Below are 57671 nucleotides of genomic sequence, written 5' to 3' on the forward strand. Positions count from 1 at the left end.
GGCTGGAAAGCAGCCCGTCCGGCGCCTGAGGACACCGCGCCTAACGCCCGTTGAACGCGTCCTTCAGCCTTGAGAAAAGCCCCTGTTGACCCGGTTGAAACTGGCCGGTGGGCCGTTCCTCGCCCCTGAGCTTCGCCAGCTCTCGCAGCAACCGCTCCTGCTCCGGGTCGAGTTTCGACGGGGTCATGACCTCGACATGGACGATCAGGTCGCCCCGGCCGCCGCCCCGCAGATGCGTGATGCCGCGGCCGTGGAGCGGGATCGACTGGCCCGACTGGGTGCCGGGACGGACGTCGATGTCCTCGACGCCGTCCAGCGTCTCCAGCGGACACTGCGTGCCCAGAGAGGCCGCCGTCATCGGGATGGTCACCGTGCAGTGCAGATCGTCGCCGCGCCGCTGGAACACCGCGTGCGGCAGCTCGTGGATCTCGACGTACAGGTCACCCGCCGGACCACCACCGGGCCCGACCTCGCCCTCGCCGGAGAGCTGGATACGGGTGCCGTTGTCGACGCCCGCCGGGATCTTGACCGTGAGCGTGCGGCGCGACCGGATGCGGCCGTCGCCGGCGCACTCGGGGCAGGGGGTCGGCACGACCGTACCGAAGCCCTGGCACTGCGGGCACGGCCGCGACGTCATGACCTGGCCCAGGAAGGACCGCGTGACCTGCGAGACCTCGCCGCGACCGCGGCACATGTCGCAGGTCTGCGCGGAGGTGCCGGGTGCGGCGCCCTCGCCCGAGCAGGTCGTACAGACGACCGCCGTGTCGACCTGGATGTCCTTGGTGGTGCCGAAGGCCGCCTCGTTGAGGTCGATCTCCAGCCGGATCATCGCGTCCTGGCCGCGCCGCGTGCGCGACCTCGGGCCACGCTGCTGCGACGTCCCGAAGAACGCGTCCATGATGTCGGAGAAGTTGCCGAAGCCACCGGCCCCGAAGCCGCCCGCGCCACCGCCCGCCTGTGAGAGCGGGTCGCCGCCGAGGTCGTAGACCTGCTTCTTCTGCGGGTCCGACAACACCTCGTACGCGGCGTTGATCTCCTTGAAGCGCTCCTGCGTCTTGGGATCGGGATTGACATCCGGGTGCAGCTCGCGGGCGAGCCTGCGGAATGCCTTCTTGATCTCGTCCTGTGATGCGTCGCGGCGTACGCCGAGTACGGCGTAGTAGTCCGTGGCCACTTACGACTCCGCCAGGATCTGTCCGACGTAACGTGCCACTGCGCGTACCGCTCCCATCGTTCCGGGGTAGTCCATGCGGGTCGGTCCGACCACGCCGAGTTTGGCGACTGCCTCGTCGCCCGAACCGTAGCCGACCGCGACGACGGACGTGGAGTTGAGGCCCTCGTGGGCGTTCTCGTGCCCGATTCGTACGGTCATGCCCGAGTCCTCGGCCTCGCCGAGCAGCCTGAGGAGCACGACCTGCTCCTCAAGTGCCTCCAGCACCGGCCGGATCGTCAGGGGGAAGTCGTGCCCGAAGCGCGTCAGATTGGCGGTGCCGCCGATCATCAGCCGCTCCTCGGTCTCCTCGACCAGTGTCTCCAGCAGCGTCGCGAGGACCGTGGACACCGTCCCCCGGTCCTCCATGTCGAAGGATTCGGGCAACTCCTGCACCAGCAGCGGCACATCGGAGAACCTGCGCCCCACGACCCGGGCGTTGAGCCGGGCCCGCAGATCCGCCAGCGATGTGTCGCCGAACGGCACCGGACAGTCGATCATGCGCTGCTCGACCCGGCCGGTGTCGGTGATCAGCACAAGCATCAGCCGCGCGGGGGCCAGCGAGAGCAGTTCCACATGCCGCACCGTCGAGCGGGTCAGCGAGGGGTACTGCACGACCGCGACCTGCCGGGTCAGCTGCGCGAGCAGCCGCACCGTACGGCCCACCACGTCGTCCAGGTCGACGGCGCTGTCGAGAAAGTTCTGGATGGCCCTGCGCTCCGGCGCCGACAGGGGCTTGACGCCCGCCAGCCGGTCGACGAAGAGCCGATAGCCCTTGTCCGTCGGAATGCGCCCCGCACTCGTGTGGGGCTGGGCGATGAAGCCCTCGTCCTCCAGGACCGCCATGTCGTTACGGACGGTGGCCGGGGAGACACCGAGCTTGTGCCGCTCGGTCAACGCCTTGGAGCCGACGGGCTCCTCGGTGCCGACATAGTCCTGGACGATGGCGCGCAACACCTCAAGCCTGCGTTCGCTCAGCATCGCGCACACCTCCAGCTCTGGGTCCTCGGATCCGGCCTGGCACTCGATGCGTAGGAGTGCCAGCATTCCCCGGCCCAGTGTACGGCCGTGAGGTACGCCCCTAGCAAGGCCGACCGGTCACGCTACCGCGCGGCACCGCCCGCCCCACCGATAGCGTCGCCGTATGAACGTCCGTTGGGAAGAGCACGGCTGGGAACGGATCGCACCGGGAGTCGGCAGACGGAGACTGCCTGGCTGGGATGCGACGGTCGGCCTCGTGGTCGGCGAGGACGCCGTCCTTCTGTACGACACGGGCTCGACGCTCCGTGAGGGCGCGGAGATCCGCGCGCAGGCGCAGGCGCTGTGCGGCGGGCGGCGCGTCACGCACATCGCGCTCAGCCACGCCCACTTCGACCATGTCCTGGGCACGGCGGCGTTCTCGGGCACCCAGGTCTACGGCGCGGTGGGCCTGGCGGAGCTGCTGCTCCACGACCGCGAGAGCCTGCGCGCCTCGGCCGTACGGCACGGGGTGTCCGCCTCCGACGCCGCCTCCGCGGTGGACGCGCTGGTCGTGCCGCACCACCCGGTGTCGGGCGAGTGGACGCTCGACCTCGGCGGGCGACAGGTACTTCTCGCCAATGTCGGCCCGGGGCACACCGGGCACGATCTGGCGCTGCTCGTCCCCGGCGACCGGGAGGTCGTCTTCTGCGGCGACCTGGTCGAGGAGTCGGGCGAGCCGCAGGCCGGCGACGACGCGATCCCGGCCCGCTGGCCGGCCGCGCTGGACCGGCTGCTGACGCTGGGCGGGGAGGACGCGGTGTACGTTCCCGGCCATGGCGCGGCCGTCGACGCGGCGTTCGTACGGGCGCAGCGGGGCGCGCTGGCCGCGCGTTTCGGCACGACGTAGCCCCCCTCGTGGCGCGGGCCCCGTTATCGTCTGCGGATGCGCAGTTACAGCCCCGATCTGACCCCGCCCTGGAAGCGTTCGAAGCCGGTGCCCGAGGTGCCCGCCGAACCGGATCTGGTGGTCGAGGAGGTGTCGACAGGCTTCTGCGGCGCGGTGATCCGCTGCGAGAAGACGGCCGAGGGCCCGACGGTCACCCTGGAGGACCGCTTCGGCAAGCACCGGGTGTTCCCGCTGGTGGAGCGGGGGTTCATGCTCGAGGGCCGGGTGGTCACCCTGGTCCGGCCCGCCGCCGCCGGCCCGGTCCGGCCGGCCCGTACGGCCTCCGGCTCGGTGGCCGTCCCGGGCGCGCGGGCGCGGGTGGCCCGTGCGGGGCGTATCTACGTCGAGGGGCGGCACGACGCGGAACTGGTCGAACGGGTCTGGGGCGACGACCTCCGGATCGAGGGCGTGGTCGTGGAGTACCTGGAGGGCATCGACGACCTCCCGGCGATCGTCGCGGATTTCGCCCCGGCACCGGACGCGCGCCTCGGCGTGCTGGTCGACCACCTGGTGCGCGGCTCCAAGGAGTCCCGCCTGGCCGAGCAGGTGACCGGGGACGACGTCCTGATCGTGGGCCACCCGTACATCGACGTCTGGGAAGCGGTGAAGCCGTCGTCGGTGGGCATCCCGGCGTGGCCGACGGTCCCGCGCGGCCAGGACTGGAAGACGGGGGTGTGCCGGGCTCTGGGCTGGCCGGAAAACACCGGTGCGGCGTGGCAGCGGATCCTGTCCTCGGTGCGGTCCTATCGGGACCTGGAGCCGGCGTTGCTGGGGCGGGTGGAGGAGCTGATCGACTTCGTGACGGAGCCGACGTCTGGCTGACCGGGTTGGTCTTGTGCCGGGTCCGCCCGGCGGCCGGGTTCGTCCTCAAGCGCCGGACGGGCTGGGTGAGTTGCGGTGGTCGGCTGACGGTCGGGGTTCGGGCCCTCCGGAGGGATATGTCCGGACGGCATGATTTACGGCGCGTGCAGGGCTCGTTGGACCCGAGGGAACCGGGCTTCTCACGCGCCACAAATCAGCCTGAGTGTCCGGACACACCCCTCCTGCGGCCCCGCCCCCCTCACGCCGGCACCGCGGGCTGTTCGAACCCCACTCCCGCCCGCGGGTTGGAAGGGGGACGCGCAGGGGTCGTGGTCGGACACTCAGGCTGACTTGTGCCGCGTGGACAAGGAGGTCTCCTCGGGTCCAACGAGCCGTGCACGCGGCGTAAGTCATGCCGTCCGGCCATGACCCCGGAGCGGCACCCGGCCACCACCGCAACCCACCCAGCGCGCCGCAGGCGCACCGCACCCGGCCACCACCGCAACCACCCAGCCCGTCCGGCGCTTGAGGACAACGACCACCGGGCGGACCCGGCAAACGAAACCCTCAGTCCACCAGATCCCGCACCACCGCGTCCGCCAGCAACCGCCCCCGCAGCGTCAGCACCGCCCGCCCCGCCTCGTACGGACCCGCCTCCAGCAGCCCGTCGGCCAAGGCCCTGCGAGACGCGTCCAGCCCCGCCGGCCGCAGCAGGGACAGTTCCACGCCCTCCGACAGCCGCAGCTCCAGCAGGATGCGCTCCACGCGCCGGTCCTCCGCCGTGAGGAGTTCCCGGCCCGCGCCCGGCGAGCGGCCCTCCGCCAGCGCCGCCGCGTACGCGCCGGGGTGCTTCACGTTCCACCACCGGACCCCGCCCACGTGGCTGTGGGCGCCCGGCCCCGCGCCCCACCAGTCCGCGCCGCGCCAGTACAGCTCGTTGTGCAGGCAACGACCGGCCGGTGTGGTGGCCCAGTTGGAGACCTCGTACCAGGAGAACCCCGCCGCGGCCAGCGTCTCGTCCGCGATCAGATAGCGGTCGGCGTGCTCGTCGTCGTCGGTCATGGGGACCTCGCCCCGCCGGATGCGGCGGGCCAGCCCCGTGCCCTCCTCGACGATCAGCGCGTACGCCGACACGTGGTCGGGCCCCGCGCCCACCGCCGCCGCCAGGGACGCGCGCCAGTCGTCGTCGCTCTCGCCGGGCGTGCCGTAGATCAGGTCGAGGTTCACATGGTCGAACCCGGCCGCGCGGGCCTCCGCGACGCACTCCTCGGGCCGCCCGGGCGTGTGCGTGCGGTCGAGCACCTGAAGGACGTGCTGCTTCGCGCTCTGCATGCCGAAGGAGATCCGGTTGAAGCCGCCCGCGCGCAGCTCCGCAAGGTACGCCGGGTCGACGGACTCCGGATTCGCCTCGGTGGTGATCTCGGCGTCGTCGGCGAGGCCGAACTCGTCGCGTACGGCGCCCAGCATCCGTACGAGGTCGGCCGCGGCCAGCAGCGTGGGCGTACCGCCGCCGACGAAGACCGTGCGGACGGGCCGGGTGTCGTCGCCGAGGACCTTGCGGGCGAGCCGGACCTCGTCGGTCAGGGTGTCGGCGTAGTTGTCGCGGGAGGCCAGCACGCCGCCCGAGCCGCGCAGCTCCGTCGCGGTGTAGGTGTTGAAGTCGCAGTAGCCGCAGCGGGTGGCGCAGTACGGCACGTGCAGGTAGAAGCCGAGCGGCCGGTCCGCCGCGCCCTCCAGGGCGTGCGGGGGCAGCGCACCGGACTCGGGCATGGGGTCACCGTCGGGCAGAGCGGAAGGCATGCCCCCAGTGTCCCGCACCGGAGAGGTGGGCCGACCCGGGGCCGGAGACGCCTACTCCGCGCGCAGCACCAGCATCGCCAGGTCGTCCGACGGCGGGCTCGGGTCGAAGTCGTGGACGGCCCGTCTGATCCGCTCGGCGACGCCCTGCGCGTTCAGGCCCGTGCAGCCCGCCAGGATCGCGCTGAGGCCGTCGTCGTCGTCCAGGAGCAGCCGCCCGGAGCGGCGCTCGGTGATGCCGTCGGTGACGCACAGGAGCGTGTCGCCCGACGCCAGGTCGAAGCTCAGGCTCTCGTACGCGACGTTCTCGTCGACCCCGAGGAGGAGCTGCGGCTCGGCCGCCACCCGTACCGTCCCGTCGGGCCGCAGCAGCAGCGGCAGCGGGTGGCCCGCGCTCGCGAGGGTGCAGCGGGCGCCGCCCGAGGTGCCGGGGAGCGGTGCCAGCTCGCCGTAGAGGAGGGACAGGAAGCGCGACTGGCCGCCGTCGGCGAGTCCGCCGCCCCGGCCGTCGTCGAGGCTCTTGCCGATGTCGCGGATGTCACCGAGCGGGCCGAGGTCGCTGAGGCCGGGGAGCCCGCTCTCGCCGCCCGACAGGTCCTGCCCGCCGGCGACGGCGACCATCAGCGCGGCGGCCTCGGCGGCCTCCATCGCGTCGTCGAGCAGTAGCCGGTTGAGGCGGTCGAGCACCTCGCCGACGCCGTACCCCTCGCGGGCGAGGAGCCGCAGCCAGGGCCGGGCGAGGCCGGTGACGACGGCGGCCTCGGGGCCGCTGCCCTGGACGTCGCCGAGCATGAAGCACCAGCGGCCGCCGGGCGGCGCGGGGAAGACGTCGTAGAAGTCGCCGCCGACCACGCCGTCGTCGGCGGGCTCGTACACGAGGTGGCTCTCGACGCCCGGGATCCTGGCCACCTGGCTGGGCAGCAGGCTGCGTTGCAGGACGCGGCTGATGGTGGCCTGCCGGGTGTAGCGGCGGGCGGCGCCGATCGCGAGGGCGACGCGGCGGGCGAAGTCCTCGATGAGCGCGGTCACTTCGTCGGGCATCCGGGCGAGCCTGCGCCGGCCGAGGACGAGTGTGCCGAGGGGGCGGCCGTTGGCGACGAGCCGGCAGGCGACGGCCGCGCCGTCGTGCGCGCCGGTCTGGCCCGCGCCGGGCCAGGGGACGGGGACGGGCACGTTACGGCCGCCGGTGCCGGTGCCGGTGCCGTCCTGCCCGCGCTGGGTGTCGAGCAGCCGTGGCGGCTCCTTCTCCAGGAGGGCGCGCAGCAGCTCGATGCGGGACTCGTCGGCGTGCCAGACGCGGGCGAGCCGAGGGGCGCCCGTACGGCCGTGGCCTTCCTCGCCGTCGAGCCAGATCGCGCACCAGTCGGCGAGGCGGGGCACGAGCAGTTGTCCGGCGAGGGCGGCGACGAGGTCCTCGTCGAGCTGTCCGGCCAGCAGGTCGGAGGCTTCGGCGAGGAAGGAGAGGGCGCCCCGGCTGATCCAGTCCGGGTCCTCGCGCGGCATTCCGCGCGGCGCGGGGGCGATGATCTCGGCGGCGCGCAGCCCGCGGCGCAGGGCGGGTTCGCCGAGGACTCCGTTGACCCCCGCGGCCCCGTCGGCGCCGGTGCCCGCCGCGACCTCGGCGATCGGTCCGTCGAGCGGGAGGCGGGCCCAGACGGTCTTGAGGCCGGTGCGGTAGGTGATGCCCCAGCGTTCCGCGAGGGCGGCGATGAGCTGGAGGCCCCGGCCGTAGTCGGGGGAGCCGCCACCCGCCGGCTCGTGGGCGTCGCTGCGTACGGAGCGGGCGGGGTGGTGGTCGGACACCTCGATGACGAGCGCGGCGGGCTCCTGCTCGGCGGCCGTGTCCGGCCCGGGAAGGGCGGCGGACGGGTCGTCGGGGCCGGGCGGCCCGCCGGGTCCCTCCGGCTCGCTCGGGGCCGCTTCGAGGCGGCAGAGCAGTTCGACGTTGGTGCCCGCGTGCACGACGGCGTTGGTGACCAGTTCGTCGACGATCAGCACCGCGTCGTCGGCCAGCCCGTCGGAGCTGTGCCGGCCCGGCGGGCACGCCTCGTCCCCCTGGCAGAGGGCGCAGGTGGTGAGCAGCCCGAGGCTGGTCCACTCGGCGAGCGCCGCGCGCACGAACCGGCGCGCGGCGGACGGGGCGAGCGGGTTCCCCGGCAGGCTGGTGCGTGCCGTGCGTCGCTCGTCGTTGCGGAACGTCCGGCTCCGCGCCGGAGCCGGCACTTCCGGATCGTTCGGGTTCCGACGGTCCCCTATAGGCCCCACGTGCGGCTCCTGGTTGTTTCTTTCGTTGCGCCGCTTACGACCCCGACAGAGTGACAGACTGAGCGTGCCCATAAGCGTCGAGTCATCGAAATGGGCGAAGAAGTGGGCGAAGAACGGAGCTCAGAGGCCACTTCCCGGCCGCCGCACCCCCAACACACTACGCACCCGGATCCCCCCAACCCGGCCATCACCTACTCGGACGCCACCGACGATGAGCACCCAGATACCCACCGACCCACCCGCTGACACCCCGGTTGCCGACCGCGCGGGAATCCTTCTCGTCGATGACATGGAGGACAATCTTCTCGCGCTCGAAGCCGTGCTGGCATCGCTCGACGTCCCGCTGGTGCGGGCCCGTTCGGGCGAGGAGGCGATGCGGGCACTGCGCCGTGAGCGGTTCGCGCTGGTCCTGCTGGACGTACGGATGCCCGGCATGGACGGCTTCGACACCGCCGCCGGCATCAAGCGTCTGGATCAGGCGAAGGACGTCCCGATCATTTTTCTGACCGGTAACGATCCCGGCAGCGGATTCACCTTCCGCGGCTACGCGACGGGGGCCGCCGATTTCATCCCGAAGCCGTTCGACCCGTGGGTGCTGCGCGCCAAGGTGACGGTCTTCCTCGAACTGCACCGCAAGAACGAGCAGTTGGCGGCCCTGCTCGCCCGGGACCACGCCCAGCTCGCCGAGATGGGCGAACGGCTCTCCGCGATCGGGTCCATGCTCGGCGACAGCGAAGACGGCCGTGAGAGCGACGGCGACACCTTGCGCGGCCCCGGCGAGATGGCGTCGCTCCGCGCCCATGTGGCCGGGCTCGACAACATACTGCGGGAATTACGACGCGGACGGAGCCCGCAGCCGTAGTTCCCGGCCGCCGGCCCCGCCCGCGTAACTCCTCCACGACGCGTACGCGCGTCTACGCCTCCCGCGACCCCGCGTACATCTCGTCGAGCAGGTGCTTGTACTCCCGCTCCACGACCGGCCGCTTGAGTTTCAGACTCGGCGTCAGCTCACCGTGCTCGATGTCCAGGTCGCGCGGCAGCAGCCGGAACTTCCTGATCGTCTGCCAGCGCTGCAGGCCCTCGTTGAGTTCCTTCACATAGCCGTCGATCAGCTCCTGCGTCTTCGGCGACGCCACGATGTCGGCGTACGACTTGCCGTCCATGCCGTTCTCCGATGCCCAGCCGAGCAGGGCCGCCTCGTCCAGCGAGATGAGCGCGGTGCAGAAGTTCCGGTCGGCGCCGTGCACCAGGATGTTGGAGACGTACGGGCACACGGCCTTGAACTGGCCCTCGACCTCGGCCGGTGCGATGTACTTGCCGCCGGACGTCTTGATCAGGTCCTTCTTGCGGTCCGTGATCCGCAGATAGCCGTCGACCGACAGCTCGCCGATGTCGCCGGTGTGGAACCAGCCGTCGGATTCGAGGACTTCGGCGGTCTTCTCGGGCAGCCCGTGGTAGCCGGCCATGATGCCGGGGCCGCGCAGCATGATCTCGCCGTCGTCGGCGATCCGGACCTCAAGGCCGGGCAGCGGCTTGCCGACGGTGCCGGTGCGGTACGCCTCGCCCGGGTTGACGAAGCTGGCGGCGCTGGACTCGGTGAGTCCGTAGCCCTCCAGGATGTGGATTCCGGCGCCGGCGAAGAAGAAGCCGATCTCGGGCGCGAGCGCGGCGGATCCGGAGACCGCGGCGCGCAGCCGGCCGCCGAACGCAGCGCGGAGCTTGGCGTAGACGAGCTTGTCGGCGACGGTGTGCTTGGCGCTGAGGGCGAAGGGCACCGAACCGGTGCCGGTGTGGCGGAAGTTGTCCTGGCTGACCTTGGCGTACTCACGCGCGACGCCCGCCGCCCACTGGAAGATCTTGTACTTCGCGGGCCCGCCCGCGCGGGCCTTGGCCGCGACCCCGTTGTAGACCTTCTCGAAGATTCGGGGCACCGCCGCCATGTAGGTCGGGCGCACCACCGGCAGATTCTCGATGATCTTGTCGACGCGGCCGTCGACTGCGGTGACATGGCCGACCTCGATCTGGCCGGAGGTCAGCACCTTGCCGAAGACGTGCGCCAGGGGCAGCCAGAGGTACTGGACGTCGTCCTTGTTGATGAGCCCGGTGCCCGCGGTGGCCTTCGCCATGTACGACCAGTTGTCGTGCGGCAGGCGTACGCCCTTGGGACGGCCGGTGGTGCCCGAGGTGTAGATGAGGGTCGCGAGCTGGTCGGCCTTGATGGCGGCGACCCGCTCCTTGACGGCCTCGGGGTGCTCCTCCAGGTACTTCGTCCCGCGCTCCTCCAGCTCCGCGAGGGAGATCACCCAGCCCTCCGGGTCGCCCTCGGCGGGCTTCGCGTCCGCCGCCTCGATCACCACGACGTGGGCGAGGTTCGGCAGGTCGGCCCGGCGCTCGCGCGCCTTGGCGAGCTGTTCGGCGTCCTCGGCGATCAGGATCCGGCTCTCGGAGTCGGCGAGGATGTACGCGCACTCCTCGGCGTTCGTCGAGGGGTAGACGGTCGTGGTCGCGGCGCCCGCGCACATCACACCGAGGTCGGCGAGGATCCACTCGACCCGGGTGGCGGCGGCGAGCGCGACGCGCTCCTCGGGCCGTACACCCAGCGCGACCAGGCCGGCGGCCACCGCGTACACGCGTACCGCGGCCTGGCCCCAGCTCAGGGACTTCCAGTCGTCGGGGCCCTGACCCGAGGCGGGCGGCACGGGATAGCGGTACGCCTCCGCGTCCGGCGTGGCCGCCACGCGCTCAATGAAGAGGGTCGCCACCGACGGCGGCCGGTTCTCGATCAAGGTCTTTGTGTCGCTCACGACGTCCTCCGGGCCCCGCAAAGCTTGCGCGACTGGTTTGTTGTTTAACTGGTGAGTAACCATCGAGCAGTGATCAGAGTAGAGCGCACCCGCCCGGTGCGTAAGGGGACGCGGGCAGCCGCTTCATAACGAACCGGACCCGTGAACGGCGGTCGGGTCCGCGCGCCTGTGCGCACGGACCCGACCGTTCCTACTCGCGAGTCACTTGCCCGCTACTTCTCTTCGTCACTTGGCTGTGTCGCTTCGCCGGTCACTTCTTCTCGCGGCTTCTTCCCGCTACTTCTTCTTGCTCGACGATTCGTCGCTGGAGAGCACCGCGATGAACGCCTCCTGCGGCACCTCCACGCTGCCGACCATCTTCATCCGCTTCTTGCCCTCCTTCTGCTTCTCCAGCAGCTTGCGCTTCCGGGAGATGTCACCGCCGTAGCACTTGGCGAGAACGTCCTTACGGATGGCGCGGATCGTCTCGCGGGCGATGACCCGGGAGCCGATGGCCGCCTGGATGGGGATCTCGAAGGCCTGGCGCTGGATGAGTTCCCTGAGCTTGGCGACGAGCCGTACGCCGTACGCGTACGCCTGGTCCCGGTGCGTGATGGCGGAGAAGGCGTCGACCTTGTCGCCGTGCAGCAGGATGTCGACCTTGACGAGGTTGGCGGTCTGCTCACCGGTGGGCTCGTAGTCCAGCGACGCGTAGCCGCGGGTCTTGGACTTCAGCTGGTCGAAGAAGTCGAAGACGATCTCGGCGAGCGGCAGGGTGTAGCGGATCTCGACCCGGTCGGCGGAGAGGTAGTCCATGCCGAGGAGCGTGCCCCGGCGGGTCTGGCACAGCTCCATGATCGCGCCGATGAACTCGCTGGGCGCGAGGATCGTGGCCCGCACGACCGGCTCGTGCACCGAGTCGATCTTCCCCTCGGGGAACTCGCTCGGGTTGGTGACGATGTGCTCCTTGCCGTCCTCCATCTCCACCCGGTAGACCACGTTGGGCGCGGTCGCGATCAGGTCGAGGTTGAACTCGCGCTCCAGCCGCTCCCGGATCACATCGAGGTGCAGCAGCCCGAGGAAGCCGACGCGGAAACCGAAGCCGAGAGCCGCGGAGGTCTCCGGCTCGTAGACCAGGGCCGCGTCGTTGAGCTGGAGCTTGTCGAGGGCGTCACGCAGCTCGGGGTAGTCCGAGCCGTCCAGCGGATAGAGGCCGGAGAACACCATCGGCTTGGGGTCCTTGTAGCCGCCCAGCGCCTCGGTCGCGCCCTTGTGGAGGGACGTGATCGTGTCACCGACCTTGGACTGCCGGACGTCCTTCACACCGGTGATGATGTAGCCGACCTCGCCGACCCCGAGACCGTCGGCCGGGGTCATCTCGGGCGAGGAGACGCCGATCTCCAGCAGCTCGTGGGTGGCGCCGGTGGACATCATCCGGATGCGCTCGCGCTTGTTGAGCTGGCCGTCGATGACACGGACGTAGGTGACGACGCCCCGGTAGGAGTCGTACACCGAGTCGAAGATCATCGCGCGCGCCGGGGCATCGGCGTCGCCGACCGGCGGGGGCACGTCCTTGACGACCCGGTCGAGCAGGACGTCGACGCCGACGCCGGTCTTCGCGGAGACCTTGAGGACGTCCTCGGGCTGGCAGCCGATCAGGTTCGCCAGCTCCTCGGAGAACTTCTCGGGCTGCGCGGCCGGCAGGTCGATCTTGTTGAGCACCGGGACGATGGTGAGGTCGTTCTCCATCGCCAGATAGAGGTTGGCGAGGGTCTGGGCCTCGATGCCCTGCGCGGCGTCCACCAGCAGGACCGTGCCCTCGCAGGCGGCGAGCGAGCGGGACACCTCGTAGGTGAAGTCCACGTGGCCCGGGGTGTCGATCATGTTCAGGACATGGGTGGTGCCCTGGTCAGGACCCTCGTTGGGGGCCCACGGCAGCCGGACCGCCTGGGACTTGATCGTGATGCCGCGCTCGCGCTCGATGTCCATCCGGTCGAGATACTGAGCGCGCATCTGCCGCACATCGACCACTCCGGTCAACTGGAGCATCCGGTCGGCGAGCGTCGACTTGCCGTGGTCGATGTGCGCGATGATGCAGAAATTGCGGAGCAGCGCCGGGTCCGTACGGCTCGGCTCGGGCACGTGGGTAGGGGTCGCGGGCACGCAGGGTCCTGATTCTTGAGACGCGCGGCGTCTCGTCTCGGGTCACATCGGATCGATACGTAGGCTCCATCGTCCCACGGGTACGGGGCTGCGCCCGGTTTGGGCCGGTCGGACGCCGGCTGGTAGCGTGGGCAGCTGTGTCTGCTGCCGTCTCGGCGCGGACGCTCATTCAAAGATCATCGAACCTGAAAAGGCATTTCGTGGCGAACATCAAGTCCCAGATCAAGCGGAACAAGACCAACGAGAAGGCGCGCCTGCGCAACAAGGCCGTCAAGTCGTCGCTCAAGACCGCGATCCGCAAGGCCCGCGAGGCTGTCGTCGCCGGTGACGTCGAGAAGGCCAATGTGGCCGTCCGTGAGGCGTCGCGCAAGCTCGACAAGGCCGCCTCGAAGGGTGTCATCCACAAGAACGCCGCCGCCAACAAGAAGTCGGCGCTGGCGTCCAAGGTTGCCGCCCTGCAGGGCTGAGCGGATTCTCGCTCGCTCTTGTTCCACCTTGATCGACTTTTGATTCCAACCGCCGGAACGGACTCAGCGGGCCCTCTCTACCGCTCCTGACCGGTGTTTTCACGGATCCGCACACGACTGCGTTCGCCACGCGGGTGCGGGTCCAAACCAGGTTTGACGACGAAGGCCCCGGTACACGGCGTACCGGGGCCTTCGTGTTGTCCGGTGGGTGTTCAGCGTCCGGCGCGGGCCGCCTGCGCGATCGTGACGACCGCCTTCTCCAGCGCGTACTCGGGGTCCGCGCCACCGCCCTTGACGCCTTCGTCGGCCGCCGCGACCGCGCGCAGCGCCGTCGCCACCCCGTCCGGGGTCCAGCCCCGCAGCTGCTGACGCACCTTGTCGATCTTCCACGGCGGCATGCCCAGCTCACGGGCGAGGTCGGCGGGCCGGCCGCCCCGTGCCGACGACAGCTTGCCGATGGCGCGCACGCCCTGGGCGAGGGCGCTGGTGATCAGTACGGGCGGGACACCGGTCGACAGCGACCAGCGCAGCGCTTCGAGCGCGTCGGCCGCGCGGCCCTCGACGGCCCGGTCGGCGACGGTGAAGCTGGAGGCCTCGGCGCGGCCCGTGTAGTAGCGGGCGACGACGGCGTCGTCGATCGCGCCCTCGACGTCGGCGGCGAGCTGGGACACCGCGCTCGCCAGCTCCCGCAGATCGCTGCCGATCGAGTCGACGAGCGCCTGGCAGGCCTCGGGCGTGGCGGAGCGGCCCAGCGCGCGGAACTCCGACCGTACGAAGTTGAGCCGCTCGGCCGGCTTGGTCGTCTTCGCGCAGACGACCTCCCGGGCTCCGGCCTTGCGGGCGGCGTCCAGCAGGGCCTTGCCCTTGGGTCCGCCCGCGTGCAGCAGCACGAGCGTGATCTCCTCGGCCGGCGCGTCGAGATACGCCTTGACGTCCTTGATCGTGTCGGCGGCGAGGTCGTGCGCGTTCCGTACGACGACGACCTTGCGCTCGGCGAAGAGCGACGGGCTCGTCAGCTCGGCGAGGGTGCCCGGGTGGAGCTGGTCGGAGGCGAGGTCGCGCACGTCGGTGTCCGGGTCGGAGGCGCGGGCCGCCGCCACGACCTGCTGGACGGCGCGGTCCAGCAGCAGGTCCTCCTGGCCCACGGCGAGCGTGAGCGGGGCGAGCGGATCGTCGGGGGAAGTCTTCCTGGTGGCCATCGCGGTCCAGCATCGCACGCCCCACCGACACCGCCCCGCGGGCCGTCGGCGTACGGGAGAATGGGCGGGTGAGCGATGTGCGACATGTACTGGTGCTGCCCGACCGCGACGCCGCCGAGGAGGTGGCGGGTGAACTCGCGGACCGCTTCGGGGTGATGGAGGAGCCCCAGCTCGTCCGGGACGCCCTGGCCGGCGAGGACGACGCCGAGGACGCGCAGTGGCTGGTCGTGATCGAGGACGCGCGGGCGCGCCTCGACCCCACGGCGCTGGACGCCTTCGCAGCGGAGTACGAGGGGTGGCTCGAAGCCCCGCCGGAGTCGGACTAGGGGGCGGGCGGGGCGCTACTTCGCGGACACGCCCTAGGACTTGCGGACGATCTGGATGTCCAGGTCGATGGAGATGCTGGAGCCGACGACGGCGATGCCGCGGGCGAGCATCGTCTGCCAGGTGAGGGTGAAGTCCTCGCGGTGCAGCTCGGTCGTGGCGCGGCAGGCCGCGCGGGTCTCGCCCTCCATGCCGCTGCCGATGCCCAGGTAACGGGTGTCCAGGGTGACCGTACGGCTCACGCCGTGCAGGGTCAGCGCACCGGTCACGCCCCAGTGGCCGCCGCCGCGGTGGACGAAGCGCTCGCTGTAGAACTCCAGCGTCGGGTGGTTCACCACGTCGAGGAAGTCCGCCGAGCGCAGATGGTCGTCGCGCATCCGCACGTTGGTGTCGATGGACGACGCGTCGATGATCACGTGCATCGCGGACCGGTCCATGCGCTCGGCTATCCGCACGGCGCCGGCGAAGGTGTTGAACCGGCCGTGGATCCGCGCCAGTCCGATATGGCGCGCGGTGAAGCCGATCTGGGAGTGCATGGGCTCGATCTCCCACTCGCCCGGCTCGGGGAGCGGCGGGGGCGTCGCGATCTGGAGGGTCACGTCGCCGAGGCCCGCGTGCGCGCTCTCCGCCACCGTGGCGTTGCGGTGGAACGGGGTGAGGCCGTCGGCCGTGACCGCGAGCCGGTACTCACCCGCCGGGACGGTCGCCACGACCGAGCCGAACGGATCGGTCTCCCCGGCGACGACCTTCCGCCCCGAGCTGTCGCTGAGGACGAACTCGGCCCGCCGGACGGGTTCACCGCCGGGATCGAGAACGCGGCAGCTCAGTACGCCCGCCGTGGGCGGCACCCTCACGCCCGCGAGCGGACCGGCCTGCGCGGTACCGGCCGCGCGCCCGCCGAACCAACGTGTGAACATCCTGCACACCCCCGTGCTGTTCGGGACTCGGGGCCCGCACCCGGCATCACTTCGTTGCCGAATACACGGACCTTCGACGAATAGGCATTCGATCACTCTTGTGCCGTTCAGGGCAAACACGAGTGCTCGGAGGTGGTTTGACCATTCCCCTACCCGCAAGTACCGGACGTCCAGCTAAGTCCCTCCCTCTTCCGGTTGGTCATGACCCGGGGCACCTGGTCCAGGTCGAGACCGAAGTGCTCCCGGTAGGCGGCCAGGATCTCGGTGTCCTCGACCAGCTCCCGCTCGTGCCGCTCGCCGTCCACGGTGGTGACGAGCCTGCGGCCGCTGAGCGTGATGCGGCCGTCGTGGGTGTTGCGGGAACAGACCAGCGACCGGGTGAAATGCGAGTCGGGCGAGGTCCGGTGGTACCAGGCCCCGGCGGTGAAGTCGGCCAGCGCGCGCGGCCGTTGGTCGATGCGGTACTGGCGCTTGCCGTCCCGCACGACGTCGATGTCGCCCTCCGGCGCCTCCACGATCCGGAACGTACCGGCGGGGTCCTCCTGGTCGCCGCGCTCGTCGAAGGCCAGCGGGTGGGTGCTGTGACTCCCGAAGCCGACATCGGCGAGCCACCGCTCCACGCCGCGTCCCGTCCCGGTGCCGGTCCCGGTCTCGGTCTCGGTCTCGACGAGCAGCGTCATGTGGTCGTACGGGATCCCCAGCCCGCCGTCCGCCGTGAACACCCGGGCCTGAAGGAGCGTCACCCGGAAGCCGAGTTCCCGCAGCAGCACCGCGAAGGCGCCGTTGAGTTCGTAGCAGAAACCTCCCCTCCTCCTGTCCACGACCTTCGCGACCAGCGCCCCCTCTTCGAGGACGATCTCCTCCGTCAGGTGCACGGAGAGATTCTCGAACGGCACGGTCCGCAGGTGCCGTACCTGAAGATCCCGCAGTGCCATGGCGTCCGGTACGACGGGCCGGTCGGCCCCGATCCGGTGCAGATAGTCGGAGATGGTCCGAGACGTGTCCATGCGCCCAGTCTGGCCCGGCCCCCTCCTTCCCACCATGCGTCGTTCGTCCTGGTCCGGAGGGCGGGCGGCCCTGTCCGGCTCCGCGCGCCGGCCGCCCGGCCCCCCCCTCACGCGGGCCCGCGCGGCACGGCCCGCAGCCCCGCCCCCGCGCCCGTCACCGCGACGGCGCCGTCCGTGTCGGTACGCAGCACCACCGCTCCCCCGGCCCGCAGCGCGCCAACCGTGCGCGGCGAGGGATGGCCGTACGGGTTGTCCCTGCCGCAGGAGATCAGGGCCAGCCGGGGCCGCACCGCCCGCAGCAGTCCGGGATCCTGGAAGGCCGAACCGTGGTGCGCGACCTTCAGCACATCCACCGGTGCCAGCGCCGGATGGTCCCTGGACAGGCCCTGCTGGGCGGGCGGTTCGAGATCGCCGAGCATCAGCAGCGTCGGACCGCCCACCGTCCGGACGAGCAGAGTGAGGCTCGCGTCGTTCGGCCCACCCGCGCCCAGCCCCGGCCCGGCCCTCGGCCACAGCACCCGCCAGTCGAGCGGCCCGACCCGGCGCCGCTCCCCCGGTATCGCGCGCACCACCGGCACACGCGCGGCCCGCGCCGTCCGCCGTACGAACTCGCTCTGCTCCCAAGGCTCTTGAAGGGTCGTCGTCTGGATGGCACCGACCCTCCTGCCCCGCAGCACCCCGGGCAGCCCGGTGACATGGTCGGCGTGGAAGTGGCTCACCACGAGCAGCGGTACCCGGGTGATCCCGAGGTCCCGCAGACAGCGGTCGGCCAGCCGGGGGTCGGGCCCGGCGTCCACGACCACACCCGCGCCCTCGCCGGCCGCGAGCACCATGGCGTCGCCCTGGCCGACGTCTTCCCTGTTAGATCAGCGTGTTGAAGCTGATCTAACAGGGTGGTGCTGTGGCGGGGTGGCGTAGGTTCTGGGTCCCAACGAGGCGAGTGATCAGCGCGGACCGAGTGCCGGTGTTGGCGAGTTGGGAAGACCTTGTACAGCGTGAGGACCGCACAGGGATTCATCCTGGTGACCCCATTCTGCTTTCGCCGGACTACGAGATCGATCCGATCTTGAGTCACTTCCTGTGCCGTACATCGTTTGCACGGCTCAAGCCCGAGACGAAGCGCAACTACACAAACGACTACTGCTTGTTCTTTGACTTCCTATGGGACCGCGGGCACAACTGGCATGAGGCAACTCCCGACGATCTGTGGGACTTTGAGGACTGGCGCACGAGGTCGCCGCGGAACCCATCCAGGATCGGGGGCGACCGCTGGGACAGGGCCCTGGCCGCGCTGACGCGGCTTTACACGTGGGCGGTCAACCAAGAGCACATGGTGAAGAACCCGGTAGAGATGAAGTCCGTCCGGAATCGGTACGGCGACATCGTCTCGGTGCCGGCGGGCCGCGCTGAGCACGCCCGGACTAGCAACGTCAGATGGCTGACCCCGCGGGCCTTTCGCCTCTGGGTCGATGTCGGGCTTCGCGGCCACGCGACCGACGGGCTTGTTGACCGAAACTGGCGAGGACGCCTGTCTGATCGCAACGCTGCCTACGCTGACCTGTTGTTTTCCTCGGGGATGAGGCGGACGGAAGGGGCGTCGCTGCTGACGTTTGAGGTTCCCCGCACACGCCTGGAAGGGGGCCGCTACTACACGGGTCGCCTGGCGCGGGCGGTGACCAAGTCGCAGAGGGCGAGGACGTTCTACGCCTCGGCGGTCGTGATCGGCGAGGTCGAGGGATACATGGAGTCGACCCGGGCCAGCCTTGTCCGGCGGGCGCAGATGAAGGGTCGGTACGACAGCCTGCCCGATTGGCGCCTGGTCACCCACCAGACCGGCCGTCTGAAGCGAGTGCTGCACTGGCGGGACCAGGACGGCATGATGGGTGAGACCTCGCTGATCGAGGCGACGGTCGAAGAGCGCATGACCTTCTTCACGGAGGGACCGCTGGGGCCGGAACCGTTGTGGCTCTGGCTCAATGAGAGCGGGCTGCCGTTCCACCCGGATTCCTGGGAGAACGTCTTCCGGGCCGCGTCGGACCGCTGCGAAGACGTCCTGTCGGGCGCCATGGCCGAACCGCCGTTCGCCACACCCCACATGGCCAGGCACAGCTTCGCGCTCTACATGCTGGTCGTCCTCAGCAACCTGATGGACCAGCGCATGGGCCTGACTCCGGAGGAACGACGCGACTTCCGACTCCTCTACGGCGATCCCTGGAGCATGGTGAAGGATCTGCTCGGTCACGCCGACTTGGCCACGACGAAGAAGATCTACCTCGCGCCCGTCGCGGACCTGCAACTGCGGTCGTTGCTGGTCGACCGCATTCCCGACGCGAGCCTCGTGACGAATCTGCCGGAGGAACGGCTGAACAGCACGTTCGCCCGAATCGCCCGGGAGAGTGAAGGAATTCAGGACCTCGACGATCAGCTGGTGATCGAATGAGCCGGCGAGGCCGTTCCGCAGCCCGGCCGAGGCAGCCGCACCACCGGCCCCCCGTCCTGCAACCAGGCTCTGTCCTGATCCATCACCTCGCCCGCGATGGCACCACGCGCAGTTACGACTTCGCCGCGCTCCCGGTGCCTGCCCCCATGCAGCGATCGTGGGCGGTGCTGTTCGCCGCACGCTGCGAGCCGGGCGGCGGCTGGAATGCCCTGTCGGCGAGCTTGGCGAGCTGGCGGCAACTGCGGACTTTCGCACGTTTCCTCGCCGAGCAGGACCACCCGCCCACCGATGTCCCCGAGCTGACTGCGAGCCTCTGGAACCGTTGGCGTCTCAGCCGTCCCCAGAACGCATCCGGCCGCGACCAGATCACCCGGGTCGCATCGTTCCTCCTGGAGGACGGGCGCGTGACCGCGCCGCTCAAGGAGGCGATGGCCAAACGCGTCCCCCTGGTCAAGAAGACCGAGACGGCCTATCAGCCCGATGAATTCACGCAGGTTCGCACGGCCGCCCAGCGGATGTTCCGGGCCGCCCACCTGCGGATCAGCGAGAACACCGAACTCCTACGGAAGTGGCGGGCCGGAACCGTCGCCGCAGACACTCGCGAGCATCTGGTCGGCGAGGCTCTGGAAGCCCTGGCCCGCACCGGCAACGTTCCGCGCTATCAGGGCACCGACAGCCGAGTGCGGGTGATCAGCCGCTACCGCATCGCTCTGGGAGGGGAGAACGCACTGCACACGTGGCGACGTCTCTTCTTGAGCCGCATGGAGGCTACCGCCCTGGCGGTGCTGCTGTCCGCCGAGCACGGCTTCAACGCGACGACGGTGTCCAAACTGTCCGTCCCACGGGCGACACCGGACTCCGGGGAAGGCGGATTCCCCATCTATCGACTGGAGTTGGAGAAGGCCCGCCGAGGCGTCGGCCGCTACTTCGAGACCAGGAACTTCACTGACTTTGGGGCCGACTCGCCTGGTCGGCTGATTACCAAGGCCCTGCAGGCCACGGCCCCGGCCCGGGAGATCGTCGCTGACCTCGACCCCGATCTGGACCGTCTGGTGGTCTGGCGCGAGAACTATCCCAGGGAGCGCGACAACCCGGAGGACCTCTGGGTCGGGATGTTCGGCATCGGACTCCACCGCGAGGCCGCCAGCCACTGGGCCCGGAAGGCAGGCCTGCCCGGGGCCCCCATGAGGCGCCTTCGCAAGACCGTCAACGCCCTGCACCGCCGCGAACCGGGCCAGAACTCCCAGGACACTCACGACAGTGTCTACGTGCTGCCCGAACCCCAGGTCCAAGAGGCAGCGATCCCCGTGATCGCCGAAGGCATCAGCGAGGCCCTCGACCATGCACGGAACACGGTCCTGCGAGCCCGGCTCAGTGACGAGCCCGCACCGGATGACCTGGAGACGGCCACGGTCGGCTGCACCGATTACCGCAACAGCCCGTTCACTCTGGTCGGCGCCGGCTGCAGAGCATCGTTCCTGCTCTGCACCGCCTGCCCGAACGCACGCGTCGCACCCGTCCATCAACCTCGCCTGGCCCACCTGCACCGCAGCCTTCAAAGCCTGCGGGACGTCCTGGCCCCCGACCTATGGGACGCGGACTGGCATGACGCACACGCCCGCCTGGAGGACCTCAAGGACAGGCTCGGTGAGCCCGTCTGGCATCAGGCACTGGCCGCCGTCACGACCGAGGACCGAAAGATCATCGAACACCTTCTGAACGGACATTACGACGGGTGACAACCCTCCACGCCGCCGAACACACTCAGCTCACAACGCAGACCCCGGTCATCGGCGCCGCACTGATCATTAACCCCGACGAACCCGTGTCCCGCTTCGGTGACGCGATCTGGTCACTGGCCCCGCTGAACGTCAACCCGAGCGTTGAGCGCAAGCGCATCCTCTGGGCCACGTTCCCGGCCGCCTCCCGCAGTGAACTGCAACAGATCACCTATACGTTCATCAACCAGAGCCTGCCGGACTCCTTTCTCCTCGGCAGATCCGGGGCCTGGCGGAGTCGGATGAACGCCGAGAGTATCTACGAAGTCGTCATGACATGGCGGTACTTCGCCGGCTGGCTGCACGGCCAGAACATCACGACGCTGTCCCACTGCAGTGACCAGACCTACAGCGACTTCATCGCTCACCTGGTACGCGGACGGGGACTTTCGCGCGCCACGGTCGTGCACCGGATGACCGCGCTGACCCGCCTCTGGGTCTTCGACACGCTCAGCACCCACCCAGTCGGAATCGCCCAGCCGCCTTGGGAGCACGAAGGAGTCGACGACTATCTCCCGCCCGCGGAGGAAGGCGGCGGCGAGAACTCCACCGAGCCGATCACGCCAGCCACCATGGGCCCGCTGCTGATCTGGTCCATGAGGGTGGTCGATGATCTCTCCACCGACATCCTGGCCGCCTGGGCGGAGAAGGAACGACTGATCGAGGTGGCCCAGCGGACGGACGGGACCAAGAAGTCGCTGACCGCTCTGAAGACCTACCTGCAAGAGATCGCCGCAGTCGGCGGACTCATCCCCATGCACGTTCACGCGGGCAAACACGTCACGTCGGTCAGCTATATCGCTGGCCTCACCGGTTCCTCGATCAACCAGGTCAACAACATGCTCCGCCGAAAGGTCTGGCGGAACTACCGAGACCAGCACCCTGGGCCGAGCCCGCTGCCCGTCACGATGACCACGTTCGTCAACGGGCGCAGATGGACAAAAGCCATCGACTTCGCCCACGCCGACGTGCTGATGCGACACCTGGGTACCGCCTGCTTCATCGTGCTCGCATACCTCACCGGCATGCGGCCGGGCGAAGTGCTTGGACTACGAACCGGTTGCTGCCCCGAACCAGCGACCGGGCGGCACCTCATCTTCGGCACCGTCTATAAGACCGCGCGGGACGAAGACGGAAACCATCACTCCGGAGGCGAACTTCGGGAAGTGCCCTGGGTCGCCATTGCCCCCGCGGCCAACGCCATCCGCACCCTGGAGAAGATCGTCCCCAGCGACAGCCTCCTCTTTGAGGCCAGCGCTCACGATTTCCCCAACCACCGTGGGGACTACGTCGGTTCCGTCCTCACCCACACGATGAACGCCAGGATCGAGAACTTCATCACCTGGGCCAACGAGCTCTCCGACCGCCTCGATCTCCCCAGCGAATCCATCCCAGCGGACCCACACGGCAGGGTCGGAACCTCGCGATTCAGGCGGACACTGGCCTGGCACATCGCCCGCCGCCCCGGCGGACTGGTCGCCCTTGCCGTTCAATACGGCCACATGCGAACCGCCGTCAGCGGCGCATACGCCGCCCGAAGCCGCGACGGAATCCACACCCTCCTCGACATCGAGACCGCACGGGCCACAGCCGACACCCTCATGGTCCTGAACGACAGCCTTGCTGAGGGAGCCGGCCTCTCGGGGCCGGCAGCCCGTCGCGCCATCCACGCGGCAGCCCACGCTCCGACGTTCATCGGCTCCATCCGCACCGCCCGCCAGGCTCGCGACATCCTCAGCAATCCGGCCCTGGCCGTTCACGACAACCCACATGCCTACCTGATGTGTGTCTACAACCGGGACAAAGCGCTCTGCCACCGCACCATCGCCGCCGATGCTCCGTCCCTGGACCGATGCGTGTCCTCCTGCACCAACATCACCCGCACCGATCAGCATGCTGCTGAAATGACCTGGCAGGCCGAGACCTTGGAGGAACAAGCCGCCTCGGAAGCCGTTCCCCTTCCGCTGGCCGACCGGCTGGGAGACGAAGCCGCCCGCCTTCGGCAACTCGTCGAGCACCACCACAACAACCGCATCACCCGCGAGGAGATCCCCGAATGAGCCCGGCCCCGGACGAACGTGACCGGATCAACGCCGCGATGAACCGAATCCTGGCAGGCACCCCCGAGAGCTCCAATGGAGCGCTGACCATCGTCGCCCTCGCGTCCGAGGCCCAGGTTCCGCGCAATGCGCTCACCCAGCGCCACCTCGACTTGAAGAACGACTTCAACGAAAAGGTCCGCGCTCGGGGCGGGACTCCCGATCGAGAACTGCGACTTCGCAGGCAGGTCGTCAAGCTCAAGGAGCTCCGTGCCGCCGACGCAAAAGAGCTCAAGCAACTACGGGCCGACGTCGAGGCGCTGGTCGGCGCTCTGCACCAGTCAGAGATGGAAAATCGACAGCTGCGCAAGCAACTTGTCGAACACGACCCGAAGATCAGAGCCCTTCCGAATCAATCCCAACCAGCACCGGCACTTCGATAGCAGCGGCATCTACACAACAGACCCCGTGGCCCCGGACGGTGAATCCTTCGAGGTCTGAGTGCGTCCGGGGGGCGACTCAACCAACCCTGCTTCCAGGTTGGCGATGGAGACCCGCCGGCTTCGGCTCCAACCGGCCGAACGGCCGGACACCTGCGCGTCCTGCCAACTGACCGCGCACACCGTCCACATGAAGGCCGCCGGGCGACAAAACGGTACGGAAATGTCGGCGGGGGGCGCTACTCTATGAAGTGGCTCAAAGAGGACCCCGGTGGCGTCGAGGTCGACGGGCACCGGGGTCTCTTCCTTACTGGCATTCGGAACCTACCTCGAACGCAACGCCGAAGGCACCCACTGCCGGGGCGTTGTGATCATTGCCTCGCCGATCACGGCACGCCGGGCCTCCTCGCGGAACACGAGGAAGGACCCAGAACGTGCACCTGATAAAGGCCCGCGTCACCGACTACCGGTCCGTCGAGGACTCCGAAACCTTCGACATCGAAGACGACGTCACCTGTCTGGTCGGCAAGAACGAATCGGGCAAGACCACACTTCTGCAGGCGCTCTACCGGCTCAAGCCGGTCGAGGCCGTCAAGTTCGACGAAGTGATCGACTTCCCAGCCCGCAAGACCCGGGAACGCAAGCGGCTCCCCGACGGACAGCAGATTCCGGTAGTTCGGGCGACCTTCCGCTTCGACGACTCCGAGATGAAGCAGATCGCGGAGGAACTGGGACCGAAGGCCCTGCGGAGCCCGGAGTTCCAGGTCACCATCGGCTACCGCGACACCAAAAAGATCTTCACGATCCCCTACAACGAGACGGCGGCCGTCGACCACCTGCGCTCGGCTCTCGACCTGCCCGTCGCGGCGGCCAACGCGCTCAGCGGCGCGAAGACGGTCACGGACCTGCTCGACGCCCTGGACGAACTGGAAGAGATCCCCTCGGACGCCAGTGCCCTGGCCGAGCGCATCCGCGAATGGCGCGACAGCGACCTGGGGCTGCATCTGATCGACGCCTACGCGAGCAAGTGGATGCCGACGTTCGTCTACTTCGACGACTACGACTCCATGCCCGGCAAGGTCTCCCTCCCGGACCTGATCCGACGCAGCGATGCCGGCGACATCACGCGGGGAGAGCGGGCACTGTTGAGCCTCCTCGACATGGCCGGCGTCTCTCCCGAGGAGTTCAACGACTCCGACCAGCACGAACGCCTTATCCGTGAGCTGGAGAACTCGGGCAACGTCATCTCCGACGAGGTCTTCGAGTACTGGTCTCAGAACACGGAGCTCGAAGTCCAGCTGAAGACTCTCGCGCCGGAACCGGGTGCCGTGGCCCCCTTCGACCAGGGCCCGATCCTCCAGGTCCGCGTCTTCAACCGCCGCCACCGCGCATCCGTGCCCTTCGATGAAAGGTCCCGCGGCTTCGTCTGGTTCTTCTCCTTCCTCGCCTACTTCAACGAGCTGGAAGCAGCAGGAACCACCGACCTGATCCTTCTGCTCGACGAACCCGGACTGTCTCTCCACGGACGCGCCCAGGAGGACTTTCTGCGTCTCGTCGACGACCGGCTGGCGCCGAAGCACCAGGTCCTCTACACCACGCACTCGCCCTTTATGGTCGATCCCGACCACCTCAACCGCGTCCGGACTGTGATCGACATGGAGCGCGGTGGAGCCAAGGTCTCCTCGGAGATCTTCAAGGCCGACGAAGACACCGCCTTCCCTCTGCTGACCGCGATGGGCATTGAGATGACCCAGACGCTGTTCGTCGGAGAGCACACCCTGCTCCTCGAAGGCCCTAGCGACCTGATCTACCTGGACGTTCTCACCGACATCGCCGAAGCGAACGGCTCCACCGGCCTTGACCCACGCTGGGTGAAGACCCCCATCGGCGGCTCCGGCAAGCTGTCCACCTTCGTGACCCTCCTCGGCGCGAACAAGCTGAACGTCGCTGTCCTCATCGACTCCAGCACCAAGGACGTCGGCGCCGTCCAGCGACTCCGCGACAACGACCAGCTGTCCAAGAACGGGCTCGTCGAGATCAGCGAGTTCACCGGCACCGGCGACGCGGACGTCGAGGACTTGTTCGACCGGAACTTCTACCTGGGCCTCGTCAACCGCGCATACGACTCGCAGCTCACCACTCCGATCACCATCGCGGAACTGAACGCGAAGGACCCCCGCGTCATTCGGCAGATCGAGGCCGTGTTCAAGAAGCGGAAGATCGCCGCACGATTCAACCACTACAAGCCCGCAGCGGTCCTCCTCCGCGAACAGGCCGAGCTCGGCCCGGGCATCGACTCCGCCACGATCGCCCGGGCCGACCAACTGTTCACTCGGCTCAACTCCCTTCTCCCCAGGCGTTGAACGGACCGAATCGAACCCCGGGCAGCAGTTATAGTTGACCTCTCCTCAATGAATAAGGATGGTCATATGCGCTTGGGTGGGGTCGCCGAGGTTGCAGCAGCGCTCGGGGTGAGTACGCAGAGGCTCGCTCTTTTGCGGCAGCGGGGAAGTTTCCCCGCTGCCGCGGCCGAGATTGCCCAGGGCCCTATCTGGGATCTGGACGTCATCGAGGCATGGTCCTCCTCCGGTTCGCGACGCAGCCGACCGGGGCGACCGTCAGCCGTTGAAGCCCGTCGGCTGATCGGCGATCGCTTCGAGATCGAGGAACCCCCGATCGGTTGGGGCGGATTCGCGGACGTCTACCGCGCGTTGGACCGGCGGACCGACCAGACCGTCGCCGTCAAGGTCCAGCGTGATGTCCACGACCTTGGCGGTGACGCCGTTCGGCGCTTTCAGCGTGAGCTGCGGATCCTCAGAGATCTGCATCACCCCAACGTGATCCCCGTTATTGCCCACGGGAACATGTCGGAGCAGAACGACATCTGGTACGCCATGCCCCTTGCCCAGGGCAGTCTCCAGAACTACATCGCGGAGTTCGAGGGCGATGAAATGCAGATCGCCGACGTGATGAGCCAGATCTGCGCGGGCCTCACCTATGTGCACGACGCGGGCATCCTTCACCGCGACCTCAAGCCGGCCAACGTCCTCTGGACGGCTGAGGGCCAGTGGGCGATCAGCGACTTCGGACTCGCCCGTGAGCAGGAAGGCGTGACGACCACGCTCACATTGACGGGAGAAGGCTTTGGCACCCCTTTCTACTGGGCACCCGAGCAGCGGAACGCGGCCAAGACCGTCGACGCTCGTGCTGACGTCTTCTCACTGGGCAAGATCATGCATCACCTGCTCGCCGGGCAGCCTCCCTTTGAACACGACGACATCCCGGAAAGCCCTCTTCGTCCGGTGATCCAACGCGCGACGGCGAAGTACGCGCAGCGATACGAGTCCCCTCACGCGCTCCTGGAAGCGATCCACGCCGCTCTCTCTACGAGCCCGGAGTGGCAGACGGCAGAGACGATCGCCAGACTCCTGGCCCCCCGCCTTGCATCTGACTTCCCCGACCTGTCCGCGATCGACGAATTCCTGAGCTGGGCACAGCAGGTCGAACCCGAGGACTACGAGGCAGTGGCTTCGGTCCTGGTCGACACGTCGTCAGCGTCCATGTCCGTGGCCTGGGAGCGCAACAGCGTCGGCTTCATGAACATCTACGAGAACTTCTGCGGCTACATCGAGGACACGCGCTTCGACTTCGACTACTGCGACGGGCTGGCCAACACCTGCCACCGGGCCGTCACCGTAACGTCGGACTTGCAGATCCTTAGGCACACCGTCCGGGCGCTCCCGAGCCTGGGATGGCACCACGGTCGCTGGCATGTCCGCGACCTCCTCACGGGCCTCCTGCAGGGCATCACGTCCCCGGACCGCGCATTGGTGGCATTGGAAGCACTGCAGGACGCCGCGTCACAGGCAGGTCCGGTTGAGTGGTCGTTCGAAGAGTTCACGATCCGATCGCTGCACCCTGTTTTGCGGACCGGCATCCGCAAGATCACTAAGTCAAGTTAGGGCAGGGAATGACGCCTCCGCCCTGACCTGGGCGCGCGGTTTGATCAACACGCTGAACTTGACAGGGAAGACGTCACACATCGCCAGCGCCCAGCCCGGCGGCGGCCACCCGGTGACCATCCGGGTGAAGGGCGCCGGCCGCAGGACGGCCAGCAGCAGGAGCACCGCGCAGGCGGCGGCGACCCACGGGTGGCCGCGTATGCGCCGTACCGCGCAAACGACGAGGACCATGACGACAGCGAGCAGCGCGCCGCCCCGCCAGCCGCCGGGCCACTCGGCCTCGGCCCCGGGCAGCGCCGCGCCCGTGCGGGCGACCGAGGCGATCCACCCGGCGGGCCAGCCCGCGCACCGGGCCAGCAGCTCGGCCGCCGGCATCGCCACCGGCGCCGTGGCGAGCGCCGCGAACCCGAGCACCGTCGCGGGCGCCACCGCCAGCTCCGCGAACAGGTTGCAGGGGATCGCGACAAGGCTGACCCGCGCGGCGAACACGGCCACCACCGGTGCGCACACGGCCTGCGCCGATGCCGCCGCCGCCAGCACCTCGGCGAGCCTGGGCGGCACCCCACGCCGCCGCATCGCCGCGCTCCAGCGCGGCCCGATCGTGAGCAGCGCGCCGGTGGCGAGCACGGACAGCACGAAGCCGAAGCTGCGTGCCAGGGCGGGGTCCCAGAGGACGAGGAGCAGTACGGCGGCGGCCAGCGCCGGGATCAGGGATCTGCGCCGGCCGGTGCCGATGGCGAGCAGGGTGATCAGTCCGCAGGCCGCCGCCCGCAGCACGCTGGGCTCCGGTCGGCAGACCACCACGAAGGCGAGCGTGAGCGCCCCGCCGAACACCGCGGTCGACCGCAGCGAGATCCCCAGCCGTGGTGCGAGCCCGCGCCGCTCGGCCCGCAGCGCGAGTCCGGGCGGCCCGATGAGCAGGGCGAGGACGATCGTCAGATTGCTTCCGGAGACGGCGAGCAGATGGGAGAGGTCGGTCGCGGTGAAGGCGTCGTGCAGTTCGGGCGGGATCCGGGAGGTGTCCCCGACGACCAGTCCGGGGAGCAGGGCGCGGGCGTCCGGCGGGAGCCCCTCCGTCGCCTCGCGCAGTCCGGCGCGCAGTTGGCCCGCGGTGCGTTGGAGGCCGGTCGGTGGGCGTACGACCCGCGGCGGCCCGCTCCCCTCCACCCGCAGCAGCGCCGCGTACCTCTCGTCGCCCTCCGTCGGCGGCGCGAGCCGCCCGGCCAGCCTCAGCCCGGTCGACGGCAGCAGCCGCTGCCACGCCTCAGCACCGTCCCCCGCTCCGGCGAATACGAGCACCGGCGTACGGACGGTCGTGGTGGCTCCGCCGGTGGACGACACGCCCGTGAGGTCCGCGTCCAGGACGAGGCCCGCCGACGAGAGCCTGTCGCCGTGCACCCGTGGTCTGGTGGGGCGCGGGTCGGTGGTGACCGTGAGGTCGACGGTGACGCGTGCGTACCGATCCGCCAGTGCGGGCACCGGGCCCCGGTGCCGGTCCGCGCCGTGCAACCAGGCCGACCCCGCCCCCGCGACGGCGCAGAGCAGCACAGCGGCGACAGCGACCCCGTTCACCCTCCGCCGCACGCCCCTCGGCCCTGGACCCGGCACCAGCGCGGCCCGGACCAGCAACACCCCCGCCACGACGAGCCCGGCCAGCACCACACCGGCGACCCAGCTCCCCGGTGCGCCCGTCGCCAGCGCCGCGGCGGCCCAGGCCGCCAACGCCGGTGGCACCAGCCGTAGATCGGCCGGGCCCTCCTGGCGAGGGGCGGCGGCGCCCAGCGCATTCCCCGAGGCCGCGTGCACGGCCGCGCGGGTCACGGCCGCACACGGGGCTCGATGTCGGCGAAGCGGCGTTCGCCGATCCCGTTCACTTCGCGCAGCTGGTCGACGGAGCTGAATCCGCCGTGCCGGGTGCGGTAGTCGATGATGTGCTGCGCGAGCACCGGTCCGACGCCGGGCAGTGTGTCGAGCTGTTCGACGGTGGCCGTGCCGAGACTCACCGGCGCGCCCTCCGGACCCGCCGCGCCCGTGCCGGGCACGGCGGCGGCCTGCCCCGGTGGCGCGGGGCCGCCGACGACCACCTGCTCACCGTCCACCAGTACCCGTGCCCGGTTCAACCCGGTCAGATCGGCGCCGGGCCTGACTCCCCCGGCTGCGCGCAGCGCGTCGGTGACCCTCGACCCGGCGGGCAGCCGGCGAACGCCGGGACTGCGCACCTTGCCGCTGACATCGACCACCACACGCCCGGCCGGCGACGCGGCAGCCGACGCAGGCGCCCCCGACGACGGCGCGGGATCGCGGGCAGACCCGGTCGCGGCCACCGCTTCACGGACCATCTCCGGCGCGCTGACCGACTGCGGCCGACCGGACCAGAAATGCTGGGCCGCCAGCACGGCGGCCACGACCAGCACCACCACGAGCGCGGCCAGCGTCTTCGGCTCAAGCCCGCATCTGAGCTGCACCCACAACGGCAACCGCTCCCGTACGGCCGCCCACACCCGCTCGCGCCGCCCACCCGCCTGCTCCCCCACATCCGGCGGCACCGCCGTGCGACCCCCTACTGAGGCGGGAGTTGACGCCGGAGCCGGCACCGGAGCTGACGCGGGAATCGACGCCGGAGCCGGGCTGCCCACCACCGCGGCCGACCGCGCCGCCCCCGCGTCCGCGAGCCCTACGGCGAACAGTGCGTCGGCGCGGCGCCGTAACGCCGTCGTCGCGGGTGTCGTCCCCGCGCGCCTGTGGCGCGAGCGTGGCGCGGAGGAGACGAGGGACCGGCCACGGCCGGCGCCGTGGCGGGCCTGACGGACCTGACGGACACGACTGTCGGACGTCGGAGCGCGACCGGGGCCGCTGGTCACGGAGTGTGATCGGGGAGTCATGCCACCAGACGGTAGGCACTCCCCGTCGATCTCGCCGAAGCCGTCGAATTACCGTGGATAACTCACCAGTTGTGGATAACTCGGCCACCCGAACGAGCGATTCCGCGCCCGCGCGCCGCATCGCTCACCCCGCTCAGCGCGGCGAGACCACAGCCCCCAACAGCCCCGGCCCGGTGTGCGCCCCGATCACCGCGCCCACCTCGCTCACATGCATCTCGGCGAGGCCCGGCACCCGCTCCCGCAGCCGGTCGGCGAGCGCGGCAGCCCTCTCCGGCGCCGCGAGATGGTGCACGGCGATATCGACCTGCCCGGTCCCCGCCCGCTCGGCGACGATCTCCTCCAGGCGCGCGATCGCCTTCGAAGCCGTACGCACCTTCTCCAGCAACTCGATCCGCCCGCCGTCCAGTTGGAGCAGCGGCTTCATGGCGAGGGCCGAGCCGAGAAGCGCCTGCGCGGCGCCGATACGGCCGCCGCGCCGCAGGTAGTCGAGGGTGTCGACGTAGAAGTACGCGTATGTCCCGGCGGCCCGCTTCTCTGCAGCCGCCACCGCCTCGTCCAGCGACCCGTCCGCCTCCGCCGTCTCGGCCGCAGCCAGGGCGCAGAAGCCGAGGGCCATCGCGACCATCCCGGTGTCCACCACCCGTACCGGCACGGGTGCGTCGCGCGCGGCGAGAACCGCGGCGTCGTACGTCCCGGAGAACTCCGCCGACAGATGCAGGGAGACGATGCCCGTCGCCCCGGCCTCGGCCGCTGCCCGGTAGGCGGCGGCGAAGACTTCTGGGCTCGGCCGCGAGGTGGTCACGGAGCGCCGTTTCTGCAGCGCGAGCGCGAGTGATCTGGCCGAGATCTCGGTGCCCTCTTCGAGTGCCCGGTCGCCGAGAACCACGGTCAGCGGGACCGCGGTGATGCCATGGCGTTCCATCGCCTGGGGCGGCAGGTAGGCCGTTGAATCGGTGACGATCGCGACATGGCGGGACATGAGCGGGAGGTTACCCGCCGCGACCGCGGGTCGGGAGCCCGGCCCCGCCACGCCCGCCGAATTCGAAGAGGTCCCCATCGGCTTCCGCCCTCTTCCTTGCTTCGCCGTATCCGATCTCCACGGATCCGATCTCGACGGGTCCATATCTCTGACGGCCCGCCACCGCGTCATGCGTCTGCCCCGCCCGACCGCCCGCAACCCGATCAACTGCGAGCCGAGGGCAGGCGGAACGGCAGACGAACCGATCGGTCCGTCAGTTCGCCGGTCCGTCAGTTCGTCGTCTCCGGCCGCGCCGACTTCTCCTGCCAGGGATAGGTCGTCCGCCGGGGGTCGGGCGGCTCGATCGCCTGCGGTCCCTCGCCCGCCGGCGGCGGCTCGGGCCACGTCTGGTCGGCGAGCGTGGGCTCCACGCCCTCCGGCCGCGCCGCGCGCCCACCGCGCTGCCCTGCCTGCTCCGGCTCACTCGCGGGCTCCGGCTCGGGCCACTCCATGGCCCCCTGCCGGTTCGGGTCCGCGTGCGGCGCCGCGTTCGGGTCCGCGTTCGGATCCACCGCCGACCAGTGCCGCAGCGCCCCCGACTCGACGTCGATCTGCTCGCTCAGAAGCGTCAGCTCGTCCTCGGAGAACTTCCGCGCCCGGTCCCTTGCCGCCCACCGCAGCGAGTCGGCCGACTTCGTGATCCGCTCCGTACGCTCCCGCAGCTCGCCGAGCCGCCGCGCGATCGTCGCCCGGTCCGGGTCCCGCTCCAGCCGCCTCAACTCGTCGTCCAGCTCACGCCCGTACACACTCAGCCGCTGGAAGAGGCTCAGCGACTCCGACAGCGAGGCGTCCTCCGCCTCGTTCGCCCGGAGCGCCTCCTGGGTGGCCCGCATCGACGTACGCAGCGTCAGCCGGAGCTGCGCCAGCTCGGCCGGTACGCCGGTCTGCCCGAGGCTCTTGGCTCTCAGGGTGGTGTCCTCGACGGTCCGGCGGGCCTGCGAGATCGTACGGTCCACGCCTCGCTTGGCAGCACGGACCGCCTTGACGCTCACGAATACGCCCAAGGCCACGAATGCGACAAAGAGCAGCGCCACGATCAAAAGCACGGCCTCCATGTGGATGCCTCTCCGGTGTCGACGTCGGTCCCTCCACCGTAAACGGAACGGACACCCTGAGGGTTCCGTCCGGACCCCCAAACTGCCCGTAAGGGAAAGCCCTGTGCCCGTGAGCCGCCGGCCGGCCGCCCGCAGAATCCCCGAGAGAATCCCGCGGGCGGCCCACACATACCCCACCGGGGCTTACGCAATCGCTCGACTACCCGGTCGCCTACCCGGTCGCTTACGCCGTCACGATGTTGACCAGCTTCGGCGCCCGCACGATCACCTTGCGGATACCCGCGCCGCCCAGCGCCGCGACCACCGCGGCGTCGCCCAGCGCCAGCGCTTCCAGTTCCTCGTCCGAGATCGACGGGGAGACGTCCAGCCGCGCCTTGACCTTGCCCTTGACCTGTACGACGCAGGTGACCGTCTCGTCGATCACATACGCCGGGTCGGCGGCCGGGAAGGCCTCGTGCGCCACCGAGCCGGTGTGCCCCAGCTTGCGCCACAGCTCCTCGGCGACGTGCGGCGCCAGCGGCGCCACCAGCAGCACCAGCCGCTCCGCGACCGAGCGGGCGACCGGCCCGCCCACCTTCGTCAGATGGTTGTTCAGCTCGGTGATCTTGGCGATGGCGGTGTTGAAGCGCAGCGCGGCCAAGTCGTGGCCGACCCCGTCGATCGCCTTGTGCAGGGCACGCAGCGTCGTCACGTCGACGTCGGCGTCCGGCACGTCCACGACCGTGACCTCACCGGTCGCCTCGTCCACGACGTTGCGCCACAGCCGCTGCAGCAGCCGGTACTGGCCCACCACCGCGCGCGTGTCCCACGGCCGCGAGACGTCCAGCGGGCCCATGGCCATCTCGTACAGGCGCAGTGTGTCGGCGCCGTACTCCGCGAAGATCTCGTCCGGAGTGACCGCGTTCTTCAGGGACTTGCCCATCTTGCCCAGCAGCTTGCTGACCTTCTCGCCCCGGAACCAGTGAGCGCCGTCCCGCTCCTCGACCTCGTTGGCCTCGACCGCGATGCCGCGGCTGTCCCGGTAGACGTACGCCTGGATCATGCCCTGGTTGTAGAGCTTGTGGAACGGCTCGACCGACGAGACATGACCCAGGTCGAACAGCACCTTGGACCAGAAGCGCGCGTACAGCAGGTGCAGTACGGCGTGCTCGGCGCCGCCCACGTACAGGTCGACGCCGCCGTGCGGCATGCCCTCACGCGGGCCCATCCAGTACTGCTCGACGGCCGGGTCGACCAGCTTCTCGGTGTTGTTGGGGTCCAGGTAGCGCAGCTCGTACCAGCATGAACCGGCCCAGTTCGGCATGGTGTTGGTCTCGCGGCGGTAGCGCCGTACGCCCTTGCCGTCGCCCAGGTCCAGCTCGACGGCGACCCAGTCCTCGTTCCGCGACAGCGGTGTCTCGGGCCGGGTGTCCGCGTCGTCCGGGTCGAAGGTGCGCGGCGAGTAGTCGTCGACCTCGGGCAGTTCCAGCGGCAGCATCGACTCGGGCAGCGCGTGCGCGATGCCGTCCTCGTCGTAGACGACGGGGAAGGGCTCGCCCCAGTAGCGCTGCCGGCTGAACAGCCAGTCACGCAGCCGGAAGTTGACCGTTCCCTCGCCGATGCCCCCGGCGGTCAGCCACTCGGTGATCTTCGCCTTGGCGTCGACCACGCCCAGCCCGTCCAGGCTGATGGCGGGGGCCGACGAGTTGACGATCTTCGCGTCGTACGCGACGAACGCGTCCTCCCACTGAGAGGCGTCGGTGCCCCGGCCGTCCGTCGGCTCCACGACGCAGCGCATCGACAGCTCGAAAGCGCGTGCAAACGCAAAGTCACGGCTGTCATGCGCCGGGACGGCCATGATCGCGCCGGTGCCGTATCCCATCAGGACGTAGTCCGCGATGAAGACCGGGATCCGCTCGCCGTTGGCCGGATTCGTCGCGTACGCCCCGGTGAAGACGCCCGTCTTGTCCTTGGCCTCGGCCTGCCTCTCGACGTCGGACTTCGACGCGGCCTGCTTGCGGTACGCGTCGACGGCGTCGGCGGGCGTCGCGTGGCCGCCCGTCCACACGTCGTGCGTGCCCTCGGGCCACGCGGCCGGGACGATCTTCTCGACCAGCTCGTGCTCCGGCGCCAGGACCATGTACGTGGCGCCGAACAGCGTGTCCTGACGGGTCGTGAAGACGGTGATGGCACCGGCGTCGCCGACCGGGAAGTCGACGCGCGCGCCCTCGCTGCGCCCGATCCAGTTGCGCTGCTGCTGCTTGATGGCATCGGGCCAGTCCAGCGCGTCCAGGTCGTCCAGCAGCCGGTCGGCGTAGGCGGTGATGCGCATGTTCCACTGGCGCAGCTTGGACTTGAAGACCGGGAAGTTGCCGCGCTCGGAGCGTCCGTCGGCGGTGACTTCCTCGTTGGCCAGGACGGTGCCCAGGCCGGGACACCAGTTGACGGGGGCGTCGGAGGCGTACGCCAGCCGGTACCCGCCCAGAATGTCCGCCCGCTCGTTCTCGGTCAGTTCACTCCAGCTCCGGCCGTCCGGCGTCGCGCGCTCGCCGCTCTCGAACCGCGCCACCAGCTCGGTGATCGGGCGGGCCTTGTCGGCCTCGGGGTCGTACCAGGAGTTGAAGATCTGTACGAAGATCCACTGCGTCCAGCGGTAGAACTCGGGGTCGATCGTGGCGACCGAGCGCCGCTTGTCGTGCCCCAGGCCCAGCCGGCGCAGCTGCCGCGTCATGTTCTCCATGGCGGCCTCGGTCGACACCCGGGGGTGGGTGCCGGTGCTGATCGCGTACTGCTCGGCGGGCAGGCCGAAGGCGTCGAAGCCCAGCGTGTGCAGCACGTTGTAGCCGCTCATGCGCTGATGGCGGGCGTAGACGTCGGTGGCGATGTAGCCGAGCGGGTGCCCGACGTGCAGTCCGGTACCGGAGGGGTACGGGAACATGTCCATGACGTACTTCTTGGGGCGCGCGACGACGGCCGGGTCCCCGGCCAGGTCGCCCGTCGGGTTCGGCGCCTCGTAGGTGCCTTCGGCGTCCCAGAAGTCCTGCCAGCGTGCCTCGATGTCGGCGGCCATGGCAGCCGTGTAGCGGTGCGGCGCGGTCGTCGCGGTCGTCTCCGCGTCGGCGGCGGCCGGATTCGTCTCGCTCATGTCCTCTGAAGCTCCATCGATCGTCTCTGCCGCGGGAATGAAAAAACCCCTCACACAGGAGGGGGCAGCCACGCTGATTCCGACCGGATCTGGCATCCGTCGGTACTGATCAGCGCGGCTCGCTAAGCAGAAGGCGTACGGCACGCATGCGAGCAGGGTACCGCAGCGGGCGGAGGGCTCGCACGGCGGATTCGGGCCGGGGACGGGCGCGTGGGAGGCGCGGTCGGGCGTGAGTCGGGCGCCAGTCGGGCGCGAGTCGGGCCGGTGGCAACACGAAGCCGGGACGGCGCCGGGACGTTCGAGACCCATACAAGATCGTTCGAGTCGGGAACAGGCCATCGGCGATATGTGATTCATCGAACCTTCGGCGCCCGGATTACTCCGCGTATCGACCCTATCCGGGGCAACCCCAGGGTCAGTTGACGCTCAATCCCCTCGGTAAACCTGCAAACGGCGTACTGCCCGGTTTGGAGCGACTTAGCATGCGGCAGCAACGGGACCGCTTTGCCGAGCCATTCGGAGTTGCCCCTATGACGCTTCAAAGCAAGATCCGTTCAGCGCTTCCCTCGACCCACGGCATGAGCCCCTCGGTCCGGGGCGGGCTGTCGGTCGCCGCGCTCGTCCTCGTCCCTCTCCTCGCCGTGGCGGGGAGTGACGACTTCCGCGCGCTGCTCGACTTCACCACCGGCGTTCTGTCGCTGGTGTCCCTGACGGCCGCCGTCGCCTGGGGACTGATGGCCACCGACCGGCTGCTGCTCTCCCCGCGCCACCGGCTGCTCGCCCAGGGCATCCACCGGTTCACGGCGATGGCCTCCCTCGGCTTCCTGCTGCTGCACGCCACGGTGAAGGTCTCGCTCGGACACGTGGCGCTGATCGGCGCCGTGCTCCCCTTCGGCCTCGGGATCACCGGCACGAACGGCCTCATCGGCCTCGGCTCGCTCGCCGGCTTCCTGATGGTGATCGCCGCCGCGACCGGCGCGCTGCGCAGCGCCTTCGCCGTGCCCGGCAAGATCGCCGGCCGCTGGCGCGCGCTGCACATGCTGGCCTATCCGGCCTGGTGCTTCGCGCTGATGCACGGGCTGTACGCGGGGCGTGCCGCCGCGACCTGGGTGATGACCATGTACTGCCTGGCGCTGATCGCCGTCATCGGCGCCGTTTCCGTACGACTGCTGCCGCAGCCGGTCAAACGCCGTATCGCCGACAAGATCCTCAAGCTGACGGGTGGCGTACGCGAGACTCCCGAGCCGGAGCAGTCGGGGCTCCGCGAGTCGGGCCGCCGCGACCTGACGCGCGAACCGCTGCCCGGCGCGGCCAATGTGCCCGAGGTGGAGTTCGAGCAGCGGTTCCCGCGCCAGCGGTCCGCGTCGGCGCCGGCTTCCGCCGGGGCGTCCGCGATGCCGCTGGGCGCGACCCGTGTCCCGCCGCGCATCGCCCCGCCGTCGCCGCCTCTTTACGAGGCGGGGCGCCCGCCGAGCGCGGACCCGTTCGCGGACACCTTCGTCCCGGACTCCTACGCGCCCCCGTCGGCCGCGCCGTACGCCGCCGGCCCGCCGGCACCGCCCGGGGTTCCCTACCCGGACCCGCTCGCGGACACGTACGTCGATCCGGGTCCTACGAGCCGTGGTCCCGGCCCCGGTCCAAGCCTGTCGGCCGGCTACCGCGCCGTCTCACTCGGCGCCGATCCCTCGGCCCGTACACCGGCGCCCTCGCCCTTCGGCGGCCCGTCCGACCCGCTGACGTCGCCCGAGATCCCGTACGCCGAACGCATCCCCATGACCGAGGAGATACCGGTCATCAGCGAGCCGTCGGCGGCCGGGGCCGGTCTGTGGCCGACGCCGTCGCCCCCGCCTCCCGTCCAGGCCCGTGCCCACGAGCCGATCCCCGACACCGCGCCGCCGGTGGCCGACCCGTACCAGCAGCCGTCTCCGTACGAAGGGCCCCCGACGTACCAACAGCCGGAGACCTACCAGACGTACGAGCAACAGGAGACGTACCAGCGAGCTGAGACAAACCGGCCGTCCGACACGTACCTACAGTCGGCCCCCTACCCGCGGCCCGATGCCACCCCGGGACCCGACCTGTACCAACAAGCCGACCTGTACCGGCAGTCGGACGACACGTTCCAGCAGCCTCCCGCCAACGGCGGGGGAACCCCGAGTGCCGGTGAACCCTGGTACCCACCCGCAGGAGACCGACAGTGAACGCCCCTCTCCCCGATGTCCCCGAAGTCCGTGTCGTCGGCCTTCCCCAGCTGACACAGGGATTCGACCTCGTCGAGCGACTCGACCTCTCCATGCACCTCAAGGTGCACGGGCCGCTGGAGCCGCTGACCGGGGAACTGCTCGCGCAGCTCGCCGAGAACATCACCCTGCGCGGACGTGGCGGCGCCGGATTCCCCTTCGGCAAGAAGCTGCGGGCCGTCGCCAAGGCATCGATCCGGCGTGGGGTGCGCCCCGTCGTCGTCATCAACGGCAGCGAGGGCGAACCGGCCTGCCGCAAGGACACGGTGCTGCTCAACCGGGCGCCCCATCTCATCCTGGACGGCGCCCTGTTGGCGGCCGAGGCTCTAGGCGCCCGCACCCTGGTGGTCGCCGTCACCCGCAACTCCACCGAGATATCCATGCGGGCCGCGCTGGCCGAGCGCGGCCTGTCCGACCGGCGCGGGCAGCAACTGCGGGCGCGGGTGGTCCGTACACCCGAGCGCATGGTCTCCGGCGAGGCCTCGTCCGTCATCCGCGCGGCGAACGGCGGGCCGGCCCTGCCGCCCGGCCGCCGTGAGCGGGCCGCCGAGTCGGGTGTCGGGGGCGCCCCGACGCTGCTGTCCAACGCCGAGACGTACGCGCAACTGGCCATCGGCGCCAGGATCGGCGCGCGCCGCTACGGGCACACCGGGCTCGACGCCGAGCCGGGCACCGTCATGCTCACCGTCTCCGGCGCCGTCGCGCGCCCGATGGTCGTGGAGGTGCCGACGGGCGTCCCGCTGCGGTACGTCCTCCAGCTCGCCGGCGCGCCGCCGCTCCCCCAGGGCGTGCTGACCGGCGGCTACCACGGCAACTGGATCGACTCCGTGGCCGCGCACGACGCCGTCGTCTCCCGCGAGTCCCTGGCGGCGGTGGGCGGTTCGCTGGGCGCGGGCGCGATCCTGCCGATCGGCCCGGAGACCTGCCCGCTGGGCGAGGCACTGCGGGTGGCCAACTGGCTCGCCGCCGAGACGGCCGGTCAGTGCGGGCCCTGCAAGCTCGGCCTGCCGGCCGCCGCGGGCGGCCTGAGCGACGTGCTGAACGGGGGCGGTCCCGCCGCCCTGGAGGCGCTGCGCGAGGTCACCCAGGCGGTACGGGGGCGAGGCGCGTGCAAGCATCCCGACGGGTCCGCGCGGTTCTTCATGTCCACCCTCTCCGCCTTCACCGACGACCTCGCCGCCCATGTGCTGGACGGCGGCTGCGGGCGTGACACCACCGGCGTGCTGCCGCTGCCGGGGCCCGGCTACCAGACCGCCGAGGAGTCCATCCCGAGCGGCGAGAAGCTGGCCGTGGACTGGACGCTCTGCCAGGGGCACGGGCTCTGCGCGGACATCGTGCCCGAGCTGATCCGGCTCGGCCCCGACGGCTACCCCGCGCTCGCCGACGCCTCCGTACCGATGCATCTGCGGGGCCGTGCCCAGCGTGCCGTACGGCGCTGCCCGGCGCTCGCGCTCCGTATCGAGCAGCCGGCGCCGCAGCGGCCAGCGCGGCCGGGAGGTCCGGCGGCCCTGCCGCCGGGCGGTGGCCGGAAGGCTCTGGGCAGCGGGCGCTGACGCGTCCTCTGTAAGAAGGCCGCCGATCACGAGAGGCGGATCAGTGCGGCCGATAGACCGAGACGTGGAAGGAGACGGTCACCGGGAGCGGCGTGTCCAGCGACGCGACGCTCCGGTGCACCTCTTCGGCGCCGAGGTGGTGGGCGCTCGGCCCCATCAGGATGAGATCGCGCACCTGCGGCCCGGTCATGGCGACCTCCCGCTCCACGACGTCCGTGCGCTCCTGCCGGAAGTGACCGGACAGCGTGCGGTGCAGCCGGTCCTCCTTGGCGGCGTCGACCGACAACATGCCGAGGCTGGCGGGGAGTTCCGCGAGGTGGCGTGCGGTGGGGGTGACGACGACGAGGGCTCCGTCCGGCCGCAGGACGCGATTGAACTCCGGGCCGTTGCGGGGCGCGAAGACGTTGATCACGACGTCGGCGGCGCCGCTCACGACGGGCAGCGGCTTCCAGATGTCCCAGGTCGCGGCGCCCGCCCGTGGATGGGCCCCGGCCGCCCGGCGCAGCGCGAACTTGGAGACGTCGAGGCCGAGTCCCACGGCGTCGGGCAGGGCGTCGAGCACGGTGGCGAGGTAGTACCCGGTGCCCGCCCCGGCGTCCATGACGGTGCCGTCCGGCGGGCACAGCCGCGCGACGGTCCCGGCGAGCGCGCGGGCCAGCGGCTCGTAGTGGCCGGCCGCCAGGAACCGCGTCCGGGCCGTCACCATGTCCGCGCTGTCGGCGTTCGCCGCGTTCGTGCTGCCGGTCAGCAGGCTGAGGTAGCCCTGGCGGGCGACGTCGAACGAGTGACCCTCGGCGCAGCCCAGGGAGTTGACGCCCCGGAGGGTCGTGAAGGGTGTGGGAGCACCGTGCGGGGGTGCGAGCGGTGCGCCGCACAGGGGGCACCTCAGCACGCCGAGCAGCCGGTGCCAAAGGTCGGGCGCGGCGGGCGAGTTGGACACGGCGTTCCTCCGCGACGGGCTGTCAACAAGAAGAACCCGCCCGGACGTGGTGTCCGGACGGGAACTTCTGAGATGTGGAGCTAAGGAGAATTGAACTCCTGACCTCCTGCATGCCATGCAGGCGCTCTACCAACTGAGCTATAGCCCCTTGTGATGTACCGCACTTCGGGCATCCCCTCGGCGGCGGTGCCAACATTACACGGTCCGTCGGGCCCTCCGCCAAATCGTTTCCGATTTGTACCGATAGGACTGCTACTGTCACCCTTCGTGACCGTACTCACTCCCGTACTCACGCGGGTCACCGCCGGTCGGCGTTCCGTCCTCGTCGGCGCCGCTGTCTGCCTCTTGTCGTTCGCGGCGTTCTGGATCGCGCAGCGCGCCGCCGCGGTCTCGATGATCGACGTGATGGTCTACCGGGCCGAGGGCCGTACGGTACTCGACGGGCACGACCTCTACGCGATGCGCGCGACCTACGCGGGGCTGCCGACGACGTATCCGCCGTTCGCGGCGCTGCTGTTCACACCGCTGACCCTGCTGGGCGTCCCGGAGATGCGCACCCTCGCCACCGTCGGCAATCTCCTGCTGCTCGTCGCGTTCGTCCACCTCTCACTGAGGTTGACGTTCCGCGGGGCGGTGCCGCCCGGCGCGGCACTGTGGGTGGCGGCGGCGGCCGTCTGGTGCGAGCCGGTGTGGACGACCTTCCGCTACGGACAGATCAATCTGCTGATCGGCGTCGCCGTCCTGTGGGACCTCACACGGCGTGACGGCCACCGCTGGGCGGGCGTCGGCATCGGTCTCGCCACGGCGGTCAAGCTGACCCCCGCGCTCTTCGCCGTCATGCTGCTGATCACCGGAGTGCTGCGGTTCCGCGAGGCCGGCTGGAATCCCTGGCTGCGCAAGACCGCGACGGCGGTGGGCGCGTTCCTCGCCGTCACCGTCGCGTCCGCCGTCGTCCTGCCGTACGACTCCCACCGCTTCTGGACCGACATCGTCTTCCGGGCGGACCGGGTGGGACGCGTCGAGGGCGCCGCGAACCAGTCGCTGCGCGGGGTGTTCGCGCGGGTGCTGCACACCACCGAACCCTCGCTCTGGTGGCTCCCGGTGGCCACCGTGGTCGCGGTGGCCGGGCTGGCCGTGGCGGTCACGGCGGCCCGGCGCGGGCGGACGGCGGAGGCCGCCGTCGCCTGCGCGGCCACCGCACTGCTGATCAGCCCGATCTCCTGGTCCCACCACTGGGTGTGGTGTGTGCCGATGGTGCTGCTCCTGGTGGCGCACGGGAGGACGGAATGGGCGGCCGTGGCGGGAATGGGCTTCTTGTCGTACGCGCTGTGGCGGGTGCCGCACGGCGCTGTGGAACGGCTTGAACTCGACCAGAATCGCGCCCAGATGGCGCTCACGGCGATCTATCCGGCGATGGCGCTGGGGCTGCTGGTGTATCTGTCGGTCGTCGGCCGGGAGGAGCGGGCGCCCGAACGTCCCCCGGTGCCGAGGGAGCCGGTGGTGGCCGGGGAGCCGAGGGATTACGCGGTGGCGAAGGAGTAGAAGCGCTTGAGCGTGCAGTGCTCGTCGAGGAGCCGGCCGTAGATGGGCTCGCCCTCCAACTCCCGGTACGTCTCGATGGGGTCGCCTTTTATGATGAGCGCGCGGGCGCACTCCTCGCACCAGTACTGGAACGCGGCGTTGAGCGGGTCCATGTCCCGGACGATGGGGGTGCCGCTGCCGCACCAGTCGCATTTTCTCCTGTGCGCACCCATCACTCAGCTCCAGCTGTGGCCGCAGGCCGTGCACACGTAAGAAACTCCGCCGTTGTCGCCGAGCACTTGGGCCACATGGAACGAACCGCACGAGGGGCAGCTCAGGCCGGTGGCCGAATCCGCCGCCGCAAGCAGGTCACCGACCTTGTCGATGCTGCTGGCGGGCATCGCGCTCTCTCCTCCCCATCCGTGCCGTCATCCCCCTCCGGCCGTCCGATTCTGTCATGGCTTCGCAAGGAGGACAGCATGATCAGGCCGGGCCGTCTCCTTTCGGCGAGACGTTCTCAGCGAGACCTTCGCCGTTGTCCGAGACCGGCCGCCGCGCCGAGAACCGCGGCACCGGCCAGCGCGAGGGAGGCGGCCCACAGAGCCTCGCCCGAAGCGGCGGGCCCCGGCCCGTCCAACTGGTTGAGGAAGAGCGTGCCGAAGGTCGCGACACCGATCACCTGACCGAGCTGGGTCACGGTCACCAACAGCCCGCTGGCGTCCGCCGCGTCCTCCTTACGTACGTCGGCGAGCGCGCCCGTCAGCGTGGGGCTGAACCCGAGCGCCAGGCCCGCGCCCATGGCGAGGAACGCCACGTACATCCACGGCCCGCCGTAACCGCCGTCGCGCAGCACCAGTCCGACGGCCGGCGCGGACAGCGCGGTGAGGACGAACCCGGCCGGGATCAGCCTCTTTTGGAGGCGGGCGGGCCAGGTGCGCCAGGTCAGGCCGACCACGCCGAAGACCACGGCCGTCGGCGCGAAGGTGAGCCCGGTGCGCAGCGCGCTGTGGCCGAGGCCACCCTGAAGATGCAGCGTGAGGACGAAGAGGAAGCCCGCGTTCACCGCCATCGCCACGGTGATCCGCACGGCCGCCGGGCCGATCCCCGGGATACGCAGCACACGCGGCGCGATCAGCGGGGCGCCGCCGCGCCGGGCGAGCCGGGACTCGTACGCGAGGAAGGCACCGAAGGAGACGGCGGCGGCCCCGAGCGAGAGCCAGGTCCACAGCGGCCAGTCCTGCTCCTGCCCGAGAACCAGCGGGACGGTGAACAGTGAGACGGCGGCGGCCAGCAGCACGAGACCCGGCAGATCCAGACCGCGCCTCCGGCCTGTGGCCGTGGGCCGGTCGTCCGGCAGCAGCCGCGCGCCGAGGACGAACAGGGCGAGACCGACGGGGACGTTGACCAGGAACACCGGCCGCCAGCCGGTGCCGAAGAGATCGGCGCTGACCAGGAGCCCGCCGGCGACCTGCCCGGTCGCCGCCCCGGTGGCGATCACCGCCGCGTACGCGCCCAGCGCCCGCATCCGCCGCTCGCCCGCGAACTCGCGCTGGATGAGGCTCAGCACCTGCGGGATCAGCAGGGCCGCGCCCGCGCCCTGCACCAGCCGGAAGGCGATCAACTGGCCGGTGCCCGCGGCCAGTCCGCAGGCGAGCGAGGCGGCGGTGAAGACGGCGAGCCCGCCGAGATACGCGCGGCGGTGGCCGAGTATCCCGCCGAGCCGTGAGCCGGTGATCAGCAGGACGGCGTACGCGATGGTGTAGCCGGCGATGACCAGCTGCAACCCGGCGTCGGAGGCCCCGAGTTCGGTACGGATCGTGGGCGCGGCCACGTTGACGATGAACGCGTCGAGCAGCGCCATGAACTGCGCGGCGAGCACGACGGCGAGCAGCAGGCCCGGCCGTCTGTCAGTGCCACCGGCTTTACTGAGTACCGGGGTTTCGGGTGAGGTGGTCGTCATGACGGCGAGCCTCACCCGGTTCGGACACCGGTGCCGAGAGCCCCCTGATACGGGTACTGGCAGCACCTGGCAAGGGCGGGGCGGACACCGCACGATGGGGGCGTGACGACGATGACGGTGACACCCGCGACGGGCCGGCGGCGCCGACCCCAGCTGGCGGCGTTCCTGCGCGGCCGCCGGGCGCGGGTGACGCCGGCGGATGTCGGGATGCCGCCGGGGCTGCGCCGCCGCACGCCCGGCCTGCGTCGCGAGGAGGTCGCCCAGCTCTCCGGCGTCGGGGTGACCTGGTACACCTGGCTGGAGCAGGGCCGTCCCATCAACGCGTCGGCGCAGGTGCTGGACGCGGTGGCGCGCACGCTGCGGCTCGACCAGACCGAGCGCGAGCATCTCTACCAACTGGCCGAGGTGCCTTACGCGCCGGACCGGGAGGCCGACGCCCACCGGGTGAACGGTGAGGTGCAGGGCATCATCGACGCGCTCGACCCGCATCCGGCCGTCGTCTACAACGCGCGCTACGACATCCTGACCGCCAACGCCGCCTACCGCGATCTCTTCGATCTCCGGGTGATGCGGGAGATCGGGGTGCGCAATGTGCTGTGGATGCTCTTCGCGGTGCCGGAGCCCGACTGCCCGCTGGTCTTCCGGGACGTGGAGCTGCCGGTGATGGTGGCCACGCTGCGCGGCGCGTACGGACGCCATGTGGGCGAGCCGGCGTGGGAGTCGTTCGTACGGCGCCTCTCGGCGGCCAGCCCGTACTTCGCGGAGCTGTGGGGCGGTGGCGACGTGGTGCCGCCCGGCCCCCGGGTGAAGACGTTCCGGCACAAGGCGGTCGGCGAGATACGGATGACGTCGGTGTCGCTGTCGATCGACGGGATGCCGGACTGCCGGATCGTGGTCTACACCCCGGACGACGAGGAGAGCCGACGCAGGACGGCGGTTCTGCGCGGGCGGCGAGGACTCCCGGAGGACTCCTGAACGGGGACCCGAATAGGGATCTGAACGAGGACCTGAACGGCGACCTGAACGAGGAAATCCCGCCCTCATGACGAGGACGGGATCCAAGGTGTGGAGCTAAGGAGAATTGAACTCCTGACCTCCTGCATGCCATGCAGGCGCTCTACCAACTGAGCTATAGCCCCTCATGTTCTTGGCGCTCCGCGCTGTGAACAAGAAGAACTTTAGCCTGCGATCAGCCGGAAAGTGAAATCACGTCCGGCGACCTCCGGCGGCCCTCGATCACGGCCCCGACCACCCTCGCGGCGGCCGGTCGTTCAGTCGTCGTCGCCGAGCACCGGCTCGGGGAGCGTCCCCGCGTTGTGCTCCTGAAGACGCCAGCCCCGCGCGCCCTCGCCCAGGACGGACCAGCAGCAGTTGGAGAGCCCGCCGAGGCTTTCCCAGTGGTGCGCCTCAAGACCGAGCAGCCGGCCGATCGTGGTGCGGATCGTGCCGCCGTGGCTGACCACGACGAGCGTGCCGTTGTCGGGGAGCTTGTCCGCGTGGTGGAGCACGACGGGCGCGGCCCGGTCGGCGACCTCGGTCTCCAGCTCGCCGCCCCCGCGCCGTACGGGCTCGCCGCGCTTCCACGCCAGATACTGCTCGCCGAACCGCTCCACGATCTCCTCGTGGGTCAGGCCCTGCCAGGCGCCCGCGTACGTCTCACGGAGCGCGGAGTCGTAACTGACGGGGAGCCCGGTCAGCGAGGCCAGCTCGTTGGCCGTGGCCACGACGCGCTGGAGGTCGGAGGCGACGAGCGCGTCCGGCCGCAGCGACGCCAGCAGCCGGGCGGCGCGGCGCGCCTGCGCGACGCCGTCCTGCGTCAGCTCGATGTCCGTCGTGCCCTGGAAGCGGCGCTCCAGATTCCAGGCGGTCTGCCCGTGCCTCCACAGAATGATCCGGCGGCCCCTGCCGCCTTTGTTGCCGTTCAGCTCAGCTCACCGTCCATGGAACCCTTCAGATCGGCGTGCTCGGCACCCTTGCCACGGGTCTTGACGGCGTCGTCCGGCAGCGGCAGCTCCGGGCAGTCCTTCCAGAGGCGTTCGAGCGCGTAGAAGACCCGCTCCTCGCTGTGCTGGACGTGGACGACGATGTCGACGTAGTCCAGCAGGATCCAGCGGGCGTCGCGGTCGCCCTCACGGCGCACCGGCTTGGCGCCGAGCTCCTTGGAAAGACGCTCCTCGATCTCGTCCACGATCGACTTGACCTGACGGTCGTTGGGCGCGGAGGCGAGGAGGAACGCGTCGGTGATCGACAGCACATCGCTGACGTCGTACGCGATGATGTCGTGCGCGAGCCGGTCTGCTGCCGCCTGAGCGGCGGCGTTGATGAGCTCGATGGAGCGGTCCGTGGCGGTCACAGGCGATGCTTTCGTCGGCGGTCTGGAGACCCCCAGGGTCTCACGGACCGCCGACAAGCCGACGCAGCCTTTTGATCAGCCGCTTTCGTAGTCTCCGCCGAGGGTGACCAGGACATCGGCGTTGGGCGGGGCCTTGTCCTTCTTGACCGCACTCACCGGCAGTCCGAGGGTCTTGGCGACCTCCTCCGCCTGCGCCTTGTTCTTCGCGTCACCGTAGATGACCTGCGACGAAGCGGCCGGATCGCCCTGACCGCCGTCGACGAAGGAGTAGCCGCCGTTGATGATCGAGACGCGGGCGGCCTCCGTGTCCGCCTTGTCGCCCGTGGCGTTCTTCACACCGACCCGCAGGGCGGCGCCCTCCTCGGGAGCGCTGACGGTGCCGCCGAGGACGTCCTTGACGACGGTCTCGGTCGCCTTCTCACCGAGGCTGCCGTCCTCGGCGACGGGCAGGACGGTCGTCTTGTAGTCGCCGACCTTGGCGTGCGCCGCGAGCTTCGCCAGGGCGGCGCCCAGGTCCTGCTCGGTCATCGGCGGTTCGAGGATCTGCGCCAGGGTCTCGACGGTGATCGTCGCGCCCTTGGGGTCCTCCGAGATCTTCCGCAGCACACCCTGCATGACCGCGCCGAAGCGCTCCAGCTGCTTCACCTCGGACTCGCCGGGGCCCAGGTAGGTGGCGTACGCGACGGCCGCCTGCCCGTTCAGCGTCTGTTCCTCGCCCTTGGTGACCAGCGGGTCCTCGCCCTTCTTGGCGGCCGGGACCTCGGCGTTCGTGGTGATGTCGATGTTGCCGACCAGCTCGACGAGATTCTCCAGATACGGGGTGTCGAGCCGCCAGGTGCCGGAGATCTTGGTGCCGAGCAGGGTGTCGACGGACTCGCGGGTGCCCTGGGAGCCGCTGTCGGCGACGGACTTGGCGAGGGTGCCGGTGGTGCTGGTCTCGCCGTCCGCCACGAGAAGGGAGTTGGGGAGGAGGACGGTGGTGCCCTGCTTGGTCGTGGAGTTGTTGACGAGCAGCGCCGTGGAGGTGCCCTTGTTCTTCGTGTTGTGCAGATTCACCATGATCACGTCGCGCTTCTGCGGCCCGGTGGCGGTGTTGTTCTGCTTGTCCTCGTCCGACGAGAAGCTGGGCAGCTTGCCCGCGTACCAGAGGTAGCCGACGCCGCCGACGACGGCCAGCGCCATGACGACCACCAGGGCGACGACGCGGCTACGGCCGCGGCGGCGGGCCTCCTCGCGGCGCTCGGAGCGGCTCTCGGTGAACTTGAGCCAGTCGATGACGTCTTCGGAGTCGGCGTCCGGCTCCTCTATGAAGGAGAACTGATCCGTCTTGTAGTCGCCGTCGGGCGCGGACCGCCGCTGCCCAGGTACGGCGGGCTCGGGAGCCGGGGCGGGCGGGGCCGGGGCGGGTGCGGGCTCCTCGACGGGTGCCGACTGCTGTTGCTGTTGGTGTTGTTGCTGCTGCTGCGGAATGTTCCACTGCGAGGTGTCGACGGCCGCGGGCTGCTGGCCGGTGTCGTAGCCGTAGCCCTGCTGTTGTTGCTGCTGGGCGTACGGGTCGTACGGAGCCTGCTGCTGGCCGTACGGGTCGTAGCCGTAACCCTGTGGCTGCTGCGCCTGCTGCTGTTGCTGCGCGTACGGGTCGTACTGCTGCGCCTGAGGCTGCTGTTGCTGGTGTTGCTGGTGTTGCTGCTCCTGCTGTTGCTGCTGGTACACCGGCTGCCCGTACTCGTCGTAGCCCACGATCTGCGGCTGCTGCGTGTAATACGGGTCGTACGGGTCGTACGGCTGCTGGTCGTTCACCGGTGCCCCTCTCCGTGGCTCATTCGCCGCGGTACAACTGGCGCTTGTCGATGTAGCGCACCACACCGTCCGGCACCAGATACCAGACCGGATCGCCCTGCGCGACCCTTCCCCGGCAGTCGGTCGACGAGATCGCCAGCGCGGGAACCTCCACCAACGAGACGCCGCCCTTGGGCAGTCCGTCGTCCGTCAGATCGTGTCCGGGCCGGGTGACACCGATGAAGTGGGCCAGCGCGAACAGTTCCTCGGCGTCCCGCCAGCTGAGAATCTGGGACAGCGCGTCCGCCCCGGTGATGAAGAAGAGATCCGCGTCGCCGTGCAGGGAGTGCAGATCCCGCAGCGTATCGGTGGTGAAGGTCTTGCCGCCACGGTCGATGTCGATCCGGCTGACCGAGAATTGCGGGTTGGAGGCCGTCGCGATGACCGTCATCAGATAACGGTCCTCCGCCGGCGAGACCGCCGACTGGCTTTTCTGCCACGGCTGTCCCGTCGGTACGAACACCACCTCGTCGAGGTTGAACAGCGCGGCCACCTCGCTGGCCGCCACCAGGTGCCCGTGGTGGATCGGGTCGAACGTCCCGCCCATCACACCGAGACGGCGCCTGCCGCCACCTCCCGCGCCCGCCGGCGCTTCCTGCTTTCCCATGCCTGCGGAGCCTACTGGCACGGCGTTACGGCCCTGTCTCAGCGGTCGCGGTTGAAGCGGGTGGTGATCCACAGCGCCAGGAGCAGCGCGAACAGCGCGCCACCGCCGGTGAGGTAGGCGCTGAGGCTTTCGTGGTTGCCGCCGTGCTCGCTGCCCTCGGCGGCGACGGTGACCATGTTGGCTGCGGTGCTGTAGAGGCTCATCTTCGGCAGGACCTATTCGATCGGGAGCGGAGACTTCGCGCACATCGTATGCGGGCACGCCGGGCACCCTCACGCCGACTCGGACGTTGTTGCCGTCGACGGCGCACGGCGGCCCACGCACAACCGTAGTCGCAGCACATACGGTGGGGGCTGTCAGGGGGACGAGCCGATGACTCGTACGAACAGGGGATTTCCATGACCGAAGACAGCCACGAGGCAGCCAGTCACGAGAATGTGCCGAGCAGGCAGCGCAAGCGCTTCCCCGGTATCTCCTCACGGGCGTACGAACATCCCGCGGACCGCTCGGCCCTGGTCGCGCTGCGCAAACTGAGCGGTTTCGACACGGTCTTCAAGGCGATGAGCGCCCTGCTGCCGGAGCGCAGCCTGCGGCTGCTGTTCCTCTCCGACTCGGTGCGGGTCAGCGACGTGCAGTTCGCGCATCTGCACTCGATGCTGCTGGACGCCTGTTACATCCTGGACCTGGAGAAGGTCCCCACGATGTACGTCGCGCAGAACCCGATGCCCAACGCCATGTGCATCGGTCTCGACGAGCCGATCATCGTGGTCAACACGGGTCTCGTCGAGCTGCTGGACGAGGAGGAGATGCGCGCGGTCGTCGGCCACGAGGTGGGCCACGCGCTGTCCGGGCACTCCGTCTACCGCACGATCCTGCTCTTCCTCACGAATCTCGCGCTCAAGGTCGCCTGGATCCCGCTCGGCAATGTCGCGATCATGGCGATCGTGTCGGCGCTGCGCGAGTGGTTCCGCAAGTCGGAGCTGTCGGCGGACCGGGCGGGGCTGCTGGTCGGCCAGGACGCCCAGGCGTCGATGCGCGGCCTGATGAAGATCGCGGGCGGCAATCATCTGCACGAGATGAACGTCGACGCGTTCCTGGAGCAGGCGGCGGAGTACGAGGCGGGCGGCGACCTGCGCGACTCCGTGCTCAAAATCCTCAACGTCCTGCCGCGTACGCACCCGTTCACGACGGTGCGCGCCGCCGAGCTGAAGAAGTGGGGCGAGAGCCGCGAGTTCCAGCGGATCATGGACGGGCACTACCCGCGTCGTACGGAGGACAAGGACACGTCGGTCAGCGACTCGATCCGTGACTCCGCCTCGCACTACGCGGACACGGTCCGCACCAGCAAGGACCCGCTGATGAAGCTGGTCGGTGACATCGCGGGCGGCGCAGGCGACCTGGGCGGCAAGCTCCGGGACAGGTTCACGGGCGGCTCATCAGGAAACGGCGGAAACAGCGGCAACGGCGGAAACGGGAACGGGAACGCCGAGGGCAACGGCGACCGACCCGCGGGCGACGACGGCAAGTAACGATCGACCGGACAGGACCTGACTGCTAGTCGCGGGGCTGTGCGCGAGCGTCGAGTACGCCGCACAGCCCGGCGGTCGGCGGCCCCGTCGCGTACGGATCGCTGGCCGCCGGGCCGGTGGGGGTCGCCCTGCCGCCGGCCAGCAGCGGTCGCAGCGTGCCGGGCGCCTCGGTCGAGCAGGTCTGCGGTCCCGCCTGGACCTGGCTGGTCAGCAACTCGACCCGGTGTCGGGGCAGATCCTCCCGGTCGAAGCGGAAGTGCAGCGTCCGCCGGACGGTGAACAGTGACGCGTCCTGCCCGGCCGGCTGCCCGGCGGGGCGCAGCGCATAGACGAAGGTGTGGTCGGAGAGCACATCGATCGTGCCGGTCCCCGACTCGGCGAACCGGAGCGTGCCCCGGACGTGTACGGCCGAGTCGGCGAGCGCCACCTTCGCCGGGTCGAAGCGCACCAGCCAGCCGGCCGGCGCGTGTCTGCCGTCGTCGGAGGGATCGGCGAAGCTCTGGTCGAACTGCGGGAGCTGATCGGGGTCCAGCAGCACCCGCACCGAGCGCCGCTCGGCGCCGGTGACGACGTCCGGGTCGACGGACGAGGCGACGAGGTAGTCCTTGGCGGTGGTCAGCGCGGTCATCACCTCGTTCTCCGTGAAGTGCGGTGTGCGCCGTGCCAGCGGCAGCGCGATCCCTGAGGCACCCGAGTCGAACCGCGCGGCGGGACTGCGCCGCAGCAGACTCTCGGGGGTGTCGCCCGGCACCGCGCCGGCCGGGGCCAGCGGAATGACCGTCGTACGCAGCGGTTCCGCCGAACGGGTGAGCGCCGGCCGGTACGGGGGCCGTACACCGACGTAGACGGCGGTGCCGAAGGCCACGGCGACGACCAGCACCAGCAGCAGCGCCTGGACCGATCCTCTGCGGGGAGTCAGCGAGCCGGCGCCGGGTCTCTGGGCCGGGTCACGTCTGCGTACGGCATGGGAGTGGTGGCCCATCCGCTCCTTGGCGGAGAACTCTTGGAGCCGGGCAGCGCGGATGAACGATTCGTCGAAGACGACGGACCGGTACTCGTCCTCGCCACCGCCGGGGGTCCCCTCGGGCGTGCCCTCGGGTGGGTCTCCACGACCTGCCATACCTTCAGGTTAGGTCGACCGGGCCGAACATAAACTCGGACGCCGTCCTCAGGAATGATCTGAGCCACGGTGCGTCACAGGGGTCACCGCAGGCACGGGAGTCACTGGTTCACAGGCTTTACGGGGTGCCGCGCGGCGCTCTACGGCGTGCTGCGCGGCACGGCCGAGACCTTGGGCACCGAGTACTCCGTCGACGCCGTGGGGCCGCCTCCGCCGCGCGACGTGTCCACGCCGGTCGTGGCGGGCGGTGGCACCCTGTCCTGCCGGTTGCCCGACGCCCCGCGGTAGACGGCCGTGAACGCGAGGGCGACCATGCCGATGCCCATCACCACGGCGAGGAGCCAGGCGACGGGCCGGTGCCAGCGGGCGCTGCCCCGGTAGGGGCGCAGAGCGCCGCCGTGGCGTCCGTACGGGCCGAAGTCGCCGTGCGGGTCGTCGGGGTCGTACGAGGCGCCGTACGGCCGCTCGTCGGCGTACTCGCCCGCCCGGCCGTAGCCGTCCTCGTAACGGTCGTCGTCGGAGGAGCCTCCGTAGGACCGCGCGCGGGCCGCCTCGGCGTCGGCGCGTGCCTGCGCGGCGGCCAGCAGCCGCTCGACAGCGGTCGGTTCATGTACGGGTGCGGCCCGGATGAAGTCCTCGTCGAACACCACGGAGGCGAAGTCCTCGTCCGCGCCTCCGCGGTCGTCGTCGGGCTCCCAGCCGTCCGGGAACGGCTTGCCCCCCACGTCGTCCGGCACCTTCTCAGAGTAGACCGGGGAGGGCGTTTTAGGCAGAGACAGTGGAGATTCCCCGGGATTACCCCCGGCGCGGCCACCGTCCGTGACCGCGCCCACCGTCCGTGACCAGGTCCACCCTCCGTGACCTGCTCTACCGTGTGTGACCGTCGCCCGTCACGATGTACTTGGTCGAGGTCAGCTCGGGCAGCCCCATCGGCCCCCGCGCGTGCAGCTTCTGCGTGGAGATGCCGATCTCGGCGCCGAAGCCGAACTGCCCGCCGTCCGTGAAGCGCGTCGACACGTTGACGGCGACCGTCGTGGAATCGACCAACTGGGTGAACCGGCGGGCCGCCGCCTGCGAGGTGGTGACGATCGCCTCGGTGTGCCCGGAGGACCAGAGCCGGATGTGGGCGACGGCCGCGTCCAGCGAGTCGACCACGGCGGCGGCGATGTCGTACGACAGGTACTCGGTCTCCCAGTCCTCGGCGGTGGCCGCCACGACCGTGGCCTTCGTACCGCCCGCCGCCTCCGCGTACTCCAGCACCCGCTCGTCGGCGTGCACGGTGACGCCGGCCTCGGCGAGCGCGTCCAGCGCGCGCGGCAGGAACGCGGCGGCGATGTCCTGGTGGACCAGGAGCGTCTCGGCGGCGTTGCAGACGCTCGGGCGCTGCGCCTTGGAGTTGATGAGGATGTCGACGGCCATGTCGAGGTCGGTCTCGGCGTCCACGTACACATGGCAGTTGCCGGTGCCGGTCTCGATGACCGGGACGGTGGACTCCTCGACGACCGTACGGATCAGCGAGGCGCCGCCGCGCGGGATCAGCACGTCCACCAGGCCGCGGGCGCGCATCAGTTCACGTACGGAGTCGCGGTTCTCGCCGGGCACGAGCTGGACCGCGTCGGCGGGCAGCCCGGCCCCGCCGACGGCGTCGCGCAGCACGCGCACGAGCGCGGTGTTGGAGGAGTACGCGGACGACGAGCCGCGCAGCAGCACGGCGTTGCCGGACTTCAGGCAGAGCGCCGCCGCGTCCACGGTGACGTTGGGGCGGGCCTCGTAGATGATCCCGACCACGCCGAGCGGGACGCGCACCTGGCGCAGGTCGATCCCGTTGGGCAGCGTCGATCCGCGTACGACCTCGCCGACCGGGTCGGGGAGCGCGGCCACGTCCCGTACGTCGGCGGCGATGGCCCGCACCCGCTCGGGTGTGAGGGTCAGCCGGTCGATGATCGCCTCGCTGGTGCCCGCTTCCCTGGCGCGCTCGACGTCCTCGCCGTTCGCCTTGATGATCTCCTGCGTACGGACCTCGAGTGCGTCGGCGATCGCCAGCAGCGCGTCGTCCTTGACCGAGCGCGGCAGTGGGGCGAGGTCGGCGGCTGCGGAGCGGGCGCGGTAGGCGGTCCTGGTGACCGGGGTCAGGTTGTCGTACGGCGAGAGCGAGGTCATGCCCGCAGAGTAATGCGCGTGCCGCGGGCACTTCCTCCGTATCCCGTACTACGAGACGGCCACGCCCTCCACCGTGTAGGGCGTGGCCCGGACCCCGGGGCCCGGCCGTCAGAACGGGTGGACGCCCACCGGCGCGGCCGGCGGCGGGCCGTAGCCCTCCGCGATGCGCAGGTGGTAGGTCTCCCTGTCGATGACTTCGAGGCCGACGATCTCCCACGGCGGGAGCTTGGCGCTCGACCGGTGCTCGCCCCAGAGCCGCAGCGCGACAGCCGCCGCGTCGTGCAGGTCCCGGGCTTCTTCCCAGTAGCGGATCTCGGCGTGGTCGTTCGCGTATCTGCTGGTCAGCAGGAACGGATGGTCGTGGGCGAGCTGTTCGAGGCCCCGTCTGACCTCGGTGAGCGGCGCCTCGGAACCCGACACGCTGAGCGTGATGTGCCAGAGCTTCGACACCGCGCGGTCCTCCCCGCGCGACTGTGTCTGCCGGGACGTGCCCGGATCCTGTACGTCGTCGAAGTCGTCGAAGTCCGGCCCCGCTCCGACGCTGGTCAGCGTCCGCTCTTCCCCCGCGGCCCTCCGGGCGTGCAAGGTGCCTCCTCCTGACCCGAGGGACCCCGCCCCCGGGCGCGTTCGTCTCACCGGCGGCCTCCTGTTGGTGCGTCGTCGTACTGCTACCCCGCCTCTTACCCCTGAGACAAAGTTGACCAGTCCCGGACGGGGCATGGGGTGCTTTCGGTAAAGGTCCCTTCCAAAAAACCGGACTTTCAGCCGTTTCAGGGGAAGGTCAAGGATGCAGGATGACCAGATCGTCCCTGTGTACGACCTCCCTCTCGTAAGCGGGCCCGAGATCCCGCGCCAGATCCCGGGTGGAGCGGCCGAGGAGCTGGGGAATCTCCTTGGCGTCGAAGTTGACCAGACCACGGGCCACGGCCCGGCCCGCCGTGTCGCGCAGTTCGACCGGGTCACCCGCGCTGAACTCGCCTTCCACCGCGGCGATTCCGGCCGGCAGCAGCGAGGTACGGCGTTCGACGACGGCCCGTACGGCGCCGTCGTCGAGGGTCAACGCGCCCTGAGGGGTGGAGGCGTGGGCGAGCCAGAGCAGCCGGTCGGCCGATCTGCGCCCGGTTCGGCCGAAGTACGTGCCCGTGTCGCGGCCGGCGAGACCGTCGCCCGCGCGCCCGGCCGAGGTGAGTACGACGGGGATGCCGGCGGCGGCGGCGATCCTGGCCGCCTCGACCTTGGTGACCATGCCGCCGGTACCGAGACCGGCCTTGCCCGCGCTGCCCATGGAGACGCCGACCAGGTCGGCGGGGCCGTCGACGCGGGCGATACGTGAGCTGCCCGGCTTGCTGGGGTCGCCGTCGTACAGGCCGTCGACGTCCGAGAGCAGGACGAGCAGGTCGGCGCGGACGAGATGGGCGACGAGCGCGGCCAGCCGGTCGTTGTCGCCGAAGCGGATCTCCTCGGTGGCGACGGTGTCGTTCTCGTTGACGACCGGGACGGTGCCCATGGTGAGCAACTGGTCGAGGGTGCGGTAGGCGTTGCGGTAGTGGGAGCGGCGGCTGGTGTCGTCGGTGGTGAGCAGGACCTGGCCGACGCGGAGCCCGTAACGCGAGAAGGACGAGGCGTACCGGGCGACGAGCAGCCCCTGGCCGACGCTGGCGGCTGCCTGCTGGCGGGCGAGGTCGCGGGGGCGGCGGGCGAGGCCGAGCGGGGCGAGTCCGGCGGCGATGGCGCCGCTGGAGACGAGCACGATCTCCTTCTCGCCGCCGCCGCGGGCCTTGGCGAGTACGTCGACGAGGGCGTCGACACGATCGGCGTCGAGCCCACCGGCGGCGGTGGTGAGCGAGGAGGAGCCGACCTTGACGACGATCCTGCGGGCTTCCGTTACGTGCTGCCTTGCCACTGTCACGGCCCGAATGTATGCCAGCGGGCCCCGGCGGCGCTCGGTCGTTTCACGCGCTGGACAGGGGCGACGGGTGTCCGGGAGAGGGGTGGCGGTGCCCCGCGGCCGCCGTCGGCGCGCGGGGCCGCCGGGCCCCGAGACCGGCCCGCGGGCCGGGACGGACGCCCGCACGTGGGGCCCAGCGGGCGCACGTGCACCGCCCGCGCGGCACGCTCGGATGGTGGCGACGCCACGAGGCCGCGCGCCTGACACACCGCCGCTGCCCGTCCCTGCGGGCCATGGCGGGCCGGTGCGCACCCGCGCGGGCCTCCGAGCGCCTGGGCATGCCCCTCGGGGACCCACACGGCTGCGGCCCGGACCACCTCCTCAAGAGGTCGTCCGGGCCGCAGCCGTGTTGTTCCCTCAGCGCCCGACCGGCGCTTCCGCCCCGTTCTGCTCCGTGGCGTCGGCCGACTCGGCGGCCTCGGCCGCTTCCGCCACCGCGCCCTCCGCCTCGGGGTCGGCCGCGGGCTCGCGTTCCGGCTCCGTGCCGGGCTGCTCCTGGGCGCTCAGTCGCTGCGCGACACCGGTGTTGCGCGCCACGGCCTTGGCACCCAGCGCGGCCACCGCCGCGTTGAACTGCTCGATCGACGTCGGCTCGTCGGGGCCGAGCAGATACGTCTTCAGCTCGCGCCTGCCCGACGCCAGCCGGTCGGCCGCCGGGTCGGCGACCGCCTTCAGCAACTCGTCCAGTTCGGCGGCGCTGTTGGACAGGACGACGGCGGCCCGCACGGCGGTGTTCTGCCGCTTGAACTCCTCGACGCCCAGCTGCGCGGAGTCCGTCACCGCGTACGGCTTGCCGCTCGCGATGAAGTCCGACACCACGCTGGAGATGTCCGAAACCATGCCGTCGGACTGGTTGAAGCAGTCGTACAGCTTGGGCTCGGCGCCCGTGACGACCTTGTGCTCCCACCAGCCGAAGGTGCGCCAGTACGCGTCGTTCCACTCGGCCCGCAGCGCCTTCGCGCGGTCCAGGCGCTCCGGGTCGGCGAGCGAGACGCGCGACTCCTCCGACTCGTCGCCGCCGGACCGGCCGGGCGCGCTGAGCGCGGCCAGCCGCTCCTCGATACGGGTCAACTCGGCGCGCGCGGCGGCCTGTCCGGCCTGCGCGTCCGTCGTCTCCTTCGCCCAGCGGGGCTCGGCGGCGCGTGCCACGTTCGCCGCGCTCATCATCGCGGTGATGCGGTCGTGGACGGCCTTGGCCTTCTTGTCGCGGATCCCGGTGAAGGGGTGCGGCTTGTAGATGACCCGGACCGGCTTCTCCGCCTTCAGCAGCCGCTTGACGATGTTCTCGCCGGCCAGCAGGAGCGAGGTATTGCCGGGGTTGTCGTCCCAGCCCTCCCAGGTGGGGGCGTACAGGATCGTCGGTACGGGGTGCCCCGGCGCGCCCGACGCGGTCTTGATCGGCGCGAGCTGCGGGCGGCCCACCTCGACGATGTCGTCGTCGCGTACGCCGACGTCGGCCAGCGCGTAGCGGTCGCGGCCGGCCCGGCCGGCCGTCCACACCTCGTCGTACACCTTGCTGAACGGGTTGACGCTGGCGATCTTGTCGCTGTCGCCGTGGCCGATGAAGACGTGCTTCATGGTCGGGACGCGCAGCAGGTGGATGTTCTTGCCGACGTTCGCCGCGTACAGCGCGACGTGGACCGACGACAGGTCGAGGTTCATCAGGTGCGTGCCGCCGGGGACGCAGAGCACCGGCAGCCATGTCGGGGCGAGTTGGGTCATGATGGCCCGCTCGCGCAGGATGACCAGCGGCCGGCCCTCGGTCTGCTCCAGGGTCTCCAGCCACATGTTGACCTGGTACGCGGACTCCTTGGAGCCGGAGAAGTACAGGACCACCGAAGGCTGGTACTCCCGCAACCAGTTGTCGACGGCGCCGAGGACGGCGGGCGGCGGCGGTACGCGGCGGCTGCGGCGCAGGTAGGGCACGAGCAGCAGGATGTAGATCACGCCGAGGACGAGCGTGAGGCCGAGGCCCACGTAGCCGTACGCGTCGGTGCCCGTCTGGGCGGCGGCGAGCAGACCGGCCATGGCGAACAGGTCGAGGTGGAGCATCTTCTCGGCGGAGCGGCTGACCAGGTAGTCCGGCGGGGCGTCCGGGATGCGCAGGGCGTGCAGGTCGACGTTGCGGGCGACGACCGGCATACCGCGGCGCAGCCGGATCAGGGTCGCCAGCGCGCCCTGCGGTGCCTGGATGCCGTAGAAGAGCAGGAAACCGGCCACCGCCGCGTAGAACAGGGGCTGTTCGGCCAGGTCCATCCGGGCCAGGAGCAGCACGAGCAGCAACTGGCGTACCAGGAAGCGGATCGACAGACCGGCCCGGACCT

The 57671-nt window shown here is 70.3% G+C and carries 45 protein-coding genes, 2 tRNA genes and 2 pseudogenes (1 of these 49 running past the window's edge); 17 read left to right on the plus strand and 32 right to left on the minus strand.

What is annotated here, in order from left to right:
- Positions 1 to 40 precede the first annotated feature (40 nt).
- Together dnaJ and hrcA are read right to left on the minus strand one after the other, a co-directional pair.
- Positions 41 to 1174, minus strand: coding sequence for a molecular chaperone DnaJ (gene dnaJ, locus ACFT9I_RS29390; protein WP_189108274.1), 1134 nt, complete (start codon positions 1172 to 1174; stop codon positions 41 to 43).
- Complete coding sequence (gene hrcA / locus ACFT9I_RS29395; RefSeq protein ID WP_382569238.1) at positions 1175 to 2191, minus strand: heat-inducible transcriptional repressor HrcA; 1017 nt, start codon at positions 2189 to 2191, stop codon at positions 1175 to 1177.
- 163 nt (positions 2192 to 2354) lie between these two features.
- On the opposite strand from hrcA, the gene ACFT9I_RS29400 reads away from it, so the two are divergent.
- Both ACFT9I_RS29400 and ACFT9I_RS29405 read left to right on the plus strand, forming a co-directional pair.
- Complete coding sequence (locus ACFT9I_RS29400; RefSeq protein WP_382569166.1) at positions 2355 to 3077, plus strand: MBL fold metallo-hydrolase; 723 nt, start codon at positions 2355 to 2357, stop codon at positions 3075 to 3077.
- A gap of 36 nt (positions 3078 to 3113) precedes the next feature.
- Positions 3114 to 3938: a DUF3097 domain-containing protein gene (locus ACFT9I_RS29405; RefSeq protein ID WP_382569168.1), complete on the plus strand. Its 825-nt coding sequence runs from the start codon at positions 3114 to 3116 to the stop codon at positions 3936 to 3938.
- 546 nt (positions 3939 to 4484) lie between these two features.
- Here ACFT9I_RS29405 and hemW read toward each other — a convergent pair.
- Together hemW and ACFT9I_RS29415 are read right to left on the minus strand one after the other, a co-directional pair.
- Entirely contained in the window at positions 4485 to 5717 is a 1233-nt protein-coding gene (hemW, locus tag ACFT9I_RS29410; RefSeq protein WP_382569169.1) for a radical SAM family heme chaperone HemW, read from the minus strand.
- Positions 5718 to 5768: 51 nt separating this feature from the next.
- A complete protein-coding gene (locus tag ACFT9I_RS29415) occupies positions 5769 to 7937 on the minus strand; it encodes a SpoIIE family protein phosphatase (RefSeq protein WP_382569171.1) in 2169 nt (722 codons plus the stop codon).
- A gap of 253 nt (positions 7938 to 8190) precedes the next feature.
- Here ACFT9I_RS29415 and ACFT9I_RS29420 point away from each other — a divergent pair, with 253 nt between their 5' ends.
- On the plus strand, positions 8191 to 8841 hold the full coding sequence (locus tag ACFT9I_RS29420) for a two-component system response regulator (RefSeq protein WP_382569172.1): 651 nt from the start codon (positions 8191 to 8193) through the stop codon (positions 8839 to 8841).
- A 52-nt stretch (positions 8842 to 8893) separates the two neighbouring features.
- On the opposite strand, the gene ACFT9I_RS29425 is transcribed toward ACFT9I_RS29420, so the two are convergent.
- Together ACFT9I_RS29425 and lepA are read right to left on the minus strand one after the other, a co-directional pair.
- Complete coding sequence (locus ACFT9I_RS29425) at positions 8894 to 10783, minus strand: AMP-dependent synthetase/ligase (RefSeq protein ID WP_382569174.1); 1890 nt, start codon at positions 10781 to 10783, stop codon at positions 8894 to 8896.
- A gap of 276 nt (positions 10784 to 11059) precedes the next feature.
- Positions 11060 to 12925 carry a translation elongation factor 4 gene (gene lepA, locus ACFT9I_RS29430; protein WP_382569175.1) on the minus strand — a complete coding sequence of 622 codons (1866 nt, stop codon included), beginning with the start codon at positions 12923 to 12925 and terminating at the stop codon, positions 11060 to 11062.
- Positions 12926 to 13125: 200 nt separating this feature from the next.
- Between lepA and rpsT the strand changes: the two genes are divergently transcribed.
- Entirely contained in the window at positions 13126 to 13392 is a 267-nt protein-coding gene (gene rpsT / locus ACFT9I_RS29435; RefSeq protein WP_023541903.1) for a 30S ribosomal protein S20, read from the plus strand.
- Positions 13393 to 13604: 212 nt separating this feature from the next.
- Here the strand turns inward: rpsT and holA are convergent, their stop codons facing one another.
- Positions 13605 to 14591, minus strand: a complete 987-nt coding sequence (gene holA / locus ACFT9I_RS29440; protein WP_382569177.1) for a DNA polymerase III subunit delta — start codon at positions 14589 to 14591, stop codon at positions 13605 to 13607.
- A 68-nt stretch (positions 14592 to 14659) separates the two neighbouring features.
- Here holA and ACFT9I_RS29445 point away from each other — a divergent pair, with 68 nt between their 5' ends.
- Entirely contained in the window at positions 14660 to 14917 is a 258-nt protein-coding gene (locus ACFT9I_RS29445) for a hypothetical protein (RefSeq protein ID WP_382569178.1), read from the plus strand.
- A gap of 33 nt (positions 14918 to 14950) precedes the next feature.
- Here ACFT9I_RS29445 and ACFT9I_RS29450 read toward each other — a convergent pair whose 3' ends face one another.
- From ACFT9I_RS29450 to ACFT9I_RS29460, 3 genes and pseudogenes are all read right to left on the minus strand, one after another.
- Positions 14951 to 15832 (minus strand): YceI family protein, encoded by an 882-nt coding sequence (locus ACFT9I_RS29450; protein WP_382569180.1) that lies wholly within the window; start codon positions 15830 to 15832, stop codon positions 14951 to 14953.
- A gap of 149 nt (positions 15833 to 15981) precedes the next feature.
- Positions 15982 to 16839 (minus strand): arylamine N-acetyltransferase, encoded by an 858-nt coding sequence (locus tag ACFT9I_RS29455; RefSeq protein ID WP_382569182.1) that lies wholly within the window; start codon positions 16837 to 16839, stop codon positions 15982 to 15984.
- 107 nt (positions 16840 to 16946) lie between these two features.
- A pseudogene (locus tag ACFT9I_RS29460) lies at positions 16947 to 17693 on the minus strand (ComEC/Rec2 family competence protein); the annotation flags it as partial.
- An 86-nt stretch (positions 17694 to 17779) separates the two neighbouring features.
- On the opposite strand from ACFT9I_RS29460, the gene ACFT9I_RS29465 reads away from it, so the two are divergent.
- From ACFT9I_RS29465 to ACFT9I_RS29490, 6 genes are all read left to right on the plus strand, one after another.
- Positions 17780 to 19279 carry an integrase gene (locus ACFT9I_RS29465; RefSeq protein WP_382569184.1) on the plus strand — a complete coding sequence of 500 codons (1500 nt, stop codon included), beginning with the start codon at positions 17780 to 17782 and terminating at the stop codon, positions 19277 to 19279.
- Between the two features lie 146 nt (positions 19280 to 19425).
- Positions 19426 to 21018, plus strand: a complete 1593-nt coding sequence (locus tag ACFT9I_RS29470; RefSeq protein WP_382569186.1) for a hypothetical protein — start codon at positions 19426 to 19428, stop codon at positions 21016 to 21018.
- Positions 21015 to 23117 (plus strand): integrase, encoded by a 2103-nt coding sequence (locus ACFT9I_RS29475; protein ID WP_382569188.1) that lies wholly within the window; start codon positions 21015 to 21017, stop codon positions 23115 to 23117. The genes ACFT9I_RS29470 and ACFT9I_RS29475 overlap by 4 nt, the downstream gene beginning before the upstream one ends.
- Positions 23114 to 23539: a hypothetical protein gene (locus ACFT9I_RS29480; RefSeq protein ID WP_382569190.1), complete on the plus strand. Its 426-nt coding sequence runs from the start codon at positions 23114 to 23116 to the stop codon at positions 23537 to 23539. The genes ACFT9I_RS29475 and ACFT9I_RS29480 overlap by 4 nt, the downstream gene beginning before the upstream one ends.
- 431 nt (positions 23540 to 23970) lie before the next feature.
- The gene (locus ACFT9I_RS29485) at positions 23971 to 25899 is read left to right on the plus strand and encodes an ATP-dependent endonuclease (RefSeq protein WP_382569192.1); all 1929 of its coding nucleotides are present in this window, start codon (positions 23971 to 23973) and stop codon (positions 25897 to 25899) included.
- Positions 25900 to 25965: 66 nt separating this feature from the next.
- Positions 25966 to 27498: a serine/threonine-protein kinase gene (locus ACFT9I_RS29490; protein WP_382569193.1), complete on the plus strand. Its 1533-nt coding sequence runs from the start codon at positions 25966 to 25968 to the stop codon at positions 27496 to 27498.
- A gap of 69 nt (positions 27499 to 27567) precedes the next feature.
- Here the strand turns inward: ACFT9I_RS29490 and ACFT9I_RS29495 are convergent.
- Together ACFT9I_RS29495 and ACFT9I_RS29500 are read right to left on the minus strand one after the other, a co-directional pair.
- Positions 27568 to 29319, minus strand: a pseudogene (locus tag ACFT9I_RS29495) (ComEC/Rec2 family competence protein); the annotation flags it as partial.
- On the minus strand, positions 29316 to 30032 hold the full coding sequence (locus ACFT9I_RS29500) for a helix-hairpin-helix domain-containing protein (RefSeq protein ID WP_382569195.1): 717 nt from the start codon (positions 30030 to 30032) through the stop codon (positions 29316 to 29318). The pseudogene ACFT9I_RS29495 and the gene ACFT9I_RS29500, both read right to left, overlap by 4 nt.
- Positions 30033 to 30048: 16 nt before the next feature.
- Here ACFT9I_RS29500 and ACFT9I_RS29505 point away from each other — a divergent pair, with 16 nt between their 5' ends.
- Positions 30049 to 30303: a hypothetical protein gene (locus ACFT9I_RS29505; protein WP_382569197.1), complete on the plus strand. Its 255-nt coding sequence runs from the start codon at positions 30049 to 30051 to the stop codon at positions 30301 to 30303.
- A 210-nt stretch (positions 30304 to 30513) separates the two neighbouring features.
- Here the strand turns inward: ACFT9I_RS29505 and ACFT9I_RS29510 are convergent, their stop codons facing one another.
- The 3 genes from ACFT9I_RS29510 to leuS all read right to left on the minus strand — a co-directional run bounded on the left by ACFT9I_RS29510 (position 30514) and on the right by leuS (position 35577).
- A complete protein-coding gene (locus tag ACFT9I_RS29510) occupies positions 30514 to 31359 on the minus strand; it encodes a DegV family protein (RefSeq protein ID WP_382569198.1) in 846 nt (281 codons plus the stop codon).
- A 269-nt stretch (positions 31360 to 31628) separates the two neighbouring features.
- Positions 31629 to 32453: a hypothetical protein gene (locus tag ACFT9I_RS29515; protein WP_382569199.1), complete on the minus strand. Its 825-nt coding sequence runs from the start codon at positions 32451 to 32453 to the stop codon at positions 31629 to 31631.
- 223 nt (positions 32454 to 32676) lie between these two features.
- Positions 32677 to 35577 (minus strand): leucine--tRNA ligase, encoded by a 2901-nt coding sequence (gene leuS / locus ACFT9I_RS29520; RefSeq protein ID WP_382569201.1) that lies wholly within the window; start codon positions 35575 to 35577, stop codon positions 32677 to 32679.
- Between the two features lie 530 nt (positions 35578 to 36107).
- On the opposite strand from leuS, the gene ACFT9I_RS29525 reads away from it, so the two are divergent.
- Together ACFT9I_RS29525 and ACFT9I_RS29530 are read left to right on the plus strand one after the other, a co-directional pair.
- Entirely contained in the window at positions 36108 to 37778 is a 1671-nt protein-coding gene (locus ACFT9I_RS29525) for a hypothetical protein (RefSeq protein WP_382569202.1), read from the plus strand.
- Complete coding sequence (locus tag ACFT9I_RS29530) at positions 37775 to 39370, plus strand: NADH-ubiquinone oxidoreductase-F iron-sulfur binding region domain-containing protein (protein WP_382569204.1); 1596 nt, start codon at positions 37775 to 37777, stop codon at positions 39368 to 39370. Before ACFT9I_RS29525 ends, ACFT9I_RS29530 begins: the two co-directional genes overlap by 4 nt.
- Before the next feature lie 40 nt (positions 39371 to 39410).
- On the opposite strand, the gene ACFT9I_RS29535 is transcribed toward ACFT9I_RS29530, so the two are convergent.
- Positions 39411 to 40310: a putative RNA methyltransferase gene (locus ACFT9I_RS29535; protein ID WP_382569206.1), complete on the minus strand. Its 900-nt coding sequence runs from the start codon at positions 40308 to 40310 to the stop codon at positions 39411 to 39413.
- A gap of 75 nt (positions 40311 to 40385) precedes the next feature.
- Positions 40386 to 40458: transfer RNA gene (locus tag ACFT9I_RS29540), tRNA-Ala, on the minus strand.
- A 119-nt stretch (positions 40459 to 40577) separates the two neighbouring features.
- Between ACFT9I_RS29540 and ACFT9I_RS29545 the strand changes: the two genes are divergently transcribed.
- Positions 40578 to 41852, plus strand: coding sequence for a glycosyltransferase 87 family protein (locus ACFT9I_RS29545; RefSeq protein WP_382569208.1), 1275 nt, complete (start codon positions 40578 to 40580; stop codon positions 41850 to 41852).
- On the opposite strand, the gene ACFT9I_RS29550 is transcribed toward ACFT9I_RS29545, so the two are convergent.
- The 3 genes from ACFT9I_RS29550 to ACFT9I_RS29560 form a co-directional block, all read right to left on the minus strand.
- Complete coding sequence (locus tag ACFT9I_RS29550; RefSeq protein ID WP_354603343.1) at positions 41831 to 42064, minus strand: hypothetical protein; 234 nt, start codon at positions 42062 to 42064, stop codon at positions 41831 to 41833. The two genes, ACFT9I_RS29545 and ACFT9I_RS29550, sit on opposite strands and share 22 nt — an antisense overlap.
- A gap of 3 nt (positions 42065 to 42067) precedes the next feature.
- On the minus strand, positions 42068 to 42232 hold the full coding sequence (locus tag ACFT9I_RS29555) for a hypothetical protein (protein ID WP_382569210.1): 165 nt from the start codon (positions 42230 to 42232) through the stop codon (positions 42068 to 42070).
- A 116-nt stretch (positions 42233 to 42348) separates the two neighbouring features.
- On the minus strand, positions 42349 to 43791 hold the full coding sequence (locus ACFT9I_RS29560; RefSeq protein WP_382569212.1) for an MFS transporter: 1443 nt from the start codon (positions 43789 to 43791) through the stop codon (positions 42349 to 42351).
- A 111-nt stretch (positions 43792 to 43902) separates the two neighbouring features.
- On the opposite strand from ACFT9I_RS29560, the gene ACFT9I_RS29565 reads away from it, so the two are divergent.
- Positions 43903 to 44766, plus strand: coding sequence for a helix-turn-helix transcriptional regulator (locus ACFT9I_RS29565; RefSeq protein WP_382569240.1), 864 nt, complete (start codon positions 43903 to 43905; stop codon positions 44764 to 44766).
- Between the two features lie 91 nt (positions 44767 to 44857).
- Here the strand turns inward: ACFT9I_RS29565 and ACFT9I_RS29570 are convergent.
- From ACFT9I_RS29570 to ACFT9I_RS29595, 6 genes are all read right to left on the minus strand, one after another.
- Positions 44858 to 44930: transfer RNA gene (locus tag ACFT9I_RS29570), tRNA-Ala, on the minus strand.
- A gap of 132 nt (positions 44931 to 45062) precedes the next feature.
- Complete coding sequence (locus tag ACFT9I_RS29575; RefSeq protein ID WP_382569241.1) at positions 45063 to 45716, minus strand: histidine phosphatase family protein; 654 nt, start codon at positions 45714 to 45716, stop codon at positions 45063 to 45065.
- Positions 45713 to 46144: a ribosome silencing factor gene (rsfS, locus tag ACFT9I_RS29580; RefSeq protein ID WP_382569214.1), complete on the minus strand. Its 432-nt coding sequence runs from the start codon at positions 46142 to 46144 to the stop codon at positions 45713 to 45715. The genes ACFT9I_RS29575 and rsfS overlap by 4 nt, the downstream gene beginning before the upstream one ends.
- 75 nt (positions 46145 to 46219) lie before the next feature.
- Positions 46220 to 47944, minus strand: a complete 1725-nt coding sequence (locus ACFT9I_RS29585; RefSeq protein WP_382569216.1) for an LCP family protein — start codon at positions 47942 to 47944, stop codon at positions 46220 to 46222.
- Positions 47945 to 47963: 19 nt separating this feature from the next.
- Positions 47964 to 48590, minus strand: coding sequence for a nicotinate-nucleotide adenylyltransferase (nadD, locus tag ACFT9I_RS29590; RefSeq protein WP_382569218.1), 627 nt, complete (start codon positions 48588 to 48590; stop codon positions 47964 to 47966).
- 38 nt (positions 48591 to 48628) lie between these two features.
- Positions 48629 to 48793, minus strand: coding sequence for a hypothetical protein (locus tag ACFT9I_RS29595; protein ID WP_382569220.1), 165 nt, complete (start codon positions 48791 to 48793; stop codon positions 48629 to 48631).
- Between the two features lie 195 nt (positions 48794 to 48988).
- Between ACFT9I_RS29595 and ACFT9I_RS29600 the strand changes: the two genes are divergently transcribed.
- Positions 48989 to 50119 (plus strand): M48 family metallopeptidase, encoded by a 1131-nt coding sequence (locus tag ACFT9I_RS29600; RefSeq protein WP_382569222.1) that lies wholly within the window; start codon positions 48989 to 48991, stop codon positions 50117 to 50119.
- Positions 50120 to 50144: 25 nt separating this feature from the next.
- On the opposite strand, the gene ACFT9I_RS29605 is transcribed toward ACFT9I_RS29600, so the two are convergent.
- The 6 genes from ACFT9I_RS29605 to ACFT9I_RS29630 form a co-directional block, all read right to left on the minus strand.
- Positions 50145 to 51239: a hypothetical protein gene (locus tag ACFT9I_RS29605; RefSeq protein ID WP_382569224.1), complete on the minus strand. Its 1095-nt coding sequence runs from the start codon at positions 51237 to 51239 to the stop codon at positions 50145 to 50147.
- A gap of 140 nt (positions 51240 to 51379) precedes the next feature.
- Positions 51380 to 51976: a hypothetical protein gene (locus ACFT9I_RS29610; protein WP_382569225.1), complete on the minus strand. Its 597-nt coding sequence runs from the start codon at positions 51974 to 51976 to the stop codon at positions 51380 to 51382.
- A 130-nt stretch (positions 51977 to 52106) separates the two neighbouring features.
- Positions 52107 to 53399: a glutamate-5-semialdehyde dehydrogenase gene (locus ACFT9I_RS29615; RefSeq protein WP_382569227.1), complete on the minus strand. Its 1293-nt coding sequence runs from the start codon at positions 53397 to 53399 to the stop codon at positions 52107 to 52109.
- A gap of 108 nt (positions 53400 to 53507) precedes the next feature.
- Positions 53508 to 54035 carry a hypothetical protein gene (locus tag ACFT9I_RS29620; RefSeq protein WP_382569229.1) on the minus strand — a complete coding sequence of 176 codons (528 nt, stop codon included), beginning with the start codon at positions 54033 to 54035 and terminating at the stop codon, positions 53508 to 53510.
- Positions 54036 to 54180: 145 nt separating this feature from the next.
- The gene (gene proB, locus ACFT9I_RS29625) at positions 54181 to 55308 is read right to left on the minus strand and encodes a glutamate 5-kinase (RefSeq protein WP_382569230.1); all 1128 of its coding nucleotides are present in this window, start codon (positions 55306 to 55308) and stop codon (positions 54181 to 54183) included.
- Between the two features lie 396 nt (positions 55309 to 55704).
- Positions 55705 to 57671, minus strand: the 3' portion of a protein-coding gene (locus ACFT9I_RS29630) for a hypothetical protein (protein WP_382569232.1). The gene runs 205 nt beyond the window's last position; only the last 1967 of its 2172 coding nucleotides appear in the window; its start codon lies beyond the right edge, outside the window; the stop codon is at positions 55705 to 55707.

The sequence above is a fragment of the Streptomyces sp. NPDC057137 genome, from assembly GCF_042670825.1.
Classification (GTDB): domain Bacteria; phylum Actinomycetota; class Actinomycetes; order Streptomycetales; family Streptomycetaceae; genus Streptomyces.

Excerpts from the sequence above, each read along its gene's own strand:
- hrcA (WP_382569238.1), bottom strand. The coding sequence starts at position 2,191 with ATGCTGAGCGAACGCAGGCTTGAGGTGTTGCGCGCCATCGTCCAGGAC.
- ACFT9I_RS29400 (WP_382569166.1), top strand. The coding sequence starts at position 2,355 with ATGAACGTCCGTTGGGAAGAGCACGGCTGGGAACGGATCGCACCGGGA.
- ACFT9I_RS29405 (WP_382569168.1), top strand. The coding sequence starts at position 3,114 with ATGCGCAGTTACAGCCCCGATCTGACCCCGCCCTGGAAGCGTTCGAAG.
- hemW (WP_382569169.1), bottom strand. The coding sequence starts at position 5,717 with ATGCCTTCCGCTCTGCCCGACGGTGACCCCATGCCCGAGTCCGGTGCG.
- ACFT9I_RS29420 (WP_382569172.1), top strand. The coding sequence starts at position 8,191 with ATGAGCACCCAGATACCCACCGACCCACCCGCTGACACCCCGGTTGCC.
- holA (WP_382569177.1), bottom strand. The coding sequence starts at position 14,591 with ATGGCCACCAGGAAGACTTCCCCCGACGATCCGCTCGCCCCGCTCACG.
- ACFT9I_RS29450 (WP_382569180.1), bottom strand. The coding sequence starts at position 15,832 with ATGTTCACACGTTGGTTCGGCGGGCGCGCGGCCGGTACCGCGCAGGCC.
- ACFT9I_RS29455 (WP_382569182.1), bottom strand. The coding sequence starts at position 16,839 with ATGGACACGTCTCGGACCATCTCCGACTATCTGCACCGGATCGGGGCC.
- ACFT9I_RS29470 (WP_382569186.1), top strand. The coding sequence starts at position 19,426 with ATGCAGCGATCGTGGGCGGTGCTGTTCGCCGCACGCTGCGAGCCGGGC.
- ACFT9I_RS29480 (WP_382569190.1), top strand. The coding sequence starts at position 23,114 with ATGAGCCCGGCCCCGGACGAACGTGACCGGATCAACGCCGCGATGAAC.
- ACFT9I_RS29490 (WP_382569193.1), top strand. The coding sequence starts at position 25,966 with ATGCGCTTGGGTGGGGTCGCCGAGGTTGCAGCAGCGCTCGGGGTGAGT.
- ACFT9I_RS29510 (WP_382569198.1), bottom strand. The coding sequence starts at position 31,359 with ATGTCCCGCCATGTCGCGATCGTCACCGATTCAACGGCCTACCTGCCG.
- ACFT9I_RS29515 (WP_382569199.1), bottom strand. The coding sequence starts at position 32,453 with ATGGAGGCCGTGCTTTTGATCGTGGCGCTGCTCTTTGTCGCATTCGTG.
- leuS (WP_382569201.1), bottom strand. The coding sequence starts at position 35,577 with ATGAGCGAGACGAATCCGGCCGCCGCCGACGCGGAGACGACCGCGACG.
- ACFT9I_RS29525 (WP_382569202.1), top strand. The coding sequence starts at position 36,108 with ATGACGCTTCAAAGCAAGATCCGTTCAGCGCTTCCCTCGACCCACGGC.
- ACFT9I_RS29550 (WP_354603343.1), bottom strand. The coding sequence starts at position 42,064 with ATGGGTGCGCACAGGAGAAAATGCGACTGGTGCGGCAGCGGCACCCCC.
- ACFT9I_RS29555 (WP_382569210.1), bottom strand. The coding sequence starts at position 42,232 with ATGCCCGCCAGCAGCATCGACAAGGTCGGTGACCTGCTTGCGGCGGCG.
- ACFT9I_RS29560 (WP_382569212.1), bottom strand. The coding sequence starts at position 43,791 with ATGACGACCACCTCACCCGAAACCCCGGTACTCAGTAAAGCCGGTGGC.
- ACFT9I_RS29565 (WP_382569240.1), top strand. The coding sequence starts at position 43,903 with ATGACGGTGACACCCGCGACGGGCCGGCGGCGCCGACCCCAGCTGGCG.
- nadD (WP_382569218.1), bottom strand. The coding sequence starts at position 48,590 with ATGGGAAAGCAGGAAGCGCCGGCGGGCGCGGGAGGTGGCGGCAGGCGC.
- ACFT9I_RS29595 (WP_382569220.1), bottom strand. The coding sequence starts at position 48,793 with ATGAGCCTCTACAGCACCGCAGCCAACATGGTCACCGTCGCCGCCGAG.
- ACFT9I_RS29600 (WP_382569222.1), top strand. The coding sequence starts at position 48,989 with ATGACCGAAGACAGCCACGAGGCAGCCAGTCACGAGAATGTGCCGAGC.
- ACFT9I_RS29605 (WP_382569224.1), bottom strand. The coding sequence starts at position 51,239 with ATGGCAGGTCGTGGAGACCCACCCGAGGGCACGCCCGAGGGGACCCCC.
- ACFT9I_RS29615 (WP_382569227.1), bottom strand. The coding sequence starts at position 53,399 with ATGACCTCGCTCTCGCCGTACGACAACCTGACCCCGGTCACCAGGACC.